We start from the raw sequence: 57671 nt of genomic DNA on the forward strand, positions 1-57671 counted from the left end.
ATCATCAAAACTAACCTTTGCTTTAATGGCCTCAACTTCATTAAAATTTAATTCATATAACATAAATAAACCCTCCTAAAATTAAGCTCTCACTATTCATATATGCATTAAGAGGAGAGAGTTCCGACTCTTTTTTATGTTTTTTAAAAGAAATCAGCAAATTTATTCAGTTTTATATTATTTTTAAATTTAATTGTAAACAAAGAAAAACAAACATTAAGTATCTATTTTATTAGTTTGTTTTTACATATATTAATAGTATAGTAAATTTATTTACATATAAAGAAAACATTTACAATAGAAATGATAATTGTTAAAATTAATTATATAAAAATATAATTAAAGGGGTTAGGCTTATGAAAGAATCAAGAGAAATAGGAGTTCTAAGGTTAATAGGTTATTATATATTGTCAATTATTATAGCATCAATAACTGTAAGAGTATTAGAGAGCGTATTAGATTGTAAATTAGAAAGTAGAATTATAGTTATAACGATTCAACTTCTTACAATAACATTTATATTATGTTATGAAAGAGTAAGTAAAGAAAAATTTAAAAGTAATATAAAAGAAATAAAAGAAAAAAATACGATAAAAGAAATAGCAATTCTTTTAATCTTTTTATATATCTTTTCTTTGGCTTCAATATATATACTTGCTGCAATATTTTATAAAATTAGTCCTCAGCAATTAACTAACTTAATAAATAAACAAAATTTTAAAATAGACACAACAACGCAATTATTTATTGTATCAATCTATACTGTAATAATAGGACCTATATTTGAAGAATTAGTTTTTAGAAAAATTATATTTAGAAGGTTTTCTAAAAACATTGGAATATTATTAGCAGCAACTATATCATCTATAATATTCGGTATGCTTCACGGTAATTTAAGTGTAATTCATGCTACAGTTTTTGGATTTATAATTTGCATACTATATGAAAAGTATAACAATATATTAGTTCCCATATTATTGCATAGTCTTAATAACTTAGTACCAGCGTGTATGAGAACTTTAGGTTTTTATAAAGGAACATTATGTATGCCTGTAAATGTAGATTTAAAAAATGATTTAGTTTTAAGTGTAATAGCTTTTATTATAAGTTCAATATTTTTAGGAATGTATGTATATAAAAATAAAGAATATTTAAAGGACAAAAGTATAGTAGTAGAAAAAGTTGCTTAGAAAATATATAAAATTGGAGGAATTTATGGAGTTAAAATTAGTAAAAGTAAATATTAATTTAAAAGAAGAATATTATGATTTTATTAGAGAATGGAAAAAGACAAATGAAAAAATTGTACCAATGGCTGTAGATTTAAAAGATATGGATTATAGTCAGTGGTTAAATAATACATTAAAATTTGAGGATAAAGAAACTTGTCCTAAAGGATTAGTAACAGCAAAAACTTATTTTCTAATCAATGAGGAAAATAGGATAATAGGTGCAATAAATATAAGATGTGAATTAAATGATTATCTATTAAATTATGGTGGTCATATAGGATATGGAATAAGACCAAGTGAAAGAAGAAAAGGATATGCAAAAGAAATGCTAAAATTAGGTCTTGAAAAAGCAAAGGAATTAAATCTGAGAAAGGTCCTAATAACCTGCGATAAGGATAATATAGGTTCAGCTAAAACTATAATAAGTAACGGTGGAATTTTAGAGAATGAAGTAAAAACAGAAGATGGTATAACTCAAAGGTATTGGATTGATTTATAGTATAGAAAACTATAGGGTTCCAAGTTGACTTTTAAAATTATTCATTCCAAAACTTGGATACCCAAAATAGTGAGACATGCTCTGAATCGCTTAGAATTCAACACTACATTTTGTATGAAAATATTTTAAAGTTATTGAATAAATTTAAATTTGAGCTTGTTTCCCTATATATGTGCAAGTTTTAATAGTTTTAAGTATTTTAAAAAGCTTACAGAAGCTAAAATTGCGGAAAAGTATAGCATAGATGAAATTAAGATTATTAGGTACCACGGAACGCAATATATGTGATGCAATAGTCCAAAGAATGAGAGGCTCAAAGATAAATTGGTTTATTAGTGGTGTTGATAATTTAGCTAAGATTTTATTTGTAGTATTTATAGATAGACTTTCAAACAGGTCTATCTTATTTTTATGCAATAAATATCAAATAAAAATAAGATAGAAGAATACTTTTAAAATGGTTGAAAGCTAATGGGTGTGTTGAATATTACAAAAATGTAACGTTAATGAAAAGCAAATCAATATGATAAAAACATAGCAAAATATATAATATAGATAAGCTTTGATGAAGGCATTAAAAAAGTACAACATAAGAAGTATAAAAGTAAATTGAAAAAGTTAATGCTGAAAAATTTTTGTAAATGAATGTATTTTAGGATAAAAATAAATTAGTAAAATGAAAGGGAGAAGGGACGAGATGAAAAATATACTAAGTGTAGAAAAAATAGAAAAATATTATGGAAATAAGGGAAATATAACTAAGGCTTTAGATAACATTAGTTTAAAAGTTTATGAGGGGGAATTTGTTGGTATAATGGGACCTTCAGGAAGCGGTAAGACAACTCTTTTAAATTGTATTTCAACTATAGATAATGTTACTGCAGGGAAAATAATAATTAATGATAGTGATATTACAAGACTAAAATCAAAAGCACTAGATGAGTTTAGACAAAATGAGTTAGGATTTATATTTCAGGATTTTAATTTATTAGATACATTAACAGCTTATGAAAATATAGCATTAGCATTAACCATTAAAGAAGAAAAAACATCAGAAATAGATAAAAAGGTTAAAGAGGTTGCTAAGTATTTAGAGATTGAAGAAATATTGGGTAAATACCCTTATCAAATGTCAGGAGGTCAAAAACAAAGAGTTGCATCAGCAAGGGCAATAGTAACAAATCCATCATTAGTATTGGCAGATGAGCCAACAGGAGCGCTAGATTCTAAATCTTCAAGATTATTATTAGAACGATTTGAAAGTTTAAATAAAGAATTAAATGCAACTATTTTAATGGTAACACATGATGCTTTTACAGCAAGTTATGCTCATAAAATTTTGTTTATTAAAGATGGTAAAATATTTACTGAGTTAGTTAGGGGGAAGGATTCAAGAAAAGAGTTTTTTAATAGAATAATTGAGGTAATAACTCTAATTGGGGGTGATGACAGCAATGTATTCTAAAATGGCTTTAAAAAATGTTAAGAAAAGTTTTAAGGACTATACAATATACTTTTTAACTTTAACATTGTCAGTTTGTATATTTTACAGTTTTAATTCAATAGGAGCACAAAAAGCATTACAAGAGGTTTCTTCAAGTGGAAAAGAATTTGCAGACACAATAACTGCAATTATATCATATATATCAGTTTTTGTGTCTTTTATATTGGGAGGATTAATTATTTATGCAAATAACTTTCTTATAAAAAAGAGAAATAAAGAACTTGGAATATATATGACATTAGGTATGGGGAAAAACAAAATTTCAAGAATATTAATATTAGAAACATTAATAGTTGGAGGTATGAGTCTTATAAGTGGACTATTATTAGGTATTATAGTATCACAAGGACTTTCTGTATTAATATCTAAAATGTTTTATGTTTCAATGAGTGATTATAGATTTGTAATATCATTTTCAGCTATTTATAAAAGCATAATATATTTTGGTGTAATGTTTTTACTTGTAATGATATTTAACACTATAGTAATTTCAAAATATAAAATAATAGATCTTTTAACAGTGGGAAGAAAAACACAAGACATAAAGGTTAAAAATCCTTTAATATTTTTATATACTTTTATTATCTCAATTATATCTATTGTCATTGCTTATAAATTTGTTTTATCAGTTGGAATGAATATAGATGACCCAAAGTTTAGCATATCTATAATTTTGGGTATTATTGGAACTATTTTGTTTTTCTTTAGTTTAGCAGGTGCTATTTTATTTATAGTAAAGAGAAGTGAAAAAGTATATTTTAAAAAATTAAATATTTTTATAGTTAAACAAATAAATAGTAAAATAAATACTAATTTTATTTCTATGTCTGTGATATGTTTAATGCTTTTTTTAACAGTTTCCATTTTATCTACAGGCATTAGTTTTAAAAATTCAATAGAAACAAGTTTAGAGGATTCAACACCATATGACGTAAGCATGCATGGTTATGGTGATGATGAACATTTAACTACAATTTTAAGTTTTTTGGAAAAAATGGATTTTAAAATAGATGAAAAATCTAAGTATGTAGAATTCAACCGATATGGAAAAGGATTATATGTAAGAGACTTACTTCCGTTATATGGAGTGAAGATAGTATCTGGTGCAGATGTAGAATTTATTAAAATTTCTGATTATAATAAACTAAGAGAACTTAGCGGCGAAGAAACTGTTACGTTAGAAAATAATGAAGTTTTAGCGCTTTCCAACTCTCAAAAGGTTATTCCAGTATTAAATAAATTTATAAAAGATGGAGAAAAAATTAAATTTGATAGTAATGAGTATTCTATAAAAAACAAAACAGCTATAGAAGAAAATTTAGAAACATATTATACGGATTTTAGTAAAAAAAATTTCTTAACTATAGTTACTAATGATAGCATTTTGGAAAATTCAGAAATTATGTTTAAAACTCTCAATATAAATTACCAGGGTAGCGATAGTAAAAATGAAGATGATAGATATAAAAAGCTTTATGAAAAGAGATATAGCAGAGATTTAATGAGTATGGATTCAGAGAAAGATGATTTAGGTCTTGTTATTATAAATACAAAGACAGCTGTTTATGATAATAATAAAAGCGTAACAACTATTATTTTATTTGTGGGAATGTATATAGGAGTAGTTTTCCTAATTAGTAGTATGGCTGTTTTAGCACTTCAACAGTTATCGGAAGCAAGTGATAGTATTCAAAGGTATGATGCTATTAAAAAATTAGGTGCAAGTAAAAAAGATATAAATAAAACTATATTTATTCAAACATTAGTTTACTTTACTTTGCCTGTTATTTTAGCAGTAATTCATTCTATTGTTGGAATAAGAGTAGCAACTGAATTTTTAACTATGTATAATAGACCCAATATAGGAGGTTCGGCATTAGTAACAGCAGGAATATTCTTAGTGATTTACAGTGGTTACTTCTATGCAACTTACACTGGGTATAAAAATATAGTAAAAATGGGGCTGTAGCATATGCTACAGCTTTTTTATTAAATAGGAATTTGAACTTTTAAATTAAAAAAACTATTTTATCAACTTAATGTGCTAACCTATATAAAGCATTGAAAAAGGAATAATTTGTGTTAATATAATTATGGAAATAGGAGGAGGATTTATGTTGAAAATTACAATTATAGAAGATGATGATGTTATAAGAGAAGAGCTTAAAAGTTTTTTAGAGAATTATGGATATAAGGTAAAGACACCTACAGATTTTAAGAATATATTAAATTTCTTAGAGAATGATGAAAGTGATTTAATACTTTTAGATATTAATCTCCCAGTTTATGATGGGTATTATATTTGTAGAGAAATTAGAAAAAAATCCGAAGTACCGATAATTATAGTAACAAGTAGAGATAGTGATATGGATGAATTAATGAGTATGAACTTAGGTGCAGATGATTTTGTAACTAAACCATATAACACACAAATTCTTTTAGCTAGAATTTCAGTATTATTAAAGAGAAGCAATAGAAATATGAATCCAAAGTCTATTTTAACCTATAAAGATTTTGAAATTAATTTAGCTAATGCAACTATAAAATATATGGGAAAAGAAATAGAACTTACTAAAAATGAAGTTAAGATAATGTCTTATTTAATAGAAAATAAAGGTTCAATAGTTTCTAGAGAGAGACTTATGGAATATCTTTGGAATTCTGATTATTTTGTAGATGATAGTACGCTATCTGTTAATGTAACTAGGTTACGTAAAAAACTAGATAATATAGGGATAAAAAATGCAATAGAAACAAGAAGAGGACTAGGTTATATAATGCCATGAAAATAAGAGAGTATATTAAAGATAAGGGAGTATTTTTGACTATTAACTTGATTATATTTTTAGTTATAACGGTAAGTATGATATTTTATGGCATTGGTTTTGTGCTCATATTTATATTAGGGTGCATTTGGTTTTTACCATTGCTAAGCTATATGATTATAGATTATATAAAATTTAAAAGATACTTTGCAAACATAGAAAGTATTTTAGAGAATCTAGATAAAAAATTTTTATTTCCAGAATTATTAGAGAAAGAGAGTTTTTGTATAGGGGAAAAATTTAATGAAGTTTTAAAAGAAATAAGTAGAGGAATGTATGAACACCTAAAGTATTATAAGGATATGCAGATAGATTATAGAGAATATATAGAAATGTGGGTTCATGAAATAAAAACACCTATAGCATCAACTAAACTATTAATAGAAAATAATAATAGCAATGAAGCTATTAAGAAAATAGATAATCAAATTAATAAAGTAGAAAGCTTTGTAGAACAAGTTTTATATTATTCTAGAAGTGATGATGTTGAAAAAGATTATATAATAAAAGAGATTAAATTAAATGAAATTGTGAGAAACGTAATAAAGAGAAATTCTAAGGATTTTATAAATAAAAAAATAAAATTACAATTAGAAGATATTTGTGAAACGGTCTATTGTGATCCAAAGTGGATTGAATTTATTTTGAACCAAGTAATAGTAAATTCTATAAAGTATTCAAAAAATCAGGAAGCTTCAATAAGAGTTAAATCAATAGAAATGTATAATTCAATTATACTAATAATTGAAGATAATGGTGTTGGAATAGAAGAAAGAGATATAGATAGAGTATTTGAAAAAGGATTTACAGGGGAAAATGGAAGGAATTTTGGAAATAGTACTGGACTTGGGTTATATTTATGTAAAAAGATGTGCGGTAGATTAGGCATAGGTATAGAGATTAAATCTAAGGTAGATAAAGGTACAAAAGTAAATATAATATTTCCTGAATACAAATTGATAGCAGAGTGTAAAAAAAGTAAGTATTAAATATATTAATAAAATTTAAAGTTAGGTCTTAAAAAGGCTTAGAAATTAAATCTAATAAAGGTCCTAATACCTTGCAATAAATAGAAAATGGGTTCAGTTAAAACAATATTAAGTAATAGTCAATGGTTGAGTTTTATAAAATGAGGTAGCAATTATGAAGAAAAAAGTATTTATAATAATTTCAGTAGCAATAATTTTAATTTATTTATTCTATCCAGACACTATAGTGTCTAAAATTGATTTAGAAAAATTATCTCAGACAGATAATTTTAAGCTAGAATTTATTCATAGAAATAATATATTAGAGGGTGGAGATGTAACAGTTATATATAATAAAAGTGACATTAATAAACTTATAGATTTAATATCTAATTATAAATGTATTCGAGATGTAGTGTTTACTAAAAATTTACATAAAGTAGAAACTTATAATATTGTTTTTAGAATTAATGATGAAATTGTAGGTTCCATGTATTTTAGTGAAAGTTATGTATATTTAAATATAGAGGATTCAATAATAAAAAGAAAAAGATATATTATGCTTGATTATATAGACTTTAAACGTTTAAATGAATTCGTGGAATCGGTGAAATAAGTAAATTTAAGTAGGAAAAGTTCTATATCATCATAAAAAAGGTCATAATTAATTTTATGGCCTTTTTATAACAATAAAATAATGAAAAAATATGATAAATTGATTATGAATTTAATATTAGATATTGCTTTTATAAGTTTGGTAGGAAAAATATATAGGTTAAATTTTGAATTTATATTACCATAAGTTAAAATATAATTATATTGTTTAAAAAATTATTATTATTAGATGTAATTACAATTAAAAAATAATTGAAAAAATTGTTAAACTTACAATTAGTAAAGAGGTGGTAGCAATTTGAAAAATAATTTTATTGATAAAAGAGAATTAATAGTGTTTTTAGTAACACAGGATTTATAGTTAGATTATGAGGTAGTTGTCAAAAAAATTATCAGAAGAAAATCAGAAAAAACAAGAAAAATGGTATACACATTTCAAAAAAGACAAATATAAAGCACTATGGGACTTAGGGGTTAATGAAAAAGAAGACTGGATGTCACCTACTATAACTGTTCTGTTTATATTTACACTTTCAACACAATCAGATATTGAATTTGTCAGGGAAGAGGCTAACTTAACTTTGTCAGAATATGAAGTTGAAGATATTAAGAAAATATTCCATTTTCAATTGGAATGGAATTTATTAATAATCATTGGATTGAATTTGTTTGGTCGAAAATTAATGAAGTATATAAAAGAAATATCTAATTACAATGGAACAGTTAAAGAGTTTTTATTAGAACGAAATACTAATATAAATAAACTACCATTAAGCTTATACTCTTAAAACTTATCAAATCAAAACCATTCTTAAAATGGATTTAATAATATTATGTAAAATAGTATTCAAAATTGAAATTGTGTTATAATAATAAAAAATAGGAATAGTTCAAATTTAAAGGCGATGATTATTATAAAAAATGATAATTATTATAGAGCATTTCAGTTAATAGACATGTATTAACAGTAGGGGAAATTTAGGATGGAAATAAAGTAAAAGGATTTATTTGAAAAGAATATTGATATAGATATTAACGGTGTTATTAAAATAGGACAAGTTGATGATGAAAATATAAAACAAGAACTAGAGGAGTATGTGGTTACTAATGAACTAAGAGGACATATAGATGAATTTTTTGAAGCATATAAAGAAGGGGTAATAAGTAATATAGATAATATGGGTGTTTGGCTTCAAGGTTTTTTTGGTAGTGGTAAATCACACCTTTTAAAAATATTATCTTATCTAGAAGTTTTTGAAACTTTAGATGTATATGATTTTAAAGAAAAAATTGAGAAAAATATAATTGAAGAGTTTGATAACCTTTATAATAGAGTTGAAAGTGCAAACAGTTTTGCTATACTTTCCTCAATGTCAGACCTTTCAGAAAAGGTTAAGTAAAGTGGATTAAGGAAATAATAACAACAACTAAGTCACCATCATATAAGGTAGATCCTGTACCAGAGGTTGTCATTAAAACTAAAATGTTAAGTATGAGAGAGTTTGTAAAAGGACAAAAAACTATAAAGAATAATGAGGATATAGATGCTGTTGTGGAAAGTTTAAGAAGAAAGTTAAAGGAAGAATTAGAGAAAGATACTATCATAAGTTTGATTTTAAATAAAAAATTCTAGGAGCGATTAAGATGAATGGAATATTAGATAAATATGATGAATCAATTAATTTAACTTATAATTACACATATAGGATGCTTACACATTTAAAAAATATAAGAGATAACTATAGAAATTTGGAAAATGCAGATGAGATAACATTAGAAGTGTATAGGGATTCTATAATAAAAAAATATGAAACTTTAGAGGATTTAACGTGGAAGTTGCTATCTAAAATTTTTAAGGCTGATGGGCTTGAAATAAATAGTCCAAGAGGTTGCTATAAACATGCTTTCAAAGAGGGATTAATAGAAGATATGATTGTTTGGAATGATATATTACTTGCAAGAAATTCAACTGCTCATATATATGATGAAAGTGATTATGAAGCAATAAAAAATGACATAATAGAGAAATATATAGGAGCTATAGAAAACCTTTTAAATAAAATATCAATGGAGAAGTTATAATATGTATGGTATAGAAGAAAAAGTATATAAAAAGTTAACTTCATATTTTGAAAACAATAAATATATAAAAAAAATTGTGTTATTTGGGTCAAGAGCAAAGGGCACATATAATTATAATTCTGATATAGACCTTGGAATTTTATGTGATAAAAAGTATAAAGGTACTATAGCACAGGATTTAGATGAAATTGTAGGAGTATATTCTCTAGATATTGTTTTTTTAGATAGTATGAATGAAGAAATAAAATTACAAATAGAGAGAGATGGAATAGAAATTTATAAAAATCTATGATAAGTAAAGTAGGGATTAAAGTAGATGAAAGTAAGATAAAATCATTTGCAGTTTGGGCAAGAAGAAACTTAATTGTAGCAGTTAGGGAAAAGGCAAATAGAATAGATACAGATTATATTTATCTAGTTTGGAAGGATTATAAGACTAGGAAAAGATATATAGTTAGAGAATTATCTAAAAATGGCAAGTATGAATTTAAATATAGAATTGAAAATGGGTTTTAACCACTTATAGCATTTCCAAATATAAATGAAGTATATGAAAGTTATGATATATTTCCTGTTTTTTTAGTAGATTACCAGATAAGAGAAGAAAAAATGTAAAAGAAATATCTCCTAAATCAATATTAGTATCAGTTGGTCAAACAACTGTTGTAAATCTTTTTTATAATATGTCTCAAAGAAAAATTGGACTTGTAAGCATGTGGGATACTGTAGCTTTTGATGAAGTGGCAGGAATAACATTTAAAGATAAAGATGGTATTCAAATAATGAAAGATTATATGGCTTCTGGTTCATTTGCGAGAGGTAAAGAAGAGAAGGCAGCCTCTGCATCTATGGTGTTTGTGGGAAATACCAAAACTTGGATGCCTAAAATAGTGAGACATGCTTTGAATCATTTAGAATTTAACACTACATTTTATATAAAAATATTTTAAAGTTATTGAATAAATTTAAACTGGAGCTTGTTTTCCTATAATATAGAAAGGTCATAATTAATTTTATGGCCTTTTAGTGTTATAAAATAATAATTTTGTGAAAAAATTCTTATTTTGTGATAAAAGCAGAAATTCTATTTGTTTACAGAGATTATTTAGCTTGGTATTATTATACTATATATTAAAGTTAAGGTAGGTTTTATTATGGCTATAAAGGGGATTACTGACATAGAACATTTTCCTATAAATGAAAAATCAATTGAAATGAAAGAGAGAAGTAATGCTATTACAGGAGATAAAAATTATCTTTATTATAGATTAAAAGAAAGTTTTAAAAATGCTAAAGACATTGATATAATTGTTTCTTTTTTAATGGAGTCAGGAGTAAAGATTATTTTAAATGATTTGAAGGAAGCCTTAGATAGAGGTGTTAAAATAAGAATTTTAACGGGAAATTATTTAAATATAACTCAACCATCAGCATTATGTCTTTTAAAAGATGTATTAAAGGATAAAATTGATCTTAGATTTTATAATGAAAAACATAGATCTTTTCATCCCAAGGCATATATGTTTCATAATGACTTAGATAGTGAAATTTATATTGGTTCTTCTAATATTTCAAAAGGGGCATTGACATCTTCTATTGAGTGGAATTATAGGTTTGTAAAATCAGAGCATTGTAAAGATTATGAGGATTTTTCTAATACTTTTGAGGATTTGTTTAAAAATCATGCAATTATTGTTGATGATGAGGTCTTAGAAAATTATTCTAAAAATTGGTCTAGACCTAATGTATACAAGGATTTTGAAAAAATAAAAGAAAATGAAAAAATTTTAAATATAATTGAACCTAAGGAAGCTCAAATTGAGACTCTTTATAGTTTGAAAAGGAGCAGGGAAGAAGGATTTGACAAAGGTTTAGTTATAGCAGCTACAGGCATTGGAAAAACTTATTTAGCTGCATTTGACTCAAAAAACTATAAGAAAGTTTTATTTGTTGCTCATAGAGAGGAAATAATAAAACAGGCTAAAGAAAGCTTTATGAGAGTTAGAAAAAGTGATGATATGGGCTTTTTTTATGGTGATGATAAATCAATGAATAATAGTGTGGTTTTTGCATTAGTTCAGAGTTTAGGAAAAAAAGAATATCTAAATGGTGAATATTTTGATAAGGAATACTTCGATTACATAATTATAGACGAATTTCATCACGCAATATCAAATAATTATAAAAATATTATAGATTATTTTACACCAAAGTTTATGTTAGGATTAACAGCAACTCCAGAAAGACTTGATTCTAAAGATGTTTTTGCACTTTGTGATTATAATATGGTTTATGAAGTAAGACTTAAAGATGCAATAAATAAGGGGTGGCTTGTACCCTTTAGATACTATGGAATATATGATGACACTGTGGATTATTCTATGATAGAATTTAAAAATGGTAAGTATAATGACAAATATTTAGAAGAATCTTTAATGATTAATAGAAGAAGTGAGCTTATTTTAAAAAATTATTTAAAATATAATTCTAAAAGTGCGATGGGATTTTGTAGTAGTAAAAGTCATGCTCAATATATGGCAGATTACTTTACTCAAGAAAAAGTTCCATCATTAGCAGTTTATAGTGGTTGTAAAGTTGATAGAGAAGATGCTCTTAGTAAATTGAGAATTGGAGAAATTAAAGTTATATTTTCAGTAGACATGTTTAATGAGGGATTGGATGTTCCATCTATTGATATGGTTATGTTCTTAAGACCGACACAATCTCCAACAGTATTTCTTCAGCAGTTGGGAAGAGGATTAAGAAAACATGGGGATAAAAAATATTTAAATGTGTTAGATTTCATTGGAAATTATAAAAAAGCAGAGTTAATTCCATTTTTATTATCAGGCAAAGATAGAGAAGATTTAAAAAGTGGAGCTAAAAATCCTATGACTTATAGTTATCCAGAGGATTGTTTTGTAGATTTTGATTTTAGAGTTATAGACATTTTTAAAACTATGGCTGAAAAAGAAATGTCAATTTCTCAAAAAGTAAAAGAAGAGTTTTATAGAATAAAAGAAGAAATTCAGCATACTCCAAGTAGAATAGAATTTTTTTTGAATATGGATAGTGCTATTTATGATAATATAAGAACTAAATCTAAAATAAATCCATTTAATAAATATTTGGAGTTTTTATATGAAAATGATGAACTTACAGAAAGTGAGATAAGTCTTTATAATACAAGAAGTAAAGAATTTATTAATATGATAGAAACAACATCAATGAGTAAATCATATAAGATGCCAATATTTTTAGCTTTTTACAACAATGGTAATGTAAAAATGAAGATAGATAAAGATGATATATATGAGAGTTTTAAAGCTTTTTATGAAAAAGGAAGTAATAAAGTAGATATGCTAAAAGACAAAAATACATCAGATTTTGAAAGCTGGGATAAGAAAAGATATATAAAGCTTGCAAAGGATAATCCTATAAAAGCATTACTTAAGACACATAATGATTTCTTTAAAAAGGATGACGAAGCAGAGTTGGCTTTTTATAATGAAATGAATGAGTTTATAAAAGACGAAAATTTTAAAAAGCATTTTAAAGATGCAATAGACTTAAGAGTTTTAAGATATTATGAAGATAGGCATAATAAGAAATAGATTCTTCTTAAAGGAGATGTTAAAATATGAATTTGATTATAAGACAAGAAAATGAAAAAGATTATAAGTCATCTGAAAGTGTTGTAAAAAAAGCTTTTGAAAATGAAGAGTATAGTGATAAAAGTGAACATAACCTAGTTAGTAGGTTAAGAAAAAGTGATTTATTTGTGCCAGAGCTTTCTTTAGTAGCAGAAGTTGATAAGGAAATTGTAGGCCATATTATGTTTACAAAATTAATTATTAAAAGTGGTGAAGATACATATAGTTCATTGGCATTAGCGCCAGTTTCAATTTTACCTGAATATCAGAATAAAGGTATTGGTAGTAAATTAATAATTGAAGGTTTGAAAATTGCAAAAGAAATAGGATTTAAATCGGTGATTGTTCTTGGACATGATAAATATTATCCGAGATTTGGATTTAAATCTGCAAGTGTGTGGGGAATAAAGGCGCCCTTTGATGTTCCAGATGAGGCTTTTATGGCAGTAGAGCTTGAAGATGGAAGTCTTGAAAAAATTTCAGGGACAGTAGCTTATAGTAAAGAATTTTTTAGTTAAGATAAATAATTTTAAACATTGATTTTGAACTTATGTTTAAAAATAAAAAGGAGTATATAATAATGAAAAAATATGATAAATTAGTTAGAGATTTAATACCAGAAGTAATAAAAAAAGATGGTAAAGAATGTGATGTATATATCTGTGAGAAAGCAGAATTTACAAAAAGACTAGAAGATAAATTACAAGAGGAAGTAAATGAATATCTAGAAGAAAAAAATTTAGAAGAGTTAGCAGATGTGATGGAAGTATTGTTTGGTTTAGCAGAGAACCTTGGATACTCAGAAAAGGAACTTTTAAAGAAAAGAGAAGAGAAATTAAAAGACCGTGGAGGTTTTAAAAAAGGCATTGTGTTACAAGGTGTTAAATAATCAGTGAAATTTTAAGTAATATAATTGTATTTTGAAATAGCATATCTAAGTAAGATATGTTATTTTCATATGTGTAATTTATTTTTAATGAATAACACAGGAATAAGATAATATGAGAAATAATTCTATGATGATAGTATTATGCAATTGAAAACTGTAGTTCACATAAAAAATATTAAAATTTTTAAAAACTACTTATAGTGTTAAATCGTAAAATTACAATTAAAAGACACTTGTATTATAGGGTAAATTAATAGTTAGATGACTAACAATCTGAATAAGTAATAGTTGGTGAATAAATAGGAAAAAATTGCTATACTCTTCGTAGAATTGTTATAAATATATAATAATCAAGGGGGAATTTATTATGAATTTAAGAAAAAGAAAGCTAATAGCAATTTTAGCCACAGTTATTGTAGGGACAAGTGTTTTAATGGGGTGTTCCAATAAGACAAAAGAAGCTACAACTACTAATGTTGAAGGTAAAGAAAAACTTGTAGTTGGAGTATCTACAGAATATTTTCCATGGTGCTTTAAAGAAAATGATACATCGAAGGGATTCGAAGTTGATGTTTGGAATGAAATAGGTAAAAGAACTGGGTATGAAATAGAATTTCAGACTGCTAAGTTTAGCGGACTTATGGGTATGTTAGATGCTGGAAAAGTTGATACTGTTGCACATCAAATGTCTACTACAGAGGAGAGAAAAGCAAAGTATGATTTTTCAGATACATATGCATATAGTAAGTATAAATTTATAGTTCCAAAAGACGGTAGCATAACTAAGATGGAGCAGTTAAAGGGTAAAAAAGTAGGTTGTGTATTAGGGGGAAATGGAGAAAAAACATTAAATGAAATAAACGAAAAGGAAAATTTACAATTAGAGATTATAACTTTTGATGGAGTGCCAATGGAAAAAGACGTAGAGAATGGAAGACTTGATGCAGCATGGTTATCAGAAGTTAAAGCAAAAACAACTATAGAACAAGGTAATTTAAATTTAAAAATATCAGATATAGATACTGGAGTTTATGAAATAAATCAATATCCTTTTAGAAAAGAAGAAAAAAATAAAGAAATTATAGAAAAAGTTAATGAAGCGATAAATAAGATGCATGAAGATGGAACACTTACAGAAACATCTGAGAAATGGTTTAGGTTAGACACTACTAAAGAAAGCAACTAAGGTGAAAATATGGCTACATTTGATTTAGACTTTGCATTGAATCTAATACCATTGATGTTGAAATACTTAATGGTAACTTTAAAATTATCTTTTTTATCTTTAATATTTGCTTTGATTTTAGGTGTTATATTAGCAATAATCGTAGATGCAAAGGTTCCAATACTTTCATTTATAGCGAAAGTGTATGTTTCCTTTTTTAGAGGAACTCCGCTAGTTGCTCAGTTATTTTTTATATACTTTGGATTAATACAGATTATACCTATGTTAAAAGGATTATCAGCTTTTACATCAGCAGTAATTGCCCTTAGTCTAAATGCAGCAGCCTATTGCTCAGAAAGTCTAAGAGGTGCAATAAGCTCTATAGATAAAGGACAGATGGAAGCAGCTTATGCCTTTGGAATGACGTATTATCAAGGTATGACAAGGATTGTGTTACCACAAGCTATAAAGGTGGCAATACCTACATTAGTAAATGTATTCGCAGATATAGTAAAAGGGTCATCATTAGCATTTACTATAGGCGTCACGGAAATTATGGCAACGGCTCAATCAGAGGCGGCAGCTCAATATAAATTTTTGGAGGCGTTTACTTGCGTAATATTAGTTTACTGGGCATTAAGTGGAATTATTTCTATTATACAAAGTAGACTTGAAAAGGTATTCAGTAAAGCTTAATGAGGAGTTTTTTATGTTACAGATAAATAATTTAAATAAGAGTTTTGGAGAAAATAAAGTATTAAAAAACGTAAATTTGAATGTAAAAAAGGGTGAAGTAGTAACAATTGTTGGCCCTTCAGGCACAGGAAAGTCAACGCTTCTTAGATGTATAAATTTTTTGGAAAGAGCAGAAAGTGGAAAAATGACCTTTAAAGATTCAAAGATAGATTTTGAATCGCCAAATAAAAGTCAGATATTAGATATAAGAAAAAGAACTGCTATGGTTTTTCAAAGTTATAATTTGTTTAAGAATAAAACGGCTATAGAAAACATTATGGAACCACTTACAACAGTAAGGAAAATAAGTAAGGTAGAAGCAAAAGAAATTGCAATTAATACTTTAAAGAAGGTGGGCCTTTATGATAAAAAAGATGCTTACCCATCTAAATTGTCTGGTGGTCAACAACAAAGAATAGCTATCGGTAGAGCACTTGCTGTTCAGCCAGAAATAATACTTATGGATGAGCCTACATCAGCTCTTGATCCAGAACTTGTATATGAAGTTTTAGAAGTTATAAAATCCTTAGCAAAAGAACATGTAACTATGATTATAGTTACACATGAAATGAATTTCGCTAGAGAAGTTTCAGATAAAATAATATTTATGGAAAATGGAAATATTGTTGAAGAGGGGAATCCACAAGAACTTTTTAACAAAGAAAATAATACCCGATTAAGTAAGTTTGCTAAAAAATCTTATTAAATTATATAAAGATGAAATTTATGTATGATAGGGTATAGAGTCTTTAATATAAGGAAGTATTATTAAAAATATTTTAAAGTGACTTTGGTATTAATCAAAGGTCACTTTTAGTTATTATTAGGTTAATATATAATGATTTAAAAAGAAAATTAGAATAGACAAATGAAAAGAGCTGAATAATTATTTTATTCAGCTCTGTATTATTTAATTAATATTATTCCATCATAGCAACTAATTTTTTGTTTAAAGCTAATAAGATTAATCCTATTACAATTGAAACTACAGCTATTCCACCGAATATTTCTAAGTGGCCTAAAGTTTCAGTATATGCTGCTATAACTCCTGCTAGTTTATTAGCAACGAAACTACTTAATAACCATACACCCATTAAGAATGATGCAAGTTTAGCTGGTGCTAATGAACTTACCATTGAAAGTCCTACTGGTGATAAACAAAGTTCTCCCATAGTATGAAGATAGTAAGCTCCTACTAACCATAACATGTTAGCTTTTATTGCAGTGTCTTCTACGTTTCCGCCTCTTTGCATAACAGCTCCTACCATTAATAAGAAACCAATACCTAACATTATCATACCTATTGCCATTTTTGTAGGGATACTTAAATCACCTTTTTCTCTACTAGCTAGCTTAAGCCATAATTTTGATACAGGTATTCCGAATAATACTATAAATAATGGGTTTAGTGATTGGAACCATGAAACTGGCATTTCCCATCCACCAACTCTTCTATTTACATAATCTTGAGTATAAATAGTAAGTGAACTTCCTGCTTGCTCAAAGCCTGTCCAAAAAACAACAACGAAAGCTGTTAGTATACATATAACAATAGTTCTATTTTTTTCTTGTTTAGTTAAAGGCTTGTTTGCTTCTTTTTTATCTGCATTATTTTTAGCTTTATTTACTGATTTTTTACCAATATCTCCAAGATATTTTTGTGATAATAATGTGAATATGATTTGTCCAAAAATCATACCAAGACCAGCAGCTAAGAAACCATATCTAAATCCATAATGTATAATTTCACCTGCTTGTTTTGTTGCCATTAAGTTTTCAGCTAAAGTACCACATATAAGAGGAGCTAAAAATGATCCTACGTTTATTCCCATATAGAAAATAGTAAACGCTGCATCTTTTCTTTTATCTCCTTCTGGATATAATTGTCCAACTAATGTTGAAATATTTGGTTTAAAGAAACCATTACCAACTATAAGTAAAAATAGTCCTGTATATAATGCCATCATACTTTGATGTGAAAATAAAGTTAATTGACCAATAGCTATTATAATTCCACCAATGGTAATAGCTTTTCTTTGACCAATATATCTATCTGAAATATATCCACCAATTATTGGAGTAAGGTATACAAGTGCTGTAAAAGTACCATACATATTTAATGCTGATGCTTTATCAACGCCAAGACCACCTCTTATAAATTCTGTAGTTAGATACATTACAAGTAAAGCTCTCATACCATAGTAACTAAATCTTTCCCACATTTCAGTACAAAATAACAAATATAATCCTGGTGGGTGTTTCATCTTGCCAGTTTTGTTATTTGAAACTTCATTGATCATGTCTTCGTTTGATTGTCTAAGTTCCATAATTAACCACTTCTTTCATTCATTTTTTTATATAGTTTATTTTCTATTATTGTAATTTTATCAGTAATTTTGATATTTTACAAGTGAAAAATTGCATTTTTATGAACATATACATTATTTTTTAAATTTCTGATGTGTAAACTTATACATAAAAATACATAAAAAATACTTATTTTAACACATATCCTTCATTTAAATAAAATAATGCAACTATTTATTCAATTGTAGCTATGCAATGATTTGAAATCACTTTTAATAACAACTTTGCCATTAAATAATAGTCAAATACATTAAAAAAATACAATTATATTATAATTATTCATTTTTATGCATTGTAAATGTTAATATGTAAGTAATGATAAAAGATATCGTTTCCGTCTTTTGTGTTTAAATTCAATTTTTTCTGTTTAAAGTTTTTTAAAAAATAGCAAATTAAAAGACTGAAAATTTCAATAAATCAATATTTTTTTGATAAAAAACCCCTAATAAACAATGTTTGTTTAAATAATATTCATATGTATCTATTATGGTTAAAAATGTAATAAATTAAATTAAAATGAAATAAAATATAAATGAATTTAAGTATTATTTTATAATAGTATAAAAATACAAATACAGATATTAAATAAAATTTTTATAAAAAAAGGTTTCAACATTAAAATATTAAATGTCAAAACCTTTTAAATTTTGAGTGTTTATTTAGTTGATTATAATGTTGCTTCTTAAAGTTTCTTTATTATATCTGAGTAGAGTATTTTTATCACTGTTGTAATTTTTAATATACATTTCTGTACTTATTTTTCCAGAGTTAATTAAATTTTGTTTAGTATCGGAGTATATATGAAAATCTACAGTTGATACATTAAATGAATCTATAAAAATTGTCCTATCTTTGTCTTGTTGAGTTAGATAGGTATTTTCTTGATTTTCCATCAGAGTTGCAATAAGGTTCCATGAAAAATTAAAAAATGAATTGATTTTATAATTTTGGGGTATAGCTGTATCTGTAAATATATCTAAATTTTCTTTATTAATTAATCTGAATCCTAAGGTTTCCTTATTATATACATACATAATATTTTCATTTTGTTTTTTTAATTTTTTATAATAACTTGGAATTAAATAATGTTGTGCATCATGTACATATTTTATGTTATCAAATAGCCTTATTGGATAATTAGACAGAACGCCTCCATCTATATAGTAATAATGGTCTCTTTTAATGGATTTAAAAATTAGAGGGATTGACATGGAAATACGAATAGCATCTTTAATAGGCATATTTTCACAGAATTTATCTTCAGTAGAGAATGTTTCTACTAAATGAGTTGATAGATTTGTTCCTTGAAAAAACATGTCTTTAAATTCAGGATTACTTTTAATATCTTTAAACGTAGAATTTTTATTGTTAGTTTTTTTATAAATGATTCTTTCTATCCATTTAAGAAAAGTATTACCCTTAAACCATCCATAACCGTTGAAAAATAATCTATAAAGATTTCTAATTATTCCAATATCATTATCTAAAAAATCTTTAAAATCTAAATCATTTAACTCATCTCTAATTTCGTTAACGGTATATCCTAAACCCACTAAAAGGGCAATAATAGCTCCAGCAGATGTTCCGCCAACTCGCTTAATATTTTTAAGTATCCCTTCACTTTCTAACACTTCTAAGGCACCTACATATGCAATGCCTTTAACACCACCGCCCTCAAAAACAAGATTTTTAAAGTGATAACCCATAACATCACCTCCTTTAAATTAAAATATAATTTGTAAATTTCATCTAGAAATTAAAAAAATACATATATTTTAAGTTTATGGAATAGGAATACAAAATGTTCATGAATTGTAATTAAAGTGTATTTGAATAAGTTATAGAAAATAAGTTAGAAATTATAATAAGGGGAAAAACTGGGCCAGTCCAGTTTTTTAAAAATTAAAGTGGAGTAAATTTCGGTTTGAGAGAAAATCTAAGCAGAAGTTAATAACAAAGTGTGGCACCGTAACAAATGGGACAGGCACGACAAAGGTAGCTCCATAAAATAAAAATAAGCTCTTTAAATTTAGTTACCACAAATAAAAAAAGGTTAGCCAGTCCCTGAGATAGTTAAGAGTTAATAAGTAATAGTTAAGAGTTGAGGTAAAAACTGGATTAAATCCAGTTTCTTTTTAATTTAATAGAGTAAAATCTAAATTTAGGATATAAAATTAAGCTAAGATTATTATTTAAATGTAGCACCGTAACAAGAAGGACAGGTTCACTTAGGTTTTACCACCATAAAAAATTTTAATACTCAATAAAATAGGCTAGATAAAATAAAATAGCAAGCAAAGAACCAGTACTTGATCTACAAAGTAGCGTAGTTGTTAGGGACTGGCTTTGATTTATTAGTTAAAAAATATAAAATTAGGAGAGTATCAAATTTTAACGAAGAAAATAAACTTATCGCCCCTGTCCCATTTGTGATGGAAGAAAAATTGTGATAAATTGCTTGTTTAGGAGTTTTAGATAGCTCTTTAGAAATTAACAATGGACAAAGGACAATTTGAAAAATTAAGAATTAGGAATTAATAATTATGAATTAAGGAGGAAACTGGGCTACCAGTTTCTTTAAATTTAAGATAGTAAAATTTCAGTTTAAGATATAAAACCAAACAAAAGCTATATTCAAAGTCTACCGCCGTAACAAGAAGGACAGGCGTACCAAAGTATGTTTTCCATGATTTGTTTTTTCAGTGAAATCAAAAGTTTAGTAACAAAATTTATAGAAATCGAAGCCGGTCCTAGAAAACGTTCAGCATAACTAAGAGTAAAGTAATTAGTAATAACCATAACTATAAAACCAAGGTATCAGGTACTGGTTCTTTGCTTATTAAGTTATGGGAATACAGCATTTGTGGAATCTACAGTTTCATCGAAGAAAATAGAAACAAATGAACCTGTACCTTTTGTGATGGAGGTAGAATTATGAATTGTTGCTTTTTAGAGTTTTAGTAAAAATTAAATTAAAAATATGGTTAATATTAAATAGTTTTTGATTTTAATGTTGATACATGAAAAGTTTTATATTATTAAAGATTATAATAAAAATTAAAAATAGAATATAGAAAAATATTAATAATTTTTAGAGTAAATATTAATATAATAAAAATTAAAAAATCAGATAAAAATAAGTTGAGACAAAGGTGTTAATAAAGTAAAAACAGTTTATATATAATAATATGTTTTTAAGTATCTAAAAAATAATAGATTTCATAATGGATATAGACTGAAAGAAATTACAACAAATGAAGAACTTACAGATGTTGAGGAAATTCATTTTATAGAAATACCTAAGTTGAATGATGAGAATGATGAAAAAGATATGCTTGTAGCATGGACTGAGTTTTTGAAAGATCCTGAAAGTGAAAAAGTTCGTAATTTAGAAATGACAGTAAAAGAGATAAGGGAAGCAAAAGATAGTCTTATAAGAATGAGTAATGATAAAAAACAAAGAGAGCTTTATGAAATGAGAGAAAAAATATTAAAAGATAGAGTTAGCGCACTTAATACAGCTAAAACTCAAGGGGAGAATGAAAAAGCATTAGAAATCATTAAGAATTCTTTAAATCAGGGATTAAGTATAGATATCATTTCTAAAATTACAGGTAAAACTATTGAAGAAATAAATGAGATTAAGGACTTAATTTAAGAATAATAGTTTAAGAATAGTTATGTTTAGCATTATAAAAAAACTTGTTTTTTACTATTACATGGGTTATACTAAAATATGTATAATTAATAATTAATAATTAATAATAAAAGAAAATTAAATATAGGAGGTAACTGTATGAAAAAGTTATTTACAGTTGTGATAATAACTATATTAATATGTATATCTATTAATATTAGGTTTATAATCCTTATTATAGCTTATTAAACTATAATAAGGCCTAAAACATTATTATGTTTTAGGTTCACCGTAAATAACATAAATATTAAAAATTGCAGTGAAACCTCTAAAATATAGAAGCAGCTCTAAAATAGGGCTGCTTTTTAGTCCTTTAGTAATTAAAAATATGTTTAATTATAGAAAATAAGTTATATATTTACTATGTATTTGGTTTTAATGTTAAATATGTAAGATGTTATTGTGAAAATAAGGTTATATTTAGTTTGTGAGCAGATATAGAAAATAATTAAAGCGAATAAAAGGTGATTTAGGGACATTAAAAAAGTTATAAATATTAAAAATAGCATTGAAAAGGTAGAATTTTAAAGCTTGAGGGCAGTAACATAAATATTAAAATAAAAGTTGAAAAGAAATATTTAATATGTAAGTAACTTTTTATAGTAAATGTTGGTATAATAAGAATTGTAGTAATAGATTTAACATAAAAAATAGCTTTAAATAGATTATTATAATCATACAAAACTAAGGCAACTTGATGTACAGGTCAGATTTTAAAAATATTTATACATTTTTTAGGTAGGTTAAGTTTTACAGTTAAATTTATATGAAAATGTTTATAAGAGTAAATTTATAGTCATAGTATTAAAATATATATACTAAATTATATTGAGTTCAAAATTCTATAAATATTAAAAACATTGAACAGAGAGGAGATATAATTTTTATGAGAAGAATTAAGGATTTTAAAATCCATAATGTAAAAAATGTAATATCCTTAGCTATGTTTGGAAGTTATAATACAAAATATTGGATTGAAGGTAAGAGTGATATTGATATATTAGTTTTAATGAAAAATAGGGAAGATGTAATGGATGAGTTTGATTTAGAAGATGATTTAATTCCTGAATTAGAAAAATACTTTCAGTATAATAAAATTCATTTAACATTTTTAACAACAAGAGATTTCGATAGTATTTTTGCAAGACAATATTTAGATAGTGATGATAAATTAATAGTAGATGAATTAAGTGAAATAGACTTTAGATTGTATATAAATAAATATTTAAGAAATGAAAAATGGATAAAAAAAGATAGATAATAAATAAAAAATAGTAGAGGAGTATTAAAATGTCAGCAGCTTATTATAAATATAAAAAGGAAAGTTTAACATTAAAATTTAATATGGCAAAAGATACATTACATTTAATAAAAGATGCTACGGAACAATATAAAAATGGACAGTCAGTACATCTTAAGAGAGCTATAATTGGATATTTTCAAGATTTTTCTGAGTATATAATTGATATGAGTGAGACATATCTTGTTATGACAAACAATTATATAGATGGTTGCAGTGGGTTAGAGCTAATAAAAAAATGGAGTTTATATGGATTTATAGATGAAAAATTAAGTAGAATTTTAGTGGCGTTGGTAAGATTAAGAAATAGATATACTCATGACTATTATAAAAGAGAACGAGTTGAAGAAGATATTTTAGATTATTGTATTAATAAAATAGCTTTTTTAGAAATATTTCTTGAAGTAAGTAATGAAAAAATAAAATTATCTATGATAGAAGAAGAGTAAAAATTAGAAAACATACATAATAAAACTCTTGATATTAAAGTTAATGATTTTAATATCAAGAGTTTTATTATTATAAACGATTAATTAAGATTAAATTTTTAAAATAATTTAATTTATTATGACACTTATGTTAATATAAATATGGTAAATGATACAAGAAAAATTATAAATTTAGTAAAAATTAAAGTTGGAGAATAGTATGAAAAAAAGTAGAGATTTATTGTTAATAAGGTATATAACGATTTTTATATTAATGTTTCAGTTATTTATAAAGGGAGAAAATAGAAGTATTATATGCCTAGTTTTTATTTTAATGTTCATTATAAATAATCATTTAAGGATGTTTTATTTAGAAAAAGAGTTTAGTGTTATTATTTCAATAATAGTAGAATTATTAGTTATACCTATTGCTCAAATGAAATTTGGAGGAATTATTGCTTTTTATTTGGTTGGAGTATCTATAGATTTATTTACTTTAAAGAATAAAGTATTTAAATACATTTTAGGTACAATAGTTTTATTAATGGAAATTTTGATAAAGGGTAATAAAAATATTGAACAGATTATCATATATTTTATTTTGTTTAGTACATTTTTGATACTTTTAAATTATATATCAAAAATTTATAGTACAAAAATAGAAGCTCAACATCTTTATGATAAGCTTAGAATTTCAGAAGAAAAGCTTATAAAAGCTAATAATGAATTAGAAGCGTGTGTATATTCTATTGAAGAACTTACTTTATTAAAAGAAAGAAACAGAATATCAAGAGAAATTCATGATAGTGTTGGACATGCATTATCTACAGCTATGATTCAATTATCTGCAATGGAAGCTGTATCTCAAAAAGAAAATAGTAAAGTGAAAGATATGGCAAAGAATTTAAGATTATTTATTAACGAAAGTTTTAAAGATGTTAAAAGGGCAGTAAATGAGCTTAAGCCAGATGAATATGATGATTATCAAGGTATTTTAAGAATTAAAGAGGTATGCAATAACTTTGAGAAAATGTCAGGTATTCAAGTTAAAACAATTATATCAAAAGGGGACTGGAATCTGTCTACAAAACAAGCTAATCATTTATATAGGGTAACTCAAGAGGTATTATCAAATTCATTAAGGCATGGTAAGGCAAAAATGGTGAAAGTTATTATGAATTTTACTAAAGATGAATTTATAATATCATTTAAGGACAATGGAATAGGAACATCAAAGATTGAAGAAAGTGGAGTTGGTCTTAAAAGTATTAGAGAAAGAGCTGAAGAAATAGAAGGAGTTGTAGATATAAAATCAAGTTATGGAAATGGTTTTTTTGTTAAAATTACAGTTCCAAGGGAAGAGGAGAGGTAAAAATGGACAAAATTAAACTTTTAATTGTAGATGATGAAAAATTAATAAGAGAAGGTTTAAAAGTAATGCTTTCTACATTTGATGATATTGAAGTTGTTGGTATGGCTGAAAACGGTTATAAAGCTTTAGAAATTTGTAAAAATACAGATGTAGACGTTGTCCTTATGGATATAAGGATGAAAGAGTGTGATGGCGTTATGGGAACAAGGCTTATTAAAGAGCAGTTTGCAAAAATAAAGGTAATAATTCTGACTACATTTAAAGATAAAGAGTATATTCAAGAAGCATTAAAATATGGAGCTTTTGGATATATGCTTAAAGATAGTTCACATGATGTTATTTATGATGGAATAAAGACAGCATATAAGGGTAATATGGTAGTTCATCCTGATGTAGCAATAGAAATGATAGGAATTAGTACAGTAATTAAAAAAGATATACATAAATATAATCTTATAGAAAAAGAGATAAAAATAATTAAAGCAATTGCTGGTGGATTAAGTAATAAAGAAATTGCAGAAGAATTATTTTTATCAGAAGGAACAATAAAAAATAATATTACAAACATACTTTCTAAATTGGATCTTAGAGATAGAACTCAAATTGCTATTTTTGCTTTTAAAAATGGAATAGTGACTTAAGTCATGTGTTTTAGTGACTTTAAGTTATAGTTGTCCCCTTAGTAATGCCTTATTATAAGATTAAGGAATTACTTAAGGGGGTTTTTTTATGAGTATTATAAAAGTAAAAAACGTAACAAAAAGATTTAATGATAAATTAGTTTTAGACAATATCAATTATGAAGTAAAAGAAGGAGAGATATTTGGTTTTATCGGTCCAAATGGTGCAGGAAAGTCAACATTAATAAATATAATGACTGGCCTATTAACTCCAGATAGTGGAACTATTGAAGTATGTGGATATGATATTTTAAAGGAGCCAATTAAGGCTAAAAAGTGTATAGGGTATGTTCCACAAGAATTAGCTTTAATGGAGGAGCTTAATGCTTTAACCAATTTAGAGTTTTTTGGAGCATTATATGGTCTTAAAGGTAAACTTTTAAAAGAAAGAATAGAAGAAGTTCTTAAAATAACAGGCTTAGAAGAAAAGAAAAAACAAAAAGTAAAAAAATATTCAGGTGGTATGAAAAGGAGATTAAATCTAGCAGTGTCTATTTTACACCATCCTAAGGTTTTAATTTTAGATGAACCTACAGTTGGAGTAGATCCACAATCGAGAAATCATATATTTTCTTTTATAAAAAATATATGTAAGGAATGGGGAACAACTGTAATATATACTTCGCACTATATGGAAGAGATTGAGGAGCTTTGCAAGAATGTATTCATAATTGATTTAGGAAAAGAAATAGCGTATGGATGTAAGAATGAGATTAAATCAGCTGTATTTTCTAATAACAAAGTTATGATTGAGGCAGAAGATGTAAGTGGCGAAATAATTATGAAGTTAAGCAAAGTAGATGGAGTTATAAAGGTATCTGATAAAGATGGAATTATTACTTTAGTTATTAATTTAGATTTTAAACTTGCAAATGTACTTGCATTATTAGAAAAACAAAATATAAATATAAAGAAAATTAGTTATGAAGAAGTAAAGCTTGAAGATGTATTTTTATCATTAACAGGTAAAACATTAAGAGATTAGAGGTGTTAATTAGATGAAGCTGTTTTATTATATAAAAACTACGCTAAAAAGTATGATTGCAAATGGCAGTGTAACAATATTATATTTTATATTGTTTCCTATTGTTCTTGCAACTTTTATGGGGTTTGTACAAAATACTAACAATGATAATCCGTTAAAGTTAAAACCTGTAGATGCCCAAATAATTGATAAAGATAATAGTGATGTGTCAAAAGGGCTTATAGAATTATTAAATAGCAAGGAAATGAAAGATATTGTAAATACTGTAGAAACAAAACCAGAGGTTGAAATAATAATAGATAAAGGCTATGAAAATAATATTTTATCTTTAAATAAAGGAAGTATAACTATAAATAAAAAAGTAGAAGAAAAAGGTTTAGTTACAAATACGTTAAAGTCTATCCTAGATAAATATCATCAAAATTTATATGTAGAATTATCAGGTAAAGACAAGGAAAGTTTAAATAAGATAATAGATGAATCAATAATAGAAAGCATAATAATAGATACACCTAAAGAAAGCAATTCCTATGAAAAAATGGCAGCATCTATGATTGGATTTGTAATAATTATGCAGGCATATACATTAATCCAAAGTGGGTATGCAGATGTAAGTATTAATTTAGGAAAAAGAATAGGTGCAACACCAATAAGTGAGATAGAATATTTTTTTATTGAATATGTAGCGTCATTAGTATATGTATTTATTATACTTAGCATATATGTTATGTTCTTTAGAATGTTACGTATAAGTTTTTTAGGGAATTTTGCACATCTTATTATATTAATACTAGTTGGAACTATATTATCAGCATCAATATCTAAATGTATATCAACTTTATTTGGTGCCAAATATGGAAAAATAGTAGGAACACTGATATTTATGTTACCGATAATTGGAGGAGAATTATTTGGAATAAAAGCAAATAAAGCTGGGATTGTTGCACCAACACACTATTTAAACAATGCATTTTCTTTATATAATTTAAATGGAAATTTGCAAGGATGTGGTAAATGGTTAGCAGTTACATTGATAGGTTCAATTATTATGATTTTAATTGCTATAGTAAAGATAATTTTTCATGGGAGGAAAAAGAGATGCAGTTAATAAGATTAGTATTAATTAATATTAAAAGACAACTTAAAAATCCTTTTATGGTAGTAATGACGGCAATAGCTCCTATTTTTATAATTATGTCTATATATGGAATGGTTTTCACAAATACAGGCGATAATGAAGTTAGAGGAAACATAGGAGTTATAGATAAAAGTAATTCAGAGTATTCTAGTAATATTATTGCAAAATTAAATGAAAAATATAGTGTTGATATATTAAATGGAGAAGTGTCAGATAATATTAATTTAATTCGTGATAATAAATTAGGTGGAATTTATGTTATAGAAAAAGATTTTAAAGAGATATTAGAAGGTGGTAGCGTTCCCAAAATTAAGTTTTATGTTAAAGAAAAAACTAACGGAACAATAATGTCAGAAAATATTATAACTGATTATATAAATAGTATTTTACAAGAAGATATTAGTAAAGGATTAAGTACCAATGCCATTGAAACCATTATTAAAGAAAATGATATAACGGATAAATCAGAATATAGGATGATTATATCAATGCTATGTTATTTTATGATGATTGGTGGTTCTATTATTACAGAAGAAATTATTAACCTTAAAGATCAAAATGTATTAAAAAGAGCTGTATCAACAGGTAATTCAGATAGAATAATACTTGGAAGTTTATTTTTATCAACATTTATAATTCAAGGTCTGTTAAGTAGTATAGCATTTTCAATATTAATATTTTTATTAAGAATTTCAAACTATAATGTAATGCAAGGAATTTTTGTTATATTCTTAGGCAGTTTAATTACAACATCTATAATATTAGCTGTAACAAGGTGGATTAAAAATAAAACTTTAGCAAGCTTATTTTTAGTCGTTTTTGGATTAATATCATTTGGAATAGGAATCGTTAGTTCACAGATGGAATCTTTAGAAAATGTTCCTATAATGTTAACAAGAATAAGTGCATTTTCTCCATTTACATGGTTAATTAAAATATTAGATACAGGTGAAATTATAATACCAAGCTTTATTATAATTTTAATGGCAGTAGTATTTTTTACAGCAGGTAGTTTTAGATTAAGGGAATTTGTTAAAAATTAGTTTTGATTTATAAAATATTTATAAAAAAACTATAGAATATTTTAAAGTATGAATTAAAGAAACTCCTCTTAGGGGTTTCTTTAGTTTTTGAGAGATTTAATAACAAAATCTATGATATTATAATATTTGTAAATATTTTTCATGGTAAATGTTGATATAATGGTAATGTTATAAAATTAATAATTTTATTTAAAAATAATATTTATTGAGGTGTTAATATGAGTTTTTTTATTGAATTCATATATGAAGATAATTTGATATTTGAAAGAATTTCAAAGTTAATCAGTTATGTAAAGAAGAAAAAGGATTTAAATAAATTAGATTGTGATGATCCAACAATATTAGACTTTTATAATAAGGATGAATTAAATTATTTTTGGTGGCCAACGGAACAGGAAATAAAAGATTTTTGGGAATTGTATTACTCAACTCCAGAAGAAAGTAGATATTTACATCTTATTGATAAACCATGGGATTTTGAATCAGTAATTGATGCAATAACAACAGGAGAATATGAGATTATAGGCTGTGAAATTGGTGAAAACGGAATTGGGAGATTGTGTTTTGAGCCATGGTCATATCCTTATGGAGGTACTGAACCTTTAGAACAGCTAATTAAACCTTTTGATATTAAAATTATTAGAGTGTATAAATAAAATGTGTAAAAAATTAAAGAACAAAAAATCGTTCATAAGATATGAGGGAATTTAGTTCACAATCATAGAATTTTAGGTAATGGTGGTCTACTCCATTGGAGCATCTAAACCTGTTATTAAATGTTATATTAAAAGTTAGTGGGAGATTGGGAGTTTATATATATGAAAAGACTAAAGATAAAATAAGGAGAGTATGATATGATTATTAATTGTAAAAATTGTAAAGCATCTATTAGTGAAGGTTCTAAGTTTTGTTGTAATTGTGGAGTTAAAATAGAGCAAAATGTTATTAAAAAAAATGATGAAATACTTAAGTCTTGTGATGCTAATAGAGGGTTTACTAGAGGAGAGCTATATGCTTATAGTGACCGAATAGAGTTTGTAAGCAAAAAGGTAATAAAAAAAATGTACTACTCTAATTTAAGAAAAGTAAAAAAAAGCCTTGGAAATATTGATTTAGAAACTATAGAGGATGAATATGAAGTTTTAGTGGTAAAAGATAGTGTTGATGAATGGGTACAATTTATTAATGAGCGAATGGCAAATGGTTACTGTAAAATTAAGAAGTTTTTAAAAGAAAAAGATGGTAAGGTTCATATTGTTATGATAAATAATAAAAATCAATTTTCAAATGAAGAATTAGAGTGCGCAAATAAGTATACAAATGAAATAGATAGCATAGTAAGTTCTATGCAAGATGATGGATACGAAATAATTGATGTGAACTATCAAGTAATAAAAGGTTCATATGGTCTTTCTGAAAATGATTATTACCGAACTTTAATAATGTATAAGTAAAAAAATATAAATAGATTTGTCACGTATATGTACCTGATTTAGTAGAAAATTATAATTCAGATGCATTAAGGTACTTTTTCTTAATAAATTCACCAGAAAAAAGAGACACTGATTTTTCGTGGCAAGAATTTGTAAATAGTAACAATGGTGAATTATTAGGTGCATATGGTAATTTAGCAAATAGAACTTTAGTTTTCGTAAAGAAGTACTTTAATAATACTATTCCTTCAGGAAATATTGATTATAATATAAATAAAAAAATTAAATATTTATACGATTCAGTTGGAAATCATATAGAAAATGGAAATTTTAAAATAGCAGTTGAAGAAATTTTTAGTTTTATAAGAAGTATCAACAAATATTTTGATGAGAAAACACCATGGATTACTATTAATTCTGATTTAGATGAATGTAAAACAACAATATATAATTGATTATATTCAATAATAAGGCATATGAAAAGAAATAAGCGGTCAAAGATTCGAAGCATGTTTGTCATGAGACAAGGAGATGAAATCCAGTCATAGTAGGGCTATGGCTGGATTTTGTCGACGAAGTATTCATGGCAAATAGGCGAGAATACTGGCTTATTATTTATTTGATTATGCCTAAACATAGCTAACTTACTAAATCCATTTTTACCTGAATCATCACAAAAGATTAAAAAATGGTTAGATGTTGAAGGAGATAAGTGGCAAAATATTGAACTTATATCAGGTAAAGAAATTAAAGATTTTCATATATTATTTGAAAGACTTGATAAAAAGGTAATAGATAAGGAAAAAGAAAAGTTAATAAAATAATAAAGATATTATAAAGTGGTTATGTGAGGGTGTTATGATTTATGATGAGAATGAAATGAAAAGTTTAATAAGCAATATTGTTGAAAATAAAAATATTAAAATTACTCCCATTGGAAATCATGAAATAAAAAGAAACTTAGTTTATATAATTCATGAAAATGATAAGAAATATGTATTTAAAATGTATTTTAATCATGGGAAAAGTATAAGAGAAACAAACTCATTACAAATACTGAAAGACAGTAATGTTAAAGTACCTAAATTAATAAAAACAGGAAATTATCATGGTTATGATTGGGTTATTATGGAGTATATAAGTGGAGAAACTTTAGATAATGTTATTATGAAAATTAATGATGAAAATAAAAAACTTATATTTAAAGAGATGGGTGAAACATTAGGGAAAATACATTCATTTAAAATTTTTGATTATGCTGTCACATGGGATAAGACAATAACATCCCAAGAATTTGAAGATTATAAATTCAAAAAGTTAAACAAAAATATAATAGAAATAGAAAGTCAGAATTTGCCTGATAAAGATATCTTATATAAAGCTATAAAAATTCTTAAAGGCAATTATAATAAAATAATTAATAAAAATGAATTTAGGTTTACTCATAATGATTTTGAAGGAAGAAATATATTAGTTGAAAATATAGATGGTGAGTATAAAATTAATGCTTTAATAGATTTTGAACATAGCTATCCTGATAACTACGAAAATGATTTAGCTAATCTTTATTTTAAGTATTTTATTAAAAATAAGGAATATGAAAAATGTTTTATTGATGGGTATAAATCATATATGAATATAAAAGAAGATTTTTATAAGAATATAAAATATTTCTTAATAGCTATGGTTATTGAGCATTGCAGTTGGTCATTTGCTAAAGCAAATGACTATTATACAGAAAATATTGAATTTTTAAAAAAGTTACTTTGAATTTATAAAATTTAGGATTAATATAAAGGTATGAATATGTGAAAATATAGTGTTAAGAAATATATTTTCATAGTTTAAAAGTATTTAAGATATAAAGTTTTATAGGAATATAGGGGGAGTTATGAGTAAAAAATTGTTTAATGATAATTGTGAGAAAAGAATTAAGTTGGCAAAAGAAATAGCAAGCAAGTGTCCAATAAAATATGGAAAAGAAATAGTTATTGTAGGGTCTGTGTCTAGAAATCTTGCTGATGAGGATTCTGATGTTGAGATAGAATTTTTAACTGATGAAAAGGTAGAAGAAGAAACTATAATAAATTGGATTAAAGAACTTGGAGGAACAGATTTATATCCCTATGGAATGCCACTTTGGGATGGTTCTACATGGATAATATTTAAATATAACGGATATTGGATTGAAGCTGGGTGGCAGAAGATAGAAAATATGAAAACAAATTTAGAACTTATACTTGATGGAAAAGTAAATAGTCATGAAAAATTATTATTAGCATCAACATTTAAAAATGCAATTTTTGTAAGAGATAATAATAATCTGAAATTTTTACAAGAAAAATTAAAAAATTATCCAATTAAACTTGCAAAAGACATTATATTAGAAACTATAAAACCATGGACAGTAGGATTAGCTATAGAATCTAGAAAAATGCTAGCAAAGCGAGATGATAAAATACCATTTTTGCAAAGGATGATACCAGACATTCAAAGAATTCTAAGGGTGCTGTATGCAGTAAACAATCAGTGGGAACCAGATTGGAAGTGGACAAAACATATAGTGGAAGACTTAAAAATTAAGCCGGAAAATTTAGAGAAAAGAATAGATTCAATTATATGTATAAATGAAAGTAAAACTAGTTTGGAAAATTGTTTTAATTTAATTAAAGATACATTAAATCTTATACCAAAAGAATATGAATTAGATGATGTAACTGATGAAATATTAAAATTAATTTATAGGGTTTAAATCATAGTAAGGAAGAGATTTTTTAAAATCTTTGAAAGAGGTGAATTTTATTATGATACACAAATTAAGTAAATACTCGGTGCAGTTAATATAATCTGATAGCAGATTGTGCCGAGAGAATAATATATTTGTTATCAGTTAACTGCACTGCTTTTCTAATTAAATTATTATATTATGAAAAGGAGTAGTTAAATGAATAGAGAACAATTAAAAAACTATTTAAAAAATGAGGAAAATCAAGTATTTCAAGGATGGGATTTTTCATATATCAATGGTAGATGGGATGGAGAGTGTATACCATGGGATTATGAAAAAATTTTATTATCCTATTTAAAAGAAGAATATAAACTTTTAGATATGGGAACAGGTGGCGGAGAATTCCTACTTACTTTAAATCATCCATTTAGTAATACAGCTATAACAGAGTCATACCCACCTAATGTTGCAATTTGTAAGGAAAAATTACAACCACTTGGAATAACAGTTAAACAGGTGTTTGATGATTGTAAATTGCCATTTGAGGATTCTTCTTTCGATATAATAATTAACAGACATGAATCCTTTGATGTTGGTGAAATTAAACGAATATTAAAGGTAGGTGGATATTTTATTACTCAACAAGTGGGGGCAAAAAATGATGTTGATTTATCAGAAAAAGTAATTAATAATTTTAAACCATTATATCCTAATAATAATTTGAAAAATAATATTAAAGCTTTTGAAGATAAAGGATTTGAGATTATTAAATCAGAAGAATCATTTACACCAATACGTTTTTACGATACAGGTGCATTAGTATATTTTGCAAAGATAATAGAATGGGAGTTCCCAAATTTTTCTGTTGATAATTGCTTTGAAAACTTATGTAAGATAGATAAAGAAATAAAGGAAGTTGGATATATAGAAGGAACAGAACATAGATTTCTTCTTGTAGCTAAAAAAATATAAGGTTATAGTAAAAAATTGCTACAGATATATTTACTTTAACTTTAAAATATTAAGATAGGGTTGCAGAATAAAACTGCAACCTTATTTTTGGTTATAATTATTCAATTTTAAATCTATTTATATAATTATTATTAAAAAATTTATTGCTATTTGACAATATTTATGTATAATAAATAGAAATATTCAAAAAACATGGTGGATATGAAAATAATAAAGGGGGAATGGCGATGAAACATACAGGTACTGTTTTACTAGAAACTGATAGACTTATTTTAAGAAAATTTGAATATAGGGATTCAATTGATATGTTCAAAAATTGGGGAAGTGATGATAAGGTAACAAAGTATTTATCTTGGCAAACCCATAGGAATATTAAAGATTCAGAAGAAATTGTTAATTTATGGATATCTAAATATGAAGATATAAGTGATTATAATTGGGTAATAGAACTGAAGGACATTAAGGAAGCAATTGGAAATATATCAATTGTTAAATTAGAAGATGCCAATGAGGCTTGTGAAATTGGTTATTGTATTTCAAGTCAATATTGGAATAAAGGTATTACAACAGAAGCCTTTAAAGCAATAATAAAATATCTATTTGAAGAAGTTGGAATGAATAGAATTTGTGCCAAACATGATATAGATAATGTGGCATCAGGAAAAGTAATGCAAAAATGTGGAATGACTTATGAGGGAACATTAAGAGAAGTTCAAATTAGAAATAATAGATATTCTAGTTTAGCGGTTTATTCGATTTTAAAAAGAGAGTGGAAAAATTAATTAAAAATAAAGTTAAGTTAGTAAAAATACCGTTATAACTTTCAATTATTTAACGGTATTTTTAGTGTTTTTATGGCTTTAAAGTATATAAAAATATTTTTAAAAGGTTATTGAATAATTTTTAAAGGTAGGCTTGTTTCCCTATATGTTTAATGATATAATTTTATTTTTATTACTCCTTTTTATGTAAAAGGAGCTTTGTTTTTTTATAATTATATTATACATAAGATAAAAAGATAATTTAGAAATTAATTTCTATTATCTGAGAGGAGAAAGATAGTTAATGAGCAGATCAACTATTACAGCTATTAGTGTAGGAATATTTTCAGGCTTATGGGCATGGATAAGCGATTCTATGGGGCTAATAGGTTGGATTGGGTTTATAGGATGTACAAGCTATTTTGCATCTGGTGGAAATTTTAATGGATTTAAAAAATCTATTTTTGCAAATCTTAGTGGAGTACTTTGGGCAATGGCAATTATGATATGTTCATCTTATTTTGTTAGTTCATATTGGGGATATTTCTTTACTGGATTCTTTTCTTTTGTAATGTGTATACAAGCAAAATCTAAAAAATTAGAGTTTATACCAGGAGCCTTTTGTGGATGTTGTTGCACTTTTGCTACATCGGGAAATTGGAAGGCTGTAATACCAGCTTTATTATGTGGAGCAGTACTAGGGTATGTTTCAGATATGGTTGGATTTTATATACATAATTTACTAGCAAAACAACAGGGGAATATTTAATACATATAAATTTATATTAATTTTAAAAGTCATAATTTATTTATGACTTTTTGTTTTGGAAATAATAAAGTAATTAAAAATTAACTATAGGGTTCCAAGTTGACTTTTAAAATTATCCATTCCAGAACTTGGATACCCCAAATAGTGAGACATGCTCTGAATCACTTGGAACTCAACACTACATCTTGTATGAAAATATTTTAAAGTTATTGAATAAATTTAAATTTGAGCTTGTTTCCTTATAATTATGGATAACATACTTGAAAAATGATATTATTGAATCAGGAAATATTTTACTTAGGAGGCATAAGATGAAATATAAAACAGCGGTTATAATACAATGTATTATTTCTATTTTTTCAATATTAGTATGCATTGTATATTTTACAAGAAATATTAAAGTACCCGGTTTAATACCAGGATTATGCAGTATTGTAATGTTAAGTTTAATATATACATCAAAACAACAATTTAACAGTGGAAAGATAAGTAAAAAATACTGGATATTAATACTTTGTACATGCTCATTAGCAGCTATATTTAATTTTATAATAAGTATTGAACAGATTGTTAATTTTATAAAGTAAGATATCTAAATGTAGCACCGTAACAAATGGGACAGGCACGACCAATGTAGCTCCATAAAATAAAAAGAAGCTCTTAAAATTTAGTTGCTATAAGTAATGCACATTAGCCAGTCCCTCAGATAGTTAAGAGTTAATAGTTGAGGAGGAAACTGGAAATCAGTTTCTTTAAAATAAAGCAGCTTTACTGCGTAGTTGTTCGGGACTGGCTTTGATTTATTAGTTAAAAAATATAAAATTAGGAGAGCATCAAGTATTAGCGAAGAAAATAAATTTATCGTGCCTGTCCCATTTGTAATGGCGGCAAGTTTTGATTGATTGCTTATTTAGGTGTTTTATTTTTGTAGATTCAAAAATGTTTATATAAATTAAATTTCAAAGTTAAAGATATAAAACTAAACAAAAGCTATATTCAAAGTTCATAGCCGTAACAAGAAGGACAGGCGTATCGAAGGATATTTTCCGCAAGTTATTTTTTAAGTGAAATTGAAAGATTATCAATAAAATCTAAAGAAATCAAAGCCAGTCCTAAAATAGCAGCTCTGCTGCGTAGATGTTTGGGACCGACTTTGAGTAATATTGGAGAGAAATTAAAATTAACAAAAGCATCTAGACAAAAGTATAGTAAAGTAGCCAATTACGCGTCTGTCCCTCTTGTGATGGAGGTAGAACTTTAGATAATTGCTTACTTAGGTGTTTTACTTTTATAGATTTAAAAATGTTTATATAAATTAAATTTCAAAGTTAAAGACATAAAACTAAATTAAAGTTAAATTCAAAGTTCATAGCCGTAACAAGAAGGACAGGCGTATCGAAGGATATTTTCCGCAAGTTATTTTTTAAGTGAAATTGAAAGATTATCAATAAAATCTAAAGAAATCAAAGCCGGTCCTAAAATAGCAGCTTTGCTGCGTAAGTGTTCGGGACCGACTTTGAGTAATATTGGAGAAAAACTAAAATTAACAAAAGCATCTAGACAAAAGTATAGTAAAGTAGCCAATTACGCGTCTGTCCCTCTTGTGATGGAGGTGAAATTTTGCAAGATTGCTTGCTTGGATTTTTAAATAGCTCTTTAGAAATTAACAATGGACAAAGGACAAAGGACAATTGACAATGTTGGTTGAAACTGGACTACCAGTTTCTGTGAATTCATAGGGAATAAAGTTTAAGCTTGAGAGGTGGAATTATTCAAAGTTAAACTTAAGGTGTACAGCAGTAACAAGAAGGACAAGAGTACCAAAGTATGTTTTCCATGATTTATTTTGTTAGTGAAATCAAAAGTTTAGTAACAAAACTTATAGAAATCGAAGCCGGTCCTAGGAAATGTTAAGCATTACTAAGAGTAAAGCTATTAGTAATAACTACAACTCTTAACTATGCACTTTTAACTAAAAATATGTAATATGTTCAAAGCGTAGCACCGTAACAAATGGGACAGGCACGACCAATGTAGCTCCATAAAATAAAAAGAAGCTCTTAAAACTTAGTTGTCATAAGTAAGAAAAGGTTAGCCAGTCCCTAAAAAACCATAAACTTAGACAGGGGATAATTAAAATGAAAAGTAAAGTTATTAGTGTAATACAATGGATTATTTATAGTATTACAATAGTTACAGTTGTAGCTTATTTTTTAAAGAAAGTTATAATACCAGGTTTAATTCCTTTTTTAATAAGTATTTTAATGGTAAGTTTAATATACACATCAAGAAAACGTTTTAATAATGGAGAAATAAGTAAAAACAATTATATAGGTACAATTTCAGTAGAAATAATAGCATTTATTATATATATGATTATTTGTATTTCAGAAATCATTAGTGTTTTAAACTAAAAAATAATTACAATTATAGTTAGTTAAAAAGTTATGATGAAACTGAAATAAGTTTAAATTTTAACTTGGAAATATATACATGATGGAGGTTTATATGTTTAATTTTTTAAAGAAGAAAAGTAAAGAAAAAGAAATTCTAGGAGGTGATAAAAAGGAAAAAGAAAGTTTTGCTTTATATATGATATTCCCTAGCTCTTTTGTACTAGACAAGGAAAAAATAACTAAAAGGATAAATAGCATAGATAACTCTGTGGTTAACTTTGATATGATGTATGATTTAGATGGGAAAAATGGTTTATATTTTAATATAACAATTAATGAAGATAAGTTTAGAGTAGTTGGAATAGATTCTAAGCTTCCAAAGGATATATGTGATTATACAATCAATTGTTCATATGGAAATAAGGATGAATTAGATAATATGAAAAAACATAATTATCATATCATTGCTTTTTATGAAGGTAAAAGTATTGATATGAACCATATTTTTAATACATATTTTAAGTTAGCCTATGGTTTTTTAGAACATAATCTATTAGGACTAATAAACGGATATAGTTGGAATGGATTGATTCCGTCTTTAATACAAGCTATGGGAGAAGAAAATGGTGGAAGAAGTTTAGCAAACACTCCAGCAATGATGGTATGGAGAAATTTTGTAAAGATTCCTCATAATGATGGGGTTTGGTTTGTTACAAAAGGAAATAACTTATATGGTATTTGTGAATATGCATATTATGGAACATTTGAAGAAACAGAAGAAGTATATGAAATGTTTGAAAACATATTTAATTACCAATATGAAAGTGGAGCAAAGATAATAGCTGGACATACTATTCAAATTGAAGATGAGATATATTTGAAATTTAAAGAGGTATATGAATTAGAAGATATACTTAATGGTGAAAATATTGGTACTCTTGTACTTGAAAAAATCACTGAAAATGAAATTAATAATGGCTTATAGGATTGTTAAAATGTAAAGTTTACTTTTCTAAGATAAAACATAGAGGTGATAGTATGAAGTTTGTATTAGCTCCAGATTCTTTTAAGGAAAGTATGACAGCAAAAGAAGTATGCATAGCTATGGAAAAAGGAATAAAAAAAGTATTTAAAGATGCAGAGTGTATTCATGTTCCTATGGCAGATGGTGGAGAAGGTACATTACAATCTTTAGTAGATTCAACTAAAGGACAAGTATGTGTAAAAGAAGTAACAGGCCCTCTTGGAAACAATGTTAATGCAAAGTTTGGTGTTTTAAATGATGGCAAAACAGCAATTATAGAGATTGCAGAGGCTAGTGGATTAACTTTGGTTCCAAGAGAAAAGAGAAATCCATTAATCACAACAACCTTTGGTATAGGAGAACTTATAAAAGAAGTGTTAGATAAAGGATGCAACAAAATTCTTATAGGGCTAGGAGGAAGTGCTACTAATGATGGTGGAGTAGGTATGCTTCAAGCTTTAGGTGCAAAGTTTTTAGATATAAATAACAATGACATAGGTTTTGGCGGTGGAAATTTAAAAAAATTATCTAGAATAGATTTATCAGAATTTGACAAGAGAATCGCAAATATAAATATAGAAGTTGCCTGTGATGTAAAGAATCCTTTAACTGGTAATAAAGGAGCAAGTTTTGTTTTCGGACCACAAAAAGGTGCAACTAAAAATATGGTTATAGTATTAGATGAAGGTTTAAAGCATTTTTCTAATATTGTAAAGCATCAGTTTAATAAAGAAATTGATAAATTAGAAGGTGCAGGTGCAGCAGGAGGATTAGGTGCAGCACTAATTGGATTTTGCAATGGAAAATTAGTAAGTGGGATAGAACTTGTAATAAATTATTCAAGATTAGAGAATAAATTGCAAGATGCTGATTTCATATTTACAGGTGAAGGGAGTATAGATATTCAGACAACTTTTGGTAAAACGCTTATTGGGGTTTCTAGTTTAGCAAAGAGATATAATATACCTGTAATAGCATTAGGTGGCAGAGTTGATTCTAATATAGAAAAACTATATGAGTTAGGGATAAATGCTGTATTTGGAATCTTACCAGGAGTTGAAACATTGGATGAAGCTTTAAAAAATGGAAAAGAAAATGTAGAAAGAACAACAGAAAATATTTGTAGAGTTCTTAAAATAAATAATAAATTTTAAAAGTTTCTAATATTTTTAAGTCTTGAGAGTTCAGGGCTTTTTTTATTACAAAAGTGTAATAAAGTTGAAAGCTTAACAAATGGTTTATATTCATCTCTTTAAGTAAAATTAGAGTATCAAAAATATTTTATACGTAAGGAGAAATGATTTATATGAGTATATTAAAAGTAAAAGAAATTGAAAAAATTTATGATGGAAAAATAAAATATAGAGCTTTAAATGGTGTAAGTTTTGATTTAAATAAAGGAGAGTTCGTTGCAATAATGGGACCTTCAGGAAGTGGAAAAACTACTTTACTTAATTGTATCTCTACAATTGATAATTTTACTGGTGGAGAGATTATAATAAATGATAAAAAACCTCATGAATTAGATGATGATAATCTTTCAAAATTTAGAAGACAAGAACTAGGTTTTGTTTTTCAGGATTTTAATTTAGTAAATACTTTAACTGTAGAAGAAAATATAATTCTTCCTCTTACATTGGACAATGTTAAAGAATCAATTATGGCAGAAAGATTAAGTCGTGCAACAAAATTATTAGGTATAGAAGCATTATTAAAGAAGCGTACTTTTGAAATTTCAGGAGGACAAGCTCAAAGGGTAGCTATTGCTAGAGCAATAATTAATGAACCAGCATTACTTTTAGCAGATGAGCCTACTGGTAACTTAGATTCAAAAGCCGTAAAAGATGTAATGGAGCTTTTTGTTTCCATAAATAAAAATTTAAATACAACTATTTTAATGGTTACTCATGATCCATATGTAGCTAGCTTTTGTAGTAGAGTAATTTTTATTAAAGACGGTAATTTATACAATGAAATCCATTCACAAAATAATCAAAATGAGTTTTATGGAAAAATCATGGACACTTTAAGTTTCTTAGGAGGTGGAAGAAATGAATTTAAATAAATTAGCAATTAACAATGTATTAAGAGATAAGCTAACATATTTGGCTTATTTTTTAAGCAGTGTATTTTCAGTTTTTATATTCTTTTCTTTCTCAATTTCTATGTTTCACCCTGATTTAGGTGTTATTGGAGATGGAGCTACACTTTCACTTGTAATGGAAGCAGGAAATATTATAGTATATATTTTCTCATTTATTTTTATTGCATATTCTATTAAATCATTTATGCATTCTAGAAAGAAAACTTTAGGAACTTTTATAATTATGGGTGCATCAAAAAAGCAACTTAATAACATTATATTTAAAGAAAATATGTTTATAGGAATTGCTTCAATAATAACAGCTATTATACTTGGACTAATATGTTCACCATTTTTCTTAATGATTTCTCGAAATATAATGGGTGTTAATGGATTTAAAGTATATTTTCCTATTAAAGCAATAGGGTTAACATTTGTTATGTTTTTTATTCTATTTCTAATAATAGCATTTATAACACCAAAATTTATTCGTAAAGATAAAGTTATAAAATTATTAAAATCAGATAAAATTTCTGAAAAAGAAAGTAAAATATCACCATTATTAATGACTATAGGTGTATTTATAGCCTCTATTTTAATTCTCTTAATTGCATTTTATAAAAAATATGAAGGAATAAGAGAATTTGTAAATAGTCAACTAGGAACTACAGCAATGTTTGTAGGGGCTTTAGTTGTATTATATGTTATATATTCTCAAGGTTCTATTTTACTAGTTTCAAAATTAAAGAGTAAAAAACTTTATTTAAAAAAGACAAATATGCTAACAATATCAGATATAAAATCAAAACTTAATTCTAATATAAAGATGATGTATCTTGTTACAGTTTTATTTATAGGCGCATTTTTAGCTATTGATATTTTATATGCTTCAAGTGCAGATGTAGAAAAGAATACAAAAAATGTACAACCTTATAGTTATACATATATGTCTCTTGGAAATAATGACAATGAGCAAGAACATATAGAATTAATAGGGAATTCTTTAAAAGATAAAGTTGGATATAAAAAATTTAAGGCTGAAATATTATATAAAGATGAAGATTTCAGAAATGGATTAATAAGTGAAAGTGATTATAATAATCTTATAGAAGGTGTTGGTGGAGAGAAAATTTCACTTAAAGATAATGAAGTTTATTTGGTAAAAGTAAATTCAAGTTTAAGTATAAAAGAGGAATCGTCTAAACAAAATACATCTCTTTTAGGAGGAAATAATTATACTATAGTAGGTTTGGGAGAAAAGAACATATTTCCAGACAGTTATTTTAATACAGTTGTAGTTGTAAATGATAAAACATTAAATACTCTTAATGAAAGAGAAAATTTTAATATTATAAAAGATTATTCTTATAATATTGATAATTGGCAGAATGACTCAGTAGTTTCAAAGGATCTTAAAAGCAAACTAGTAAGGGGAGATGTTTATAAATTTGGATTCTTTAGTGCTAATGATATTTTAAATACAGAAAAGATGGTTAAAAATCTTACACTATATATAGGATTTTTTATAAGCATAATTTTTATTATTGCAGCATTAAGTATAGTTTATTTTAGACTTATTACAGATATTGAAAGAGAGCGAATTAAGTTTAAAGGTATAATTAAGCTTGGCCTTTCTAAAAAGGAACTTTCTAAAATAATATCTACACAAAATTTTATACTAATGTTTGTACCGTTTATAATTTCAACAATTATAACTTTTATTGTAATGTTAATTTTATCTGCTAACTTTAGTGGATCATATATTAAAGCTGGAGTTGGATGTTCTATAATTTTCTTAGTAATTGAAATTATAGGTTACATCATAGTAAATACAAAATATAAAAACTCAATACTTGAAAAAAACTGTTAAACAAATAAAGTAACCTATTATTAGGTTGCTTTATTTACTTTTACAAACATATTAAAATCATGTAAAATAAATTAAACAATTATGGTTAATATAGAAAAACAAGCTGACATTTGAATTTATGAAGGGAGTTTTATTTATGATAAGAGAGATAAATGATAATGAGATAGATAAAGTTATGAAAATATGGGAGGAAAGTACTATTAAAGCCCATAACTTTATAGAAGAGAGTTATTGGAAAGAAAATTATAATAAAGTTAAAGATATATATATTCCTATGGCAGAAACGTTTGTATATGATGATGGTATAGATATAAGAGGATTTATTAGTGTAATAGACAATAATTTTATAGGTGCATTGTTTGTTGACACTAATTTTCAGAACCTAGGAATAGGAAGTAAATTGATAGATTTTGCAGTTGGAAGATATGAACTTTTAAGCTTAGCAGTTTATAAAGAAAACGAAGGTGCAGTGAATTTTTATATAAGTAAAAATTTTAAAATTATAAAAGAGCAAACAAATGAAGATTCAGGGTTTTTAGAATATATAATGTCAAATTGTAATTAATATTATGTTGTAGAAAATAAATTTAATATAATAAAACATAAAAATCAAAAGATATCATTATTATAATTAAGTATAAAAAATCAAAGAGCTTGAAGAAAAGATAAAGACCTCAAAGAACGGTTAACTGCTCTTTGAGGTAAATCATATAAAAAAGTTTAGAAATAATATATTTTAAATTATAAAATTAATAATTATAACTTTTAATTCTATGCAATGCCAAATTCAAGTTTAAGTTTTTCATACCTGTTTTTTTCATGTGGTTTGATTTCAAACATAGGATTGTATAAACAGTGTTGAAAAACATCGGCATCTTTTAAGATTTCATCAAATTGAGAATGTATTAGTTCTTTTTCACTATGATTATAAATAGCATCACAAATAATTTTAGTTTCATTATCATTTGTGATACGTAATGTTTGCAATATTTCTCTTGCTAAAATAGAACCTTTATGTGCATGTTCTTTTGTGTCCATTTTAGCATAGGAGTAAATATCATGAAGCATGCCTGCCATAGTTGCAAGTTCAGCATTTTCTTCACGCTTTAATGCAATTAATGTACAAGATTGAGCAACTCCATATAAATGCATATAAGCACATCTTCGTTCTTCAACATCTGTCATATTTAAGATTATTTCATCAATATATTTTCTTAAAATTTCAATTCTGTTCATATTTAATCCTCCTCAAAGTGCAAACAATTATTGTAGAATCAATTTAAAATAATATAGATTATTTATTTTCATAAAATACTATGATTTTTTCTGCTTTTTCTGTTTTAGAAGCCATTGAAAAAGTTCTGGTTCTTCATATGCTGTAGTGCAGACTTCATGTCCTCTACCTTCATAAACTTTAAAGATAATGTTCGAGTTGTATTTTTTTAAGCAGTCAACAATTCGTTTAGATTCCTCTAAGTCCACAGCTGTGTCATTATCTCCATGTGCAACCCAAATAGGAAGGTTTTTTAAACAAAGCGCCTTTTTAGGCGATATAGCTCCGCCACTTATTGGAACTATGGCAGAAAATCTTTCGGGGTTAAGTATGGCAAAGTTCCATGTACCATATCCACCAAGACTATATCCAGTCAAGTATATTCTTTCAGCATCAATGTTATAATCATTTTCAACCTTATCCAATAAATCTTTTAAAGCATTAAACTGCATTTCCCATATCTCACCATTAGGACATTGAGGAGAGACTACAATAAAAGGGAAATCATCGTTTGATCTTAATATCTTATGTATACCCCATTTTTTTACATTCTCTATATTCTTTCCACGTTCACCTGAACCGTGCAAAGAAAGAATTAATGGCATTTTTACATTTGTGTTATAACTTTTTGGCAAATAGACAAGATAACTCAGTGTTGACTTAATATCTCTTTGAAGTTTAAAATTTTCATAACTCATTCAAAGCACCTCACTTAATTCTGTTAAAATATAATTTTTATAAAACTTCAGGTTGAATTTAAAAATTACTTGTTTTAGAACTTGGATATTTAAAATAGTGAAATATGCTGTAAAAAACTTAAAATTTAACATTATATTTTGTATAAAAATATTTTAAATTATTGAATGAACTTAAATGGGGAATTTTTATATATATATCCTTATATCTATTTTTTACAAGTTATAGTTATTTGGAAAATAATAAAATAGAACTATGATAATTATAACATTTATACCAATATGTACAATAAAATGAATATAGATTTTCTTCTTTGAAATAAGTTATTTTATATAAGTATAGGTTGCATTGCCATAATATGAATCTCTAGCTTATTAAAAAAATGTATAAAATTTGAACGTTGAGTTAAAATATAGTAAAAAAATAAATTTAGACTTTACAGAAGAAATTTATGGATGTATAATAGGTTTAAATTATTTATAAGTTAAAATAAAATTGAAATACAAATAAGAAAAGTAACATAAAAAGTAAAATATTTAGAAAAATAATTTATATTATATATAAAATTTTAGGAGGAAAATTATGAGTACACTTAATAGAAATAAAGTATATTTTATGCATCATCATCACTAGAGACTTGGTCTGCTTAACTGTAGATACAAGTCTATTGCCGTAGGCTTGTATCTCTAGGTGATGATAAATTAAGTGTAAACATAATTTATTTAAACCGTGTAGGTATATGCCTACACGGTTTTTTGTCGTATAAGGCATATGAAAAGAAATAAGTTTAATTTAAGGAGAGAGTAAAAATGAAAAAAGAAATAATCAAACCAAGTATATTACCAGGATTTATGGAACTATTACCAAATGAGCAAGAAAAATTTAATGACATAGTAAATAAAATTTTAAATGTATATGAAAAGAACGGTTGTTTAGCTATAGACACTCCTATAATAGAAAAAGCTAATGTGCTTCTTGCAAAGACTGGTGGTGAAACGGAAAAGCAAGTTTATAGTTTTACAAAAGGAAAGAATGATTTAACACTAAGATTTGATTTAACAGTACCTTTTGCTAGATATGTAGCTCAACACTATAATGAATTAACTTTCCCATTTAGAAGATATCAACTAGGAAAAGTGTATAGAGGTGAGAGAAATCAAAAGGGGAGATATAGAGAGTTTTATCAATGTGATATAGATGTTATAGGCAAAGATAAATTAGCTATAGAAAATGATGCTTGGGTTATAAGTTTAGCGTCAAAAGCATTTAAGGAAATAAAACTTAAGAATTACAAATTTCAAATTAGTAATAGAAAAATATTAAAAGGAATCTTAAAGAGTCTAAACATAGAAAACTCAAATGAAGTTATGATGTTGATAGATAAATACGACAAAATTGGCAAAGGAAAGTTTATTGAAGAACTTACATTTTTAATAGGAAATGAAAAAACTTTATATTTAAGCGATATTTTAGATATTAAGGGAAGTAATAAAGAGATATTGGAGTCTCTTGAAAGACTAAATATTAAAGAAGATTATTTTATAGAAGGCGTAAGTGAGCTTAAGAAAGTAAATGAAATTCTAAAAGTTTTAGGTGTTGAGGATAATGAATTTGAAATTAATTTGAAAATTATTAGGGGGTTAGATTATTATACAGGAACAGTTTTTGAAACTTTGCTAATAGGAAATGAAACTTATGGTTCAATATGTTCAGGGGGAAGATATGATAATTTGGCAGAAAATTATACAGATAAGATATTACCAGGGGTAGGAATTTCTATAGGTATGACAAGATTATTCTTTGTTTTAAAAGAAATAGGATTTATAGAAAATTATAATGTGAAAGGAAAGTTGAATTATTTAATAATACCAATAGGTGATACATTAGAATATTGTGGAACTGTTATGAAAAGCCTAGAGAAAAAGGGTTATGGAGTTACTATATATTTTGAAGAAGATTCTTTAAAAAAGAAAATGAATTATGCCAATAAATTAGGTATAGAAAATGTAATTTTAATTGGTGAAGAAGAGAAAATAAAAAATGAAGTAAAGGTAAAAAACATGACTTTAGGAAAGGAATTTGTAACAGATTATAACAATTTATAGAAAACTAATGTGAAATTTAAATTTATTCATCAAATTTTTGTTATCAGTTGAGAAAAATAAGTGTAAATATATTTAGTTAAGAACTATTCACTCTTAACTTTTAACTAAAATAATCTGTTAGTTATTGATAAAATATTAATTTGAATTTTCTCATTTGATAAATGAATAAATTTAAGATTTAATTTGGAACGCTATAAACATAGATAAGTAGAAATTAAAAATTAATAAGGAAACTGGTATATTCCAGTTTCCTAAAATTAAAGGAGAAGCATATTATGAGTTTATTTAATCCTGTTATCATATCTATTACAGTAATGATAATTTTATGCCTTTTAAAATTAAATGTAATACTGTCATTGTTAATTTCAGCTATAGTTGCTGGAATTACAGCAAATCTAAGTGTGGGACAAACTATGTCCTTATTAATAGACGGAATGGGTGGAAATTCTGAAACAGCCCTTAGTTATTTATTGTTAGGAGCTTTGGCTGTAACAGTAAATAAAACAGGTCTTTCAACTATACTAGCTAAAAAAATATCTAAGGTAGTTAAAGAAAACAAATTTACTTTTATGTTAATAATAGCAGTTATAGCTTGTTTTTCTCAAAATCTTATTCCAGTACATATAGCCTTTATACCAATCTTAATTCCAGCACTTATACCTATTATGAATAAATTGAAAATTGATAGAAGAGCTGTTGCCTGTGCTTTAACATTTGGGTTGAAAGCTCCATATATAGCTATACCAGTAGGATTTGGACTTATATTTCAAAATATTATAAGAGATCAAATGATAGCTAACAATATAGAAGTTACAACTGGCATGGTAAGTAAAGTAATGTGGATACCAGGAGTGGCTATGATTATTGGACTTTTAATAGCTATATTTTTTAGCTATAGAAAACCTAGAGAATATAAAAATGTAAATTTAGAAGAGTTTTCAAATGATAATGAAGATATAAAAATGACAAAGACACACTGGACTGTATTAATGTCTGCTATAGTAGCTTTTGTGGTTCAGATTTTGACAGGGTCATTGCCCTTAGGTGGGTTATGTGCAATTATAGTTTTAATTGTAACAAGAACTATTAAATTTAATGAAATTGATAATTTGATGAATGGTGGAATTAAAATCATGGGTTTTATAGCCTTTGTAATGCTTGTAGCTGCTGGATATGGAAATGTATTAAGAGAAACAGGCGCTATAGAATCTTTTGTTAATTCTATAGTCGTATTAGTAGGACAAAGTCAATTTCTTGGAGCATTATTAATGCTTTTAGTAGGACTTCTTATAACTATGGGAATAGGAAGTTCTTTTGGAACTATTCCTATATTAGCAACTATATACTGTCCATTAGGACTTAAATTAGGTTTTAGTCCTTTATCTATAATTATATTAATTGGAGTTGCAGGAGCATTAGGAGATGCAGGGTCGCCAGCATCAGATAGCACTCTTGGGCCAACATCTGGACTTAATATAGATTCCCAACATGACCACATTTGGGATACCTGCGTGCCAACATTCCTTCACTATAACATACCACTATTTATATTTGGGTTAGTAGCTGCTTTGATTTTTTAATATAGGGAAAAATTATATTATAGGGATATAAGTTGAAAATTTAATTCAAATTTATGAACAAGTTTTAAACTTCAACTAGATAAAAATTATAAACAACCAACTATTTAAAGGTCTACATCCATTACAAGAGGGACAGACGCGTTAAGGTTTATTTTACCATACTTTAGGATAGGTGCTTTTGATGATTCTAGTTTCTCTTCAACACTGCTCAAAGTCGGTCCCAAACATCTACGTAGCTATGCTACTTTTTTAGGACCGGCTTCAAGTTATATAAGTTTTATTGCGAAACCATTGATTTCACTCACAAAATAACTTACGGAAAATATACTTTGGTACGCCTGTCCTTCTTGTTACGGTGCTACATTTAAATAATAATCTTAGCTTAGTTTTATATCCTAAATTTAGATTTTACTTTATTAAATTAAAAAGAAACTGGATTTAATCCAGTTTCCACTGTAACTTTTAACTATTACTTATTAACTCTTAACTGCTTTAGGGACTGGCTAACCCTTTTTGTTTATGGAAGTTACATTCAAAGAGTTTGTTTTATTTTATGGTGCTACATTTGTCGTGCCTGTCCCATTTGTTACGGTGTTATACTTAGATATTAATCTTTACTTGATATTTACTCCCAAACCTAAGTTTTATCTAATTCAACAAACTACTTAAAGATAAAAAAATCATTATTATTTACCAAAAACTATTAAATCATCAATTATTTTAAAATCGTTTTTCTCATAAAACTTTTGTGCTGGATAACCTTTTTCTGTGTTTAATATCATTCCGTTCATTCCCTGATTTTTAATAGTTTTTTCTATTTCTTTCATGAACCAACTTCCAATACCTTTTCCCTGCATTTCATAGCTAACACAAAATTGGTCAATATAATATTCCATACCTTCTATCCATGGCTTTTTCATACCAACACTTAATGCTACAATTTTGTCATCTAACATAGCTACATAACCTAGAAAGTAGTTATTGTTAAAGTGATTATTGAAGAAATTAACTACTGGATCTCTTGAGTCGTAAACATCATTCCATGGTTCTTCAGAAAATGTGTTTATAAATAAATCAACACATTGATCAAGCATATGTTTTTTCATTTCTAATATAACTAAATTTTTCATTTTATTCTTACCCTCTGCTTCTTAATAAATATTTAAGTTATTATAACATAATTTTGTAAATACAACAATTTTTACAAATACAATAAATTTAAAATTAATATTCTACTGTTAGTTAATAGCTTATTTTAATTAATAGTCTTTATATGTTTAAATTAAATGTGAAATAGTGTAATCTATATTTATGTTAATATAAGGAGTTCTAAAGTAATACATTTAATGTTTATATTATTGATAGGAGATTAAAATGAAATTTAAGGAATTTGGAAATAGGGAATTACCTACGATAATATTTTTGCACGGTGGAGGATTATCTTGGTGGTCTATGGAAAAAATTATCAAGGATTTCAGTAGTGAAAATCATGTTGTGGCCCCTATAATTGATGGACATGGTGAAGATGGCAAAACAAATTTTATAAGTATAGATGACAGTGCTGATAAATTAATTTCATTTATAGATGCTAATTGTGGTGGAAGAGTATTTGCACTTGTTGGATTATCCATTGGTGCTCAAATTATAACTGAAATATTGTCTAGAAGAAGTGATATTACTAAATTTGCAGTTATTGAAAGTGCTTTAGTTTACCCAATTAAAGGAACAAGATTTTTAGCAGTACCAACTTACAAAATGTTTTATGGTTTAATAAAGAAAAAATGGTTTTCAAAATTACAAGGAAAAATACTAAATGTTCCTGAAGAAATGTTTGAACGTTATTATAAGGATAGTTTAAATATAACAAAAGAATCTTTAGTTAATATTACATTGAGTAATGGGAATTATATATTGAAAAACACAATTAAAAATACAAAAGCTAAGGTTCTAATTATTGTTGGAGAAAAAGAGTTAAAGATTATGAAAAAATCAGCAGAAGAACTGCATAACACTATTTTAAATAGTCATTTATATATAGCTAAAAAAATGGGACATGGGGAACTTAGCTTAGTTAATTATGAGGAATATGTTAGTCTCATTAGAAATTTTTTTGTTTGAAAAATGTAGTATTTTTTAAGCGAAATAGCTTCAATTGGAATTGTATATATAAATAAACAAGTATTTACAATATAGTTTTGTAGCTGTATAATGAACTTAACTTAATAAAGATTTGCTAGGGGAGCCAATAGTGGCTGAGAGGAATTTTAAGTTTCGACCCTTTGAACCTGATATGGTTAACACCAACGTAGGGAAGTAAGATAGGAAAATATTTAAATTTGAAATAAAATTATAACATATATTTTCATAAGAGCTTACCGGTTGGTAAGCTCTTTTTATATGCAAAGAACATAGCAAAACCCCATAGTAGCTTTATTAAGATAATTTTAGAGAGGAGGGATAGCATGATTGTAAACGGTAAAAAAAAGAATTATGAAGGCTTTTCAGTTAGTGAAACGATAAAAGATTTAGAACTTGATGCAGATAAAATTGTTGTTGAACTGAATTTAAAAATATTACCTAAGGAAGAATACGATAAAACAATATTAAAAGAAGATGACAAAATAGAAATAGTTGCTTTTGTTGGAGGGGGATAAATGCTTATTAAGGTGAATGGAAGAAGCGTTGAAATAAGTGAAAATGTATCTATAAATAATATAAAAGAAAAAATGTATCCTAATTCAGATATGGTAATTATAAACGGGTTTCCAATAAAAGAAGATAAGATTTTAAAAGATAAAGATGAATTGACTTTTATAAAAAAGGGTGAAAAACCAAAAAAAGAAGAACTAGAAACACTAATGGTTTCTAGACATACAAAAGGTGTATTTGAAAAACTAAAGAAGTCAGTAGTAGGTGTTGCAGGATTAGGTGGACTTGGTTCTAATATAGCAATATTTTTAGCAAGAATAGGAGTCGGAAGGTTAGTATTAGTAGATTTTGATGTAGTAGAGCCAAGTAATTTAAATAGACAACAATATTATATAAGGAATATAGGGATGAAAAAAACTGATGCAATTAAAGAAATTATTAAAGAAATTAATTCCTATATTTTAGTGGAAGTTGTAGATAGATATTTAGATAAAGACAATGCTATCTATACATTTAAAGATTGTGATGTTGTTATAGAAGCTTTTGATAATGCAAAGTGTAAAGCAGAGCTTGTAAATGCTATTTTACTTAATACAAATAAATATATCATTAGTGGAAATGGAATGGCAGGTAGTTTTTCATCTAATTCTATAATTACTAAAAAGATTAATAGTAGATTTTATGTTTGTGGAGATGGAGAAAATGAGGCAAAAGAAGGTTCAGGCCTTATGGCTCCAAGAGTAAGTATAGCTGCAGGTCATATGGCAAATATGTCAGTGAGGATATTACTAGGTGACAGTGAAGTGTAGAGGGGGAAATGTTATGAATGACAAATTTATAATTGGCGGAAAAGAGTTAAATTCTAGATTGTTTATTGGAACAGGTAAGTATGCATCAAATTCTATTATTCCTGAAATAGTTAAAAGTTCAGAAGCTCAAGTAATTACTATGGCAGTAAGGCGAATAAATTTTGATGATAAAGAAGAAAATGTAATAAACCATATACCTAAAGATATGGTATTGCTACCAAATACATCAGGGGCAAGAAATGCAGAAGAAGCAGTGAGGATTGCTAGACTTGCAAAAGCGATGGGATGTGGAAAATGGATTAAAATAGAAGTAATAAACGATTCAAAGTATCTTTTGCCAGATAATTTAGAAACTTTAAAAGCTACAGAAATATTAGCTAAAGAAGGTTTTGTAGTTTTACCGTATATGAATCCTGACTTAGCAATGGCAAAACGAATGATAGAAGCAGGTGCGGAAGCTGTTATGCCATTAGGGGCACCTATCGGAACCAATAGAGGCTTAAAAACAAAAGAATTGATAGAAATAATGATAGATGAATTAAATAAACCAGTGATTGTAGATGCAGGTATTGGTTTACCTTCTCATGCTTGTGAAGCAATGGAGTTGGGAGCTAGTGCGGTTCTTTTAAATACTGCAATATCATCAAGTAATAACCCTATTCTTATGGCAAGCGCCTTTAAAAAAGCTGTAGAAGCTGGAAGGGAAGCATATTTGGCTAAAGCTGGTGTTGTATCTAAATTTGGAAACGCATCATCACCTTTAACTGGATTTTTAGAGTAATGTCATTTTTAAAGGTTATAGAAAAATACGAAAAATTTAATTTTGAAGATTATTTTAATAGGGTTACAGATGAAGATATAAAAAGGTCTATATACAAAAATAAATTAAATGAAGAGGATTTTTTAAACATAATATCGCCTAAAGGTGAAAAATATCTGGAAGAAATAGCTCAAAAGGCTCATGAAATATCTAATAGGTATTTTGGGAAAACCGTTCTTTTATATACACCATTATATATTGCTAATATGTGTGTTAACAGATGCGCATATTGTTCTTACAATCATGATAACAATATTTTAAGAGCAAAGTTAACTATGGAAGAAATAGAAAAAGAAGCGAAGGCCATAGCTAAAGAAGGATTTAAACATATAATTCTTTTAACTGGTGAAAGTCCTAAAGATACACCAATAGAATATTTAGTAGATGCAATAAAAGTACTTAAGGATTATTTTCCTTCAATTACATTAGAAGTACAACCATTAAGTGAAGAAGATTATAAAAAAGCTATAGAGGCAGGTGCTGATGGATTAACAGTTTACCAAGAAGTATATGATAGAGAAATATACAAGAAAGTACATTTAGGTGGTCCAAAAAGAAATTATAATTTTAGGCTTGATGCACCAGAAAGAGGTGCAAAAGCAGGTATGAGAAATATAAGTGTAAGTGCACTGTTAGGATTAAATGATTTTAGAAAAGAAGTGTTTTTAACAGCACTACATGGAAAATATATTAAAGATAATTACCCAGGAGTAGATGTAGCTTTTTCGGCACCAAGAATACGTCCTCATGCTGGAGCTTTTCATGATATATATCCAGTAAGTGATAAAAACTTAGTTCAGTGTATTTTGGCATTAAGATTATTTCATAATAACTCAGTTATAAATATATCTACAAGAGAATCAGCAAGTTTTAGAGAAAAATTGATTCCACTAGGAGTTAATAAAATGTCAGCGGGCGTATTAACAGAAGTGGGAGGACACTGTAAAGACACAAAGGGCAAAGGGGAATCACAATTTTTAATAAGTGACCAAAGTAGTACAGAAGATGTGAAAAAAATGATAAAGAGATTAGGGTATCAACCAATTTTTAAAGATTGGGAAAGAATTTAGGGGGAATAAAAATGAATTATACAACACAAATGGATGCAGCTAAAAAAGGCATAATAACAAAAGAAATGGAAATAGTAGCAAAAAAAGAACAGATAGATGTGCAAGCCTTAAGAGAGTTAATTGCTAAAGGACAAGTAGTAATTCCAGCTAATAAAAATCATAAATCTTTAAGTCCTGAAGGTATAGGAAAAGGAATGAAAACAAAAATAAATGTTAATCTAGGAATATCAAAGGATTGTTACTTTATAGAAAAAGAAATGGAAAAGGTGAAAAAAGCAATAGAGATGAAGGCAGAGTCTATAATGGATCTTTCTAACTATGGAAAAACTGCTGAGTTTAGAAGAAATCTTGTAGAGTATTCACCAGCTATTATAGGAACAGTGCCAATTTATGATGCTATTGGTTTTTATGATAAGGAATTAGATGAAATAACAGCGAAAGAATTTTTAGATGTTGTTGAAAAACATGCAAAAGATGGTGCAGATTTTGTTACAATCCACGCTGGATTAAATAAAGAAGCAGCTGATACATTTAAAAGAAATAAAAGATTAACTAATATTGTTTCAAGAGGTGGCTCATTATTATTTGCATGGATGGAAGTTAATAATAAAGAAAATCCATTTTATGAATACTATGATAGATTATTAGACATTTGTGAAGAGTATGATGTTACATTAAGTCTTGGAGATGGATGCCGACCAGGATGTAATGCAGATTCTACTGATGCAGTTCAAATTAAGGAGTTAATAACATTAGGAGAACTTACACTAAGAGCATGGGAAAAAAATGTACAAGTTATAATTGAAGGTCCTGGACACATGACATTAGATGAAATTAAAACAAATGTGCTTTTAGAGAAAAAACTTTGTCATGATGCTCCATTTTATGTTTTAGGACCACTAGTAACAGATATAGCACCAGGTTATGACCATATTACTTCAGCAATTGGTGGAGCTATAGCAGCAGCGGCAGGAGCAGATTTCTTATGTTATGTTACACCAGCAGAGCATTTAAGATTACCTAATATAGAAGATATGAAAGAAGGTATAATTTCAACTAAAATAGCAGCTCATGCAGGAGATTTAGCTAAGGGCATTAATGGTGCTAGAGAATTGGATGATGCTATGAGCAAGGCAAGAGCAGAGTTAGATTGGGATATGATGTTTAAATTAGCTTTAGATAGCGAAAAACCTAAAAGATACAGAGAAGAATCTATGCCTGAACATTCAGATACCTGTACAATGTGTGGTAAAATGTGTGCCGTTAGGAATATGAATAAAGTATTAAAGGAAAAAGAAATTGATATATTTAATAACAAATAGACAGCTTGTACAAAGTGATGAAGAGTATTTTCAAAAGATAGAAGCTGCTGTAAAATATGGCATTTGTAGAATAATATTGCGTGAAAAAAATGTTTCTGATGATGTCTTATTAAAATATGCAAAGGCTATTACAAAAATAATAGAAAATACTAATTGTAAATTAATAATAAATTCTAATGAATTTGTATATAAAAAAGTGAAACCTTATGGAATACATTTACCTTTCGAAATGTTTTTAGGGTATGAAAAGAATAAGGATGAAATAGTAGGAGTATCTATTCATTCTTTAGAAGAAGCAATAAAAGCAGATAAACTTGGAGCTACATATATTTTAGCATCTAATATATATGAGACAAAATGTAAGGAAGGTTTAAAAGGAAAAGGTGTAAAATTCATAGAAGAGATAAAAAAACATGTCTCTTGCAAAGTAATTGCATTAGGTGGAATAAAACAAGACAACATGAAAGAAGTTTACAACTCAGGAGCTGATGGAGTTGCTATGATGAGTGCTTTTATGAAGTAACTTTATTATAAGGTTTTATTTCAAATTTCATAATTATTATAACTAAAGTGGATAAATATAAATTTGTCCACTTTACTATTTAATTTATATAGCGTTCCAAGTTAACGCCTATAAAGTTTTCCAATACCTTCTTGTAAGTATTTTTTGTCCATCTATAAGGTTCTCTACTTTATCTTGAAGTACCATATCATTATTTTCCATTATTTTAGCAGAAGCATAATTATCATCATCACAAGTGATTAGAATTCTTGAAATATCCATGTCCTTTGCTTTTTCTAACGCCAGTTTAAGCATAAAAGTTCCATAGCCTTTATTCCATTCAGAATAGCGAATACCATACCCTATATGACCACCATATTGTAGTAGTGCATCGGTGAGATTATGTCTAATGCTAATTTCCCCTATAAACAAGTCTTTCTCATCGTCAACCAACCAAAAATAACTTGCCCCAACCCTATTGGGCTTCAAATTACGTTCATTTTTGTAATTATCATATTTCACAAATATATCATAGGACCTTGCATCATTAAATGCATATGTTGTGACGTGATTATCCTCATATTCGTCATATGCTTCAATATATGATTTCAAATACTTTTCATTTGGTTCTATAAGTTTAATCATAACTATCCCCCCAATAAATTAATTGAATAAAAAACTAATGTACATTATAAAGAAAATATTCATTTATTTTAAGTTAGAGGGTATCTAAATAACTTCTAAAATTTTTTCAAGAATATTAATAGAATTAATAGATGCTGATACGCAATTTTTCTCAAAAACTTCCGTTCCACTTTCATTTTCAGTATCTGATATTGTTCTTATTGCTAAAAATGGAATATTATTTACGTAACACACATGAGCAATACTAGCACTCTCCATATCTACGCAAAGTGGGTTATGTCTATTAATTATATGTTCACGACCATAGTCACTTATAAATGCTTCTCCTGTTACTATTCTACCAAAGTATGTTTTTTGATTAACTAATTTAGATTCTTGGATTTTCCTGCAAAGGTTTATAAGATAACTATCTGCATTAAAATATATATTTTTCATCCATGGATGATATTCTGTTAGTATCCCATCATCAACGTCATGATATGCTAATTCTGTAGATATGACGGTGTCTCCAATATTCAACCTTCTGTCAATTGCTCCAGCAACCCCAACAACAATAATATGAGTAACATTAAATTTATCTATCAATATTTGAGTAGCGATAGAAGCATTAACCTTACATACACCTGAATATAATGCAACAACATCTATAGAGTTATAAGAACCTCTATAAAAATCTAACATTGCAAATGAAGATACTTTTTTATCAGATAATTTCTCAATAAAAGGCATAATCTCATTTTTAGATGGTCCTATAATTCCTATTCTCATAAATATCCCCCCTAATTTGTATAATTTAAATTGTCTAAATAATTATTTGTGAAATTTAGATTTTAGTTTCATTTCAATAAATGGTATAGGCATAATTAAAGCAACTAATCCTATTCCTACATTTACAAGACTTAAATATTGTGATTCTATAGGAATAATTAATTTTAATAGAACGATAAGGATAAACAGTATAATGCCTATTTTAAACCAAAGCTTACC

The 57671-nt window shown here is 26.5% G+C and carries 58 protein-coding genes, 3 pseudogenes and 1 riboswitch (1 of these 62 running past the window's edge); of the genes and pseudogenes, 53 read left to right on the forward strand and 8 right to left on the reverse strand.

Features of this window, described 5'->3' with window-relative positions; translation table 11 throughout:
* Positions 1-356: 356 nt before the first annotated feature.
* From ACYUE0_RS12090 to ACYUE0_RS12190, 21 genes and pseudogenes are all read left to right on the forward strand, one after another.
* Positions 357-1190, forward strand: coding sequence for a lysostaphin resistance A-like protein (locus tag ACYUE0_RS12090; RefSeq protein ID WP_460270754.1), 834 nt, complete (start codon positions 357-359; stop codon positions 1188-1190).
* A gap of 25 nt (positions 1191-1215) precedes the next feature.
* Positions 1216-1731, forward strand: coding sequence for a GNAT family N-acetyltransferase (locus tag ACYUE0_RS12095; protein ID WP_460270755.1), 516 nt, complete (start codon positions 1216-1218; stop codon positions 1729-1731).
* Positions 1732-1975: 244 nt separating this feature from the next.
* Positions 1976-2173 (forward strand): hypothetical protein, encoded by a 198-nt coding sequence (locus ACYUE0_RS12100; RefSeq protein ID WP_460270756.1) that lies wholly within the window; start codon positions 1976-1978, stop codon positions 2171-2173.
* Positions 2174-2428: 255 nt separating this feature from the next.
* The gene (locus ACYUE0_RS12105; protein WP_460270758.1) at positions 2429-3196 is read left to right on the forward strand and encodes an ABC transporter ATP-binding protein; all 768 of its coding nucleotides are present in this window, start codon (positions 2429-2431) and stop codon (positions 3194-3196) included.
* Complete coding sequence (locus tag ACYUE0_RS12110; RefSeq protein ID WP_460270760.1) at positions 3186-5204, forward strand: FtsX-like permease family protein; 2019 nt, start codon at positions 3186-3188, stop codon at positions 5202-5204. The genes ACYUE0_RS12105 and ACYUE0_RS12110 overlap by 11 nt, the downstream gene beginning before the upstream one ends.
* Positions 5205-5349: 145 nt before the next feature.
* Positions 5350-6021, forward strand: coding sequence for a response regulator transcription factor (locus ACYUE0_RS12115; RefSeq protein WP_460270761.1), 672 nt, complete (start codon positions 5350-5352; stop codon positions 6019-6021).
* Positions 6018-7049, forward strand: a complete 1032-nt coding sequence (locus tag ACYUE0_RS12120; RefSeq protein ID WP_460270763.1) for an ATP-binding protein — start codon at positions 6018-6020, stop codon at positions 7047-7049. The genes ACYUE0_RS12115 and ACYUE0_RS12120 overlap by 4 nt, the downstream gene beginning before the upstream one ends.
* A 154-nt stretch (positions 7050-7203) precedes the next feature.
* Positions 7204-7644 (forward strand): hypothetical protein, encoded by a 441-nt coding sequence (locus tag ACYUE0_RS12125; protein WP_460270765.1) that lies wholly within the window; start codon positions 7204-7206, stop codon positions 7642-7644.
* A 376-nt stretch (positions 7645-8020) separates the two neighbouring features.
* Entirely contained in the window at positions 8021-8431 is a 411-nt protein-coding gene (locus ACYUE0_RS12130; RefSeq protein WP_460270767.1) for a hypothetical protein, read from the forward strand.
* A 231-nt stretch (positions 8432-8662) separates the two neighbouring features.
* Positions 8663-8890: pseudogene (locus ACYUE0_RS12135) on the forward strand (DUF6079 family protein); the annotation flags it as partial.
* Positions 8891-9126: 236 nt separating this feature from the next.
* Positions 9127-9276 carry a hypothetical protein gene (locus ACYUE0_RS12140; RefSeq protein ID WP_460270768.1) on the forward strand — a complete coding sequence of 50 codons (150 nt, stop codon included), beginning with the start codon at positions 9127-9129 and terminating at the stop codon, positions 9274-9276.
* 11 nt (positions 9277-9287) lie between these two features.
* Positions 9288-9725, forward strand: a complete 438-nt coding sequence (locus ACYUE0_RS12145) for an HI0074 family nucleotidyltransferase substrate-binding subunit (protein WP_460270770.1) — start codon at positions 9288-9290, stop codon at positions 9723-9725.
* A gap of 1 nt (position 9726) precedes the next feature.
* The gene (locus ACYUE0_RS12150) at positions 9727-10017 is read left to right on the forward strand and encodes a nucleotidyltransferase domain-containing protein (protein ID WP_061997002.1); all 291 of its coding nucleotides are present in this window, start codon (positions 9727-9729) and stop codon (positions 10015-10017) included.
* Positions 10014-10241 (forward strand): hypothetical protein, encoded by a 228-nt coding sequence (locus tag ACYUE0_RS12155; RefSeq protein ID WP_460270771.1) that lies wholly within the window; start codon positions 10014-10016, stop codon positions 10239-10241. The genes ACYUE0_RS12150 and ACYUE0_RS12155 overlap by 4 nt, the downstream gene beginning before the upstream one ends.
* Positions 10242-10339: 98 nt before the next feature.
* Positions 10340-10675, forward strand: a pseudogene (locus ACYUE0_RS12160) (BREX system Lon protease-like protein BrxL); the annotation flags it as partial.
* Positions 10676-10879: 204 nt separating this feature from the next.
* Positions 10880-13339: a DEAD/DEAH box helicase family protein gene (locus ACYUE0_RS12165; protein WP_460270772.1), complete on the forward strand. Its 2460-nt coding sequence runs from the start codon at positions 10880-10882 to the stop codon at positions 13337-13339.
* A gap of 26 nt (positions 13340-13365) precedes the next feature.
* The gene (locus ACYUE0_RS12170) at positions 13366-13896 is read left to right on the forward strand and encodes a GNAT family N-acetyltransferase (RefSeq protein ID WP_460270773.1); all 531 of its coding nucleotides are present in this window, start codon (positions 13366-13368) and stop codon (positions 13894-13896) included.
* 62 nt (positions 13897-13958) lie between these two features.
* Positions 13959-14267 (forward strand): phosphoribosyl-ATP pyrophosphohydrolase, encoded by a 309-nt coding sequence (locus ACYUE0_RS12175; protein ID WP_460270775.1) that lies wholly within the window; start codon positions 13959-13961, stop codon positions 14265-14267.
* Between the two features lie 367 nt (positions 14268-14634).
* On the forward strand, positions 14635-15453 hold the full coding sequence (locus ACYUE0_RS12180) for a transporter substrate-binding domain-containing protein (protein WP_199870283.1): 819 nt from the start codon (positions 14635-14637) through the stop codon (positions 15451-15453).
* A 9-nt stretch (positions 15454-15462) separates the two neighbouring features.
* Positions 15463-16128, forward strand: a complete 666-nt coding sequence (locus ACYUE0_RS12185) for an amino acid ABC transporter permease (RefSeq protein ID WP_460270777.1) — start codon at positions 15463-15465, stop codon at positions 16126-16128.
* 13 nt (positions 16129-16141) lie between these two features.
* Positions 16142-16873: an amino acid ABC transporter ATP-binding protein gene (locus ACYUE0_RS12190; protein WP_460270779.1), complete on the forward strand. Its 732-nt coding sequence runs from the start codon at positions 16142-16144 to the stop codon at positions 16871-16873.
* Between the two features lie 214 nt (positions 16874-17087).
* Here the strand turns inward: ACYUE0_RS12190 and ACYUE0_RS12195 are convergent, their stop codons facing one another.
* Entirely contained in the window at positions 17088-18494 is a 1407-nt protein-coding gene (locus ACYUE0_RS12195) for a peptide MFS transporter (RefSeq protein WP_199870280.1), read from the reverse strand.
* Between the two features lie 699 nt (positions 18495-19193).
* Positions 19194-20240, reverse strand: a complete 1047-nt coding sequence (locus ACYUE0_RS12200; protein WP_460270780.1) for a patatin-like phospholipase family protein — start codon at positions 20238-20240, stop codon at positions 19194-19196.
* Between the two features lie 1499 nt (positions 20241-21739).
* Here ACYUE0_RS12200 and ACYUE0_RS12205 point away from each other — a divergent pair.
* From ACYUE0_RS12205 to ACYUE0_RS12315, 23 genes and pseudogenes are all read left to right on the forward strand, one after another.
* Positions 21740-22192, forward strand: a pseudogene (locus ACYUE0_RS12205) (Rpn family recombination-promoting nuclease/putative transposase); the annotation flags it as partial.
* Between the two features lie 925 nt (positions 22193-23117).
* A complete protein-coding gene (locus ACYUE0_RS12210) occupies positions 23118-23492 on the forward strand; it encodes a nucleotidyltransferase domain-containing protein (RefSeq protein ID WP_460270781.1) in 375 nt (124 codons plus the stop codon).
* Between the two features lie 29 nt (positions 23493-23521).
* On the forward strand, positions 23522-23980 hold the full coding sequence (locus ACYUE0_RS12215; protein ID WP_460270782.1) for a HepT-like ribonuclease domain-containing protein: 459 nt from the start codon (positions 23522-23524) through the stop codon (positions 23978-23980).
* A 199-nt stretch (positions 23981-24179) separates the two neighbouring features.
* Positions 24180-25331: a sensor histidine kinase gene (locus ACYUE0_RS12220; protein WP_460270784.1), complete on the forward strand. Its 1152-nt coding sequence runs from the start codon at positions 24180-24182 to the stop codon at positions 25329-25331.
* 2 nt (positions 25332-25333) lie between these two features.
* Complete coding sequence (locus tag ACYUE0_RS12225) at positions 25334-25972, forward strand: response regulator transcription factor (RefSeq protein WP_460270785.1); 639 nt, start codon at positions 25334-25336, stop codon at positions 25970-25972.
* Positions 25973-26060: 88 nt separating this feature from the next.
* Positions 26061-26996 carry an ABC transporter ATP-binding protein gene (locus ACYUE0_RS12230; protein WP_460270787.1) on the forward strand — a complete coding sequence of 312 codons (936 nt, stop codon included), beginning with the start codon at positions 26061-26063 and terminating at the stop codon, positions 26994-26996.
* 13 nt (positions 26997-27009) lie between these two features.
* Positions 27010-28104 carry an ABC transporter permease gene (locus tag ACYUE0_RS12235; protein WP_460270788.1) on the forward strand — a complete coding sequence of 365 codons (1095 nt, stop codon included), beginning with the start codon at positions 27010-27012 and terminating at the stop codon, positions 28102-28104.
* The gene (locus tag ACYUE0_RS12240) at positions 28095-29177 is read left to right on the forward strand and encodes an ABC transporter permease (protein ID WP_460270789.1); all 1083 of its coding nucleotides are present in this window, start codon (positions 28095-28097) and stop codon (positions 29175-29177) included. The genes ACYUE0_RS12235 and ACYUE0_RS12240 overlap by 10 nt, the downstream gene beginning before the upstream one ends.
* A 218-nt stretch (positions 29178-29395) precedes the next feature.
* On the forward strand, positions 29396-29833 hold the full coding sequence (locus tag ACYUE0_RS12245) for a hypothetical protein (RefSeq protein ID WP_460270790.1): 438 nt from the start codon (positions 29396-29398) through the stop codon (positions 29831-29833).
* A 198-nt stretch (positions 29834-30031) separates the two neighbouring features.
* Complete coding sequence (locus ACYUE0_RS12250; protein WP_460270791.1) at positions 30032-30631, forward strand: hypothetical protein; 600 nt, start codon at positions 30032-30034, stop codon at positions 30629-30631.
* A gap of 14 nt (positions 30632-30645) precedes the next feature.
* Positions 30646-31065, forward strand: a complete 420-nt coding sequence (locus ACYUE0_RS12255; RefSeq protein ID WP_460270819.1) for a class I tRNA ligase family protein — start codon at positions 30646-30648, stop codon at positions 31063-31065.
* A gap of 403 nt (positions 31066-31468) precedes the next feature.
* The gene (locus ACYUE0_RS12260; protein WP_460270792.1) at positions 31469-32380 is read left to right on the forward strand and encodes a phosphotransferase; all 912 of its coding nucleotides are present in this window, start codon (positions 31469-31471) and stop codon (positions 32378-32380) included.
* A 121-nt stretch (positions 32381-32501) separates the two neighbouring features.
* The gene (locus ACYUE0_RS12265; RefSeq protein WP_460270793.1) at positions 32502-33362 is read left to right on the forward strand and encodes a nucleotidyltransferase domain-containing protein; all 861 of its coding nucleotides are present in this window, start codon (positions 32502-32504) and stop codon (positions 33360-33362) included.
* Between the two features lie 192 nt (positions 33363-33554).
* The gene (locus ACYUE0_RS12270) at positions 33555-34310 is read left to right on the forward strand and encodes a class I SAM-dependent methyltransferase (protein WP_460270794.1); all 756 of its coding nucleotides are present in this window, start codon (positions 33555-33557) and stop codon (positions 34308-34310) included.
* 227 nt (positions 34311-34537) lie between these two features.
* Complete coding sequence (locus ACYUE0_RS12275; RefSeq protein WP_460270795.1) at positions 34538-35092, forward strand: GNAT family N-acetyltransferase; 555 nt, start codon at positions 34538-34540, stop codon at positions 35090-35092.
* 283 nt (positions 35093-35375) lie between these two features.
* Entirely contained in the window at positions 35376-35840 is a 465-nt protein-coding gene (locus ACYUE0_RS12280) for a DUF1097 domain-containing protein (RefSeq protein WP_061994574.1), read from the forward strand.
* 311 nt (positions 35841-36151) lie between these two features.
* Complete coding sequence (locus tag ACYUE0_RS12285) at positions 36152-36427, forward strand: hypothetical protein (protein ID WP_460270796.1); 276 nt, start codon at positions 36152-36154, stop codon at positions 36425-36427.
* Positions 36428-37978: 1551 nt separating this feature from the next.
* Complete coding sequence (locus ACYUE0_RS12290) at positions 37979-38254, forward strand: hypothetical protein (RefSeq protein WP_460270797.1); 276 nt, start codon at positions 37979-37981, stop codon at positions 38252-38254.
* Between the two features lie 94 nt (positions 38255-38348).
* On the forward strand, positions 38349-39221 hold the full coding sequence (locus ACYUE0_RS12295) for a DUF4261 domain-containing protein (protein WP_244991635.1): 873 nt from the start codon (positions 38349-38351) through the stop codon (positions 39219-39221).
* A gap of 53 nt (positions 39222-39274) precedes the next feature.
* The gene (locus ACYUE0_RS12300; RefSeq protein ID WP_460270798.1) at positions 39275-40414 is read left to right on the forward strand and encodes a glycerate kinase; all 1140 of its coding nucleotides are present in this window, start codon (positions 39275-39277) and stop codon (positions 40412-40414) included.
* A 152-nt stretch (positions 40415-40566) separates the two neighbouring features.
* Positions 40567-41325, forward strand: coding sequence for an ABC transporter ATP-binding protein (locus ACYUE0_RS12305; RefSeq protein ID WP_216451860.1), 759 nt, complete (start codon positions 40567-40569; stop codon positions 41323-41325).
* Complete coding sequence (locus tag ACYUE0_RS12310; RefSeq protein ID WP_460270799.1) at positions 41312-43213, forward strand: ABC transporter permease; 1902 nt, start codon at positions 41312-41314, stop codon at positions 43211-43213. Before ACYUE0_RS12305 ends, ACYUE0_RS12310 begins: the two co-directional genes overlap by 14 nt.
* A 136-nt stretch (positions 43214-43349) precedes the next feature.
* Entirely contained in the window at positions 43350-43778 is a 429-nt protein-coding gene (locus ACYUE0_RS12315) for an N-acetyltransferase (RefSeq protein ID WP_460270800.1), read from the forward strand.
* Positions 43779-43984: 206 nt separating this feature from the next.
* Here ACYUE0_RS12315 and ACYUE0_RS12320 read toward each other — a convergent pair whose 3' ends face one another.
* Both ACYUE0_RS12320 and ACYUE0_RS12325 read right to left on the reverse strand, forming a co-directional pair.
* Positions 43985-44449 (reverse strand): HD domain-containing protein, encoded by a 465-nt coding sequence (locus ACYUE0_RS12320; protein WP_460270802.1) that lies wholly within the window; start codon positions 44447-44449, stop codon positions 43985-43987.
* Between the two features lie 78 nt (positions 44450-44527).
* Positions 44528-45184 carry a carboxylesterase family protein gene (locus ACYUE0_RS12325; protein ID WP_460270803.1) on the reverse strand — a complete coding sequence of 219 codons (657 nt, stop codon included), beginning with the start codon at positions 45182-45184 and terminating at the stop codon, positions 44528-44530.
* 807 nt (positions 45185-45991) lie between these two features.
* On the opposite strand from ACYUE0_RS12325, the gene hisS reads away from it, so the two are divergent.
* Together hisS and ACYUE0_RS12335 are read left to right on the forward strand one after the other, a co-directional pair.
* Positions 45992-47287, forward strand: coding sequence for a histidine--tRNA ligase (gene hisS / locus ACYUE0_RS12330; RefSeq protein ID WP_460270804.1), 1296 nt, complete (start codon positions 45992-45994; stop codon positions 47285-47287).
* 275 nt (positions 47288-47562) lie between these two features.
* Complete coding sequence (locus ACYUE0_RS12335) at positions 47563-48867, forward strand: Na+/H+ antiporter family protein (RefSeq protein ID WP_460270805.1); 1305 nt, start codon at positions 47563-47565, stop codon at positions 48865-48867.
* 686 nt (positions 48868-49553) lie between these two features.
* Here ACYUE0_RS12335 and ACYUE0_RS12340 read toward each other — a convergent pair.
* Complete coding sequence (locus ACYUE0_RS12340; protein WP_460270806.1) at positions 49554-49997, reverse strand: GNAT family N-acetyltransferase; 444 nt, start codon at positions 49995-49997, stop codon at positions 49554-49556.
* 244 nt (positions 49998-50241) lie between these two features.
* Here ACYUE0_RS12340 and ACYUE0_RS12345 point away from each other — a divergent pair, with 244 nt between their 5' ends.
* The 7 genes from ACYUE0_RS12345 to ACYUE0_RS12375 all read left to right on the forward strand — a co-directional run bounded on the left by ACYUE0_RS12345 (position 50242) and on the right by ACYUE0_RS12375 (position 56060).
* Positions 50242-50985: an alpha/beta fold hydrolase gene (locus ACYUE0_RS12345; protein WP_460270807.1), complete on the forward strand. Its 744-nt coding sequence runs from the start codon at positions 50242-50244 to the stop codon at positions 50983-50985.
* Positions 50986-51092: 107 nt separating this feature from the next.
* A riboswitch (TPP riboswitch) is annotated at positions 51093-51196 on the forward strand.
* A 133-nt stretch (positions 51197-51329) separates the two neighbouring features.
* Positions 51330-51521, forward strand: a complete 192-nt coding sequence (gene thiS, locus ACYUE0_RS12350; protein ID WP_460270808.1) for a sulfur carrier protein ThiS — start codon at positions 51330-51332, stop codon at positions 51519-51521.
* Complete coding sequence (gene thiF, locus ACYUE0_RS12355) at positions 51522-52325, forward strand: sulfur carrier protein ThiS adenylyltransferase ThiF (protein ID WP_460270809.1); 804 nt, start codon at positions 51522-51524, stop codon at positions 52323-52325. It abuts the gene before it with no gap.
* A gap of 13 nt (positions 52326-52338) precedes the next feature.
* Positions 52339-53106 (forward strand): thiazole synthase, encoded by a 768-nt coding sequence (locus tag ACYUE0_RS12360; RefSeq protein ID WP_460270810.1) that lies wholly within the window; start codon positions 52339-52341, stop codon positions 53104-53106.
* Positions 53106-54215: a 2-iminoacetate synthase ThiH gene (gene thiH, locus ACYUE0_RS12365; protein WP_460270811.1), complete on the forward strand. Its 1110-nt coding sequence runs from the start codon at positions 53106-53108 to the stop codon at positions 54213-54215. Before ACYUE0_RS12360 ends, thiH begins: the two co-directional genes overlap by 1 nt.
* A gap of 11 nt (positions 54216-54226) precedes the next feature.
* On the forward strand, positions 54227-55537 hold the full coding sequence (gene thiC, locus ACYUE0_RS12370; RefSeq protein WP_460270812.1) for a phosphomethylpyrimidine synthase ThiC: 1311 nt from the start codon (positions 54227-54229) through the stop codon (positions 55535-55537).
* Entirely contained in the window at positions 55515-56060 is a 546-nt protein-coding gene (locus ACYUE0_RS12375; protein WP_460270813.1) for a thiamine phosphate synthase, read from the forward strand. The genes thiC and ACYUE0_RS12375 overlap by 23 nt, the downstream gene beginning before the upstream one ends.
* A 108-nt stretch (positions 56061-56168) precedes the next feature.
* Here the strand turns inward: ACYUE0_RS12375 and ACYUE0_RS12380 are convergent, their stop codons facing one another.
* From ACYUE0_RS12380 to ACYUE0_RS12390, 3 genes are all read right to left on the reverse strand, one after another.
* The gene (locus ACYUE0_RS12380) at positions 56169-56684 is read right to left on the reverse strand and encodes a GNAT family N-acetyltransferase (protein ID WP_460270814.1); all 516 of its coding nucleotides are present in this window, start codon (positions 56682-56684) and stop codon (positions 56169-56171) included.
* A gap of 84 nt (positions 56685-56768) precedes the next feature.
* A complete protein-coding gene (locus tag ACYUE0_RS12385) occupies positions 56769-57452 on the reverse strand; it encodes a 5'-methylthioadenosine/adenosylhomocysteine nucleosidase (protein WP_460270815.1) in 684 nt (227 codons plus the stop codon).
* Between the two features lie 42 nt (positions 57453-57494).
* Positions 57495-57671, reverse strand: partial view of an SdpI family protein gene (locus tag ACYUE0_RS12390; protein ID WP_460270817.1) — the 3' portion only. It continues 168 nt past the right edge of the window; the window shows 177 of its 345 coding nt (coding positions 169-345); its start codon lies off the right edge, out of view — the gene reads right to left on this strand; the stop codon is at positions 57495-57497.

The organism is Clostridium sp. CTA-19 (assembly GCF_054767855.1).

Bases quoted from the DNA above. Each gene is read 5' to 3' on its own strand.
- ACYUE0_RS12250 (WP_460270791.1), top strand. From the start codon at position 30,032: ATGATTATTAATTGTAAAAATTGTAAAGCATCTATTAGTGAAGGTTCT.
- ACYUE0_RS12245 (WP_460270790.1), top strand. From the start codon at position 29,396: ATGAGTTTTTTTATTGAATTCATATATGAAGATAATTTGATATTTGAA.
- ACYUE0_RS12175 (WP_460270775.1), top strand. From the start codon at position 13,959: ATGAAAAAATATGATAAATTAGTTAGAGATTTAATACCAGAAGTAATA.
- ACYUE0_RS12115 (WP_460270761.1), top strand. From the start codon at position 5,350: ATGTTGAAAATTACAATTATAGAAGATGATGATGTTATAAGAGAAGAG.
- ACYUE0_RS12220 (WP_460270784.1), top strand. From the start codon at position 24,180: ATGAAAAAAAGTAGAGATTTATTGTTAATAAGGTATATAACGATTTTT.
- ACYUE0_RS12235 (WP_460270788.1), top strand. From the start codon at position 27,010: ATGAAGCTGTTTTATTATATAAAAACTACGCTAAAAAGTATGATTGCA.
- ACYUE0_RS12325 (WP_460270803.1), bottom strand. From the start codon at position 45,184: ATGAGTTATGAAAATTTTAAACTTCAAAGAGATATTAAGTCAACACTG.
- ACYUE0_RS12090 (WP_460270754.1), top strand. From the start codon at position 357: ATGAAAGAATCAAGAGAAATAGGAGTTCTAAGGTTAATAGGTTATTAT.
- ACYUE0_RS12110 (WP_460270760.1), top strand. From the start codon at position 3,186: ATGTATTCTAAAATGGCTTTAAAAAATGTTAAGAAAAGTTTTAAGGAC.
- ACYUE0_RS12275 (WP_460270795.1), top strand. From the start codon at position 34,538: ATGAAACATACAGGTACTGTTTTACTAGAAACTGATAGACTTATTTTA.
- ACYUE0_RS12335 (WP_460270805.1), top strand. From the start codon at position 47,563: ATGAGTTTATTTAATCCTGTTATCATATCTATTACAGTAATGATAATT.
- ACYUE0_RS12150 (WP_061997002.1), top strand. From the start codon at position 9,727: ATGTATGGTATAGAAGAAAAAGTATATAAAAAGTTAACTTCATATTTT.
- ACYUE0_RS12380 (WP_460270814.1), bottom strand. From the start codon at position 56,684: ATGATTAAACTTATAGAACCAAATGAAAAGTATTTGAAATCATATATT.
- ACYUE0_RS12180 (WP_199870283.1), top strand. From the start codon at position 14,635: ATGAATTTAAGAAAAAGAAAGCTAATAGCAATTTTAGCCACAGTTATT.
- ACYUE0_RS12260 (WP_460270792.1), top strand. From the start codon at position 31,469: ATGATTTATGATGAGAATGAAATGAAAAGTTTAATAAGCAATATTGTT.
- ACYUE0_RS12320 (WP_460270802.1), bottom strand. From the start codon at position 44,449: ATGAACAGAATTGAAATTTTAAGAAAATATATTGATGAAATAATCTTA.
- ACYUE0_RS12155 (WP_460270771.1), top strand. From the start codon at position 10,014: ATGATAAGTAAAGTAGGGATTAAAGTAGATGAAAGTAAGATAAAATCA.
- ACYUE0_RS12190 (WP_460270779.1), top strand. From the start codon at position 16,142: ATGTTACAGATAAATAATTTAAATAAGAGTTTTGGAGAAAATAAAGTA.
- ACYUE0_RS12305 (WP_216451860.1), top strand. From the start codon at position 40,567: ATGAGTATATTAAAAGTAAAAGAAATTGAAAAAATTTATGATGGAAAA.
- ACYUE0_RS12105 (WP_460270758.1), top strand. From the start codon at position 2,429: ATGAAAAATATACTAAGTGTAGAAAAAATAGAAAAATATTATGGAAAT.
- ACYUE0_RS12285 (WP_460270796.1), top strand. From the start codon at position 36,152: ATGAAATATAAAACAGCGGTTATAATACAATGTATTATTTCTATTTTT.
- ACYUE0_RS12120 (WP_460270763.1), top strand. From the start codon at position 6,018: ATGAAAATAAGAGAGTATATTAAAGATAAGGGAGTATTTTTGACTATT.
- thiS (WP_460270808.1), top strand. From the start codon at position 51,330: ATGATTGTAAACGGTAAAAAAAAGAATTATGAAGGCTTTTCAGTTAGT.
- ACYUE0_RS12125 (WP_460270765.1), top strand. From the start codon at position 7,204: ATGAAGAAAAAAGTATTTATAATAATTTCAGTAGCAATAATTTTAATT.
- ACYUE0_RS12270 (WP_460270794.1), top strand. From the start codon at position 33,555: ATGAATAGAGAACAATTAAAAAACTATTTAAAAAATGAGGAAAATCAA.
- ACYUE0_RS12310 (WP_460270799.1), top strand. From the start codon at position 41,312: ATGAATTTAAATAAATTAGCAATTAACAATGTATTAAGAGATAAGCTA.
- ACYUE0_RS12340 (WP_460270806.1), bottom strand. From the start codon at position 49,997: ATGAAAAATTTAGTTATATTAGAAATGAAAAAACATATGCTTGATCAA.
- ACYUE0_RS12230 (WP_460270787.1), top strand. From the start codon at position 26,061: ATGAGTATTATAAAAGTAAAAAACGTAACAAAAAGATTTAATGATAAA.
- ACYUE0_RS12100 (WP_460270756.1), top strand. From the start codon at position 1,976: ATGAAATTAAGATTATTAGGTACCACGGAACGCAATATATGTGATGCA.
- ACYUE0_RS12215 (WP_460270782.1), top strand. From the start codon at position 23,522: ATGTCAGCAGCTTATTATAAATATAAAAAGGAAAGTTTAACATTAAAA.
- ACYUE0_RS12280 (WP_061994574.1), top strand. From the start codon at position 35,376: ATGAGCAGATCAACTATTACAGCTATTAGTGTAGGAATATTTTCAGGC.
- ACYUE0_RS12170 (WP_460270773.1), top strand. From the start codon at position 13,366: ATGAATTTGATTATAAGACAAGAAAATGAAAAAGATTATAAGTCATCT.
- ACYUE0_RS12225 (WP_460270785.1), top strand. From the start codon at position 25,334: ATGGACAAAATTAAACTTTTAATTGTAGATGATGAAAAATTAATAAGA.
- ACYUE0_RS12315 (WP_460270800.1), top strand. From the start codon at position 43,350: ATGATAAGAGAGATAAATGATAATGAGATAGATAAAGTTATGAAAATA.
- ACYUE0_RS12295 (WP_244991635.1), top strand. From the start codon at position 38,349: ATGTTTAATTTTTTAAAGAAGAAAAGTAAAGAAAAAGAAATTCTAGGA.
- hisS (WP_460270804.1), top strand. From the start codon at position 45,992: ATGAAAAAAGAAATAATCAAACCAAGTATATTACCAGGATTTATGGAA.
- thiH (WP_460270811.1), top strand. From the start codon at position 53,106: ATGTCATTTTTAAAGGTTATAGAAAAATACGAAAAATTTAATTTTGAA.
- ACYUE0_RS12195 (WP_199870280.1), bottom strand. From the start codon at position 18,494: ATGGAACTTAGACAATCAAACGAAGACATGATCAATGAAGTTTCAAAT.
- ACYUE0_RS12140 (WP_460270768.1), top strand. From the start codon at position 9,127: ATGTTAAGTATGAGAGAGTTTGTAAAAGGACAAAAAACTATAAAGAAT.
- ACYUE0_RS12165 (WP_460270772.1), top strand. From the start codon at position 10,880: ATGGCTATAAAGGGGATTACTGACATAGAACATTTTCCTATAAATGAA.
- ACYUE0_RS12385 (WP_460270815.1), bottom strand. From the start codon at position 57,452: ATGAGAATAGGAATTATAGGACCATCTAAAAATGAGATTATGCCTTTT.
- ACYUE0_RS12360 (WP_460270810.1), top strand. From the start codon at position 52,339: ATGAATGACAAATTTATAATTGGCGGAAAAGAGTTAAATTCTAGATTG.
- ACYUE0_RS12345 (WP_460270807.1), top strand. From the start codon at position 50,242: ATGAAATTTAAGGAATTTGGAAATAGGGAATTACCTACGATAATATTT.
- ACYUE0_RS12300 (WP_460270798.1), top strand. From the start codon at position 39,275: ATGAAGTTTGTATTAGCTCCAGATTCTTTTAAGGAAAGTATGACAGCA.
- ACYUE0_RS12265 (WP_460270793.1), top strand. From the start codon at position 32,502: ATGAGTAAAAAATTGTTTAATGATAATTGTGAGAAAAGAATTAAGTTG.
- ACYUE0_RS12200 (WP_460270780.1), bottom strand. From the start codon at position 20,240: ATGGGTTATCACTTTAAAAATCTTGTTTTTGAGGGCGGTGGTGTTAAA.
- ACYUE0_RS12240 (WP_460270789.1), top strand. From the start codon at position 28,095: ATGCAGTTAATAAGATTAGTATTAATTAATATTAAAAGACAACTTAAA.
- ACYUE0_RS12095 (WP_460270755.1), top strand. From the start codon at position 1,216: ATGGAGTTAAAATTAGTAAAAGTAAATATTAATTTAAAAGAAGAATAT.
- ACYUE0_RS12290 (WP_460270797.1), top strand. From the start codon at position 37,979: ATGAAAAGTAAAGTTATTAGTGTAATACAATGGATTATTTATAGTATT.
- thiF (WP_460270809.1), top strand. From the start codon at position 51,522: ATGCTTATTAAGGTGAATGGAAGAAGCGTTGAAATAAGTGAAAATGTA.
- thiC (WP_460270812.1), top strand. From the start codon at position 54,227: ATGAATTATACAACACAAATGGATGCAGCTAAAAAAGGCATAATAACA.
- ACYUE0_RS12185 (WP_460270777.1), top strand. From the start codon at position 15,463: ATGGCTACATTTGATTTAGACTTTGCATTGAATCTAATACCATTGATG.
- ACYUE0_RS12210 (WP_460270781.1), top strand. From the start codon at position 23,118: ATGAGAAGAATTAAGGATTTTAAAATCCATAATGTAAAAAATGTAATA.
- ACYUE0_RS12145 (WP_460270770.1), top strand. From the start codon at position 9,288: ATGAATGGAATATTAGATAAATATGATGAATCAATTAATTTAACTTAT.